Annotated in this window: 55 protein-coding genes and 4 pseudogenes (2 of these 59 cut by a window edge); 23 read left to right on the top strand and 36 right to left on the bottom strand. The window is 42.0% G+C overall.

The annotated features are described in order from the left end of the window. On the bottom strand, nucleotides 1-234 hold the start of the coding sequence (gene tgt / locus AXE83_RS01730; RefSeq protein ID WP_004250663.1) for a tRNA guanosine(34) transglycosylase Tgt. Its footprint begins 909 nt before the window's first position; only the first 234 of its 1,143 coding nucleotides appear in the window; its start codon is at nucleotides 232-234; its stop codon lies off the left edge, out of view. Nucleotides 235-349: 115 nt separating this feature from the next. On the opposite strand from tgt, the gene AXE83_RS01725 reads away from it, so the two are divergent. Next, the gene (locus AXE83_RS01725; RefSeq protein ID WP_060955191.1) at nucleotides 350-1,207 is read left to right on the top strand and encodes a DUF975 family protein; all 858 of its coding nucleotides are present in this window, start codon (nucleotides 350-352) and stop codon (nucleotides 1,205-1,207) included. Between the two features lie 47 nt (nucleotides 1,208-1,254). Here AXE83_RS01725 and AXE83_RS01720 read toward each other — a convergent pair whose 3' ends face one another. The 8 genes from AXE83_RS01720 to AXE83_RS01685 all read right to left on the bottom strand — a co-directional run bounded on the left by AXE83_RS01720 (nucleotide 1,255) and on the right by AXE83_RS01685 (nucleotide 9,441). Continuing rightward, nucleotides 1,255-1,617 (bottom strand): DUF1304 domain-containing protein, encoded by a 363-nt coding sequence (locus AXE83_RS01720; RefSeq protein WP_060955190.1) that lies wholly within the window; start codon nucleotides 1,615-1,617, stop codon nucleotides 1,255-1,257. 10 nt (nucleotides 1,618-1,627) lie between these two features. Further along, on the bottom strand, nucleotides 1,628-2,053 hold the full coding sequence (locus AXE83_RS01715; protein ID WP_060955189.1) for a MarR family winged helix-turn-helix transcriptional regulator: 426 nt from the start codon (nucleotides 2,051-2,053) through the stop codon (nucleotides 1,628-1,630). A 316-nt stretch (nucleotides 2,054-2,369) separates the two neighbouring features. Then, nucleotides 2,370-3,233 (bottom strand): DUF2262 domain-containing protein, encoded by an 864-nt coding sequence (locus tag AXE83_RS01710; protein ID WP_060955188.1) that lies wholly within the window; start codon nucleotides 3,231-3,233, stop codon nucleotides 2,370-2,372. Nucleotides 3,234-3,383: 150 nt separating this feature from the next. Beyond that, complete coding sequence (locus tag AXE83_RS01705) at nucleotides 3,384-4,469, bottom strand: LysM peptidoglycan-binding domain-containing protein (protein ID WP_060955187.1); 1,086 nt, start codon at nucleotides 4,467-4,469, stop codon at nucleotides 3,384-3,386. Nucleotides 4,470-4,645: 176 nt separating this feature from the next. Continuing rightward, nucleotides 4,646-5,260 carry an HAD-IA family hydrolase gene (locus AXE83_RS01700; RefSeq protein ID WP_060955186.1) on the bottom strand — a complete coding sequence of 205 codons (615 nt, stop codon included), beginning with the start codon at nucleotides 5,258-5,260 and terminating at the stop codon, nucleotides 4,646-4,648. Between the two features lie 3 nt (nucleotides 5,261-5,263). Beyond that, entirely contained in the window at nucleotides 5,264-6,544 is a 1,281-nt protein-coding gene (locus tag AXE83_RS01695) for an MATE family efflux transporter (RefSeq protein ID WP_060955185.1), read from the bottom strand. Between the two features lie 60 nt (nucleotides 6,545-6,604). Next, complete coding sequence (gene thrC / locus AXE83_RS01690; protein ID WP_060955184.1) at nucleotides 6,605-8,089, bottom strand: threonine synthase; 1,485 nt, start codon at nucleotides 8,087-8,089, stop codon at nucleotides 6,605-6,607. Nucleotides 8,090-8,163: 74 nt separating this feature from the next. After that, nucleotides 8,164-9,441, bottom strand: coding sequence for a hypothetical protein (locus tag AXE83_RS01685; protein ID WP_060955183.1), 1,278 nt, complete (start codon nucleotides 9,439-9,441; stop codon nucleotides 8,164-8,166). Nucleotides 9,442-9,813: 372 nt separating this feature from the next. On the opposite strand from AXE83_RS01685, the gene adhP reads away from it, so the two are divergent. The 5 genes from adhP (at nucleotide 9,814) to AXE83_RS11710 (ending at nucleotide 14,287) form a co-directional block, all read left to right on the top strand. Then, the gene (gene adhP / locus AXE83_RS01680; RefSeq protein WP_060955182.1) at nucleotides 9,814-10,833 is read left to right on the top strand and encodes an alcohol dehydrogenase AdhP; all 1,020 of its coding nucleotides are present in this window, start codon (nucleotides 9,814-9,816) and stop codon (nucleotides 10,831-10,833) included. Between the two features lie 545 nt (nucleotides 10,834-11,378). Continuing rightward, nucleotides 11,379-12,368, top strand: coding sequence for a PTS sugar transporter subunit IIB (locus tag AXE83_RS01675; RefSeq protein WP_060955181.1), 990 nt, complete (start codon nucleotides 11,379-11,381; stop codon nucleotides 12,366-12,368). Nucleotides 12,369-12,397: 29 nt separating this feature from the next. Then, on the top strand, nucleotides 12,398-13,210 hold the full coding sequence (locus tag AXE83_RS01670; protein WP_060955180.1) for a PTS mannose/fructose/sorbose transporter subunit IIC: 813 nt from the start codon (nucleotides 12,398-12,400) through the stop codon (nucleotides 13,208-13,210). 14 nt (nucleotides 13,211-13,224) lie between these two features. After that, a complete protein-coding gene (locus tag AXE83_RS01665; RefSeq protein ID WP_045763029.1) occupies nucleotides 13,225-14,136 on the top strand; it encodes a PTS system mannose/fructose/sorbose family transporter subunit IID in 912 nt (303 codons plus the stop codon). 61 nt (nucleotides 14,137-14,197) lie between these two features. Continuing rightward, complete coding sequence (locus AXE83_RS11710) at nucleotides 14,198-14,287, top strand: IS3 family transposase (RefSeq protein ID WP_367400507.1); 90 nt, start codon at nucleotides 14,198-14,200, stop codon at nucleotides 14,285-14,287. A gap of 83 nt (nucleotides 14,288-14,370) precedes the next feature. Here the strand turns inward: AXE83_RS11710 and AXE83_RS01660 are convergent, their stop codons facing one another. The 20 genes from AXE83_RS01660 to AXE83_RS11705 form a co-directional block, all read right to left on the bottom strand. After that, nucleotides 14,371-14,859 carry a leucine-rich repeat domain-containing protein gene (locus AXE83_RS01660; RefSeq protein WP_223299868.1) on the bottom strand — a complete coding sequence of 163 codons (489 nt, stop codon included), beginning with the start codon at nucleotides 14,857-14,859 and terminating at the stop codon, nucleotides 14,371-14,373. 269 nt (nucleotides 14,860-15,128) lie between these two features. Next, nucleotides 15,129-15,374, bottom strand: a complete 246-nt coding sequence (locus tag AXE83_RS01655; RefSeq protein WP_004238875.1) for a hypothetical protein — start codon at nucleotides 15,372-15,374, stop codon at nucleotides 15,129-15,131. Between the two features lie 166 nt (nucleotides 15,375-15,540). After that, nucleotides 15,541-16,104: a DUF4230 domain-containing protein gene (locus tag AXE83_RS01650; RefSeq protein ID WP_223299867.1), complete on the bottom strand. Its 564-nt coding sequence runs from the start codon at nucleotides 16,102-16,104 to the stop codon at nucleotides 15,541-15,543. Between the two features lie 276 nt (nucleotides 16,105-16,380). Then, complete coding sequence (locus AXE83_RS01645; RefSeq protein WP_060955178.1) at nucleotides 16,381-17,694, bottom strand: ISL3 family transposase; 1,314 nt, start codon at nucleotides 17,692-17,694, stop codon at nucleotides 16,381-16,383. 138 nt (nucleotides 17,695-17,832) lie between these two features. Continuing rightward, nucleotides 17,833-19,167, bottom strand: a complete 1,335-nt coding sequence (pepC, locus tag AXE83_RS01640; protein ID WP_060955177.1) for an aminopeptidase C — start codon at nucleotides 19,165-19,167, stop codon at nucleotides 17,833-17,835. A gap of 110 nt (nucleotides 19,168-19,277) precedes the next feature. After that, entirely contained in the window at nucleotides 19,278-20,000 is a 723-nt protein-coding gene (locus AXE83_RS01630; RefSeq protein WP_060955176.1) for a pseudouridine synthase, read from the bottom strand. A gap of 242 nt (nucleotides 20,001-20,242) precedes the next feature. After that, nucleotides 20,243-20,467: an accessory Sec system protein Asp5 gene (gene asp5, locus AXE83_RS10400; protein ID WP_081108275.1), complete on the bottom strand. Its 225-nt coding sequence runs from the start codon at nucleotides 20,465-20,467 to the stop codon at nucleotides 20,243-20,245. A gap of 4 nt (nucleotides 20,468-20,471) precedes the next feature. Continuing rightward, complete coding sequence (gene asp4 / locus AXE83_RS01625; protein ID WP_049508236.1) at nucleotides 20,472-20,651, bottom strand: accessory Sec system protein Asp4; 180 nt, start codon at nucleotides 20,649-20,651, stop codon at nucleotides 20,472-20,474. Then, nucleotides 20,644-21,990 (bottom strand): accessory Sec system glycosylation chaperone GtfB, encoded by a 1,347-nt coding sequence (gene gtfB, locus AXE83_RS01620; protein ID WP_060955175.1) that lies wholly within the window; start codon nucleotides 21,988-21,990, stop codon nucleotides 20,644-20,646. Before gtfB ends, asp4 begins: the two co-directional genes overlap by 8 nt. Next, nucleotides 21,974-23,494 carry an accessory Sec system glycosyltransferase GtfA gene (gene gtfA, locus AXE83_RS01615; RefSeq protein WP_060955174.1) on the bottom strand — a complete coding sequence of 507 codons (1,521 nt, stop codon included), beginning with the start codon at nucleotides 23,492-23,494 and terminating at the stop codon, nucleotides 21,974-21,976. Before gtfA ends, gtfB begins: the two co-directional genes overlap by 17 nt. 11 nt (nucleotides 23,495-23,505) lie before the next feature. Then, nucleotides 23,506-25,884 (bottom strand): accessory Sec system translocase SecA2, encoded by a 2,379-nt coding sequence (secA2, locus tag AXE83_RS01610; protein WP_443031033.1) that lies wholly within the window; start codon nucleotides 25,882-25,884, stop codon nucleotides 23,506-23,508. After that, nucleotides 25,871-26,311 (bottom strand): accessory Sec system protein Asp3, encoded by a 441-nt coding sequence (gene asp3 / locus AXE83_RS01605; protein ID WP_060955172.1) that lies wholly within the window; start codon nucleotides 26,309-26,311, stop codon nucleotides 25,871-25,873. The genes secA2 and asp3 overlap by 14 nt, the downstream gene beginning before the upstream one ends. Next, the gene (gene asp2, locus AXE83_RS01600; RefSeq protein ID WP_060955171.1) at nucleotides 26,308-27,840 is read right to left on the bottom strand and encodes an accessory Sec system protein Asp2; all 1,533 of its coding nucleotides are present in this window, start codon (nucleotides 27,838-27,840) and stop codon (nucleotides 26,308-26,310) included. Before asp2 ends, asp3 begins: the two co-directional genes overlap by 4 nt. Beyond that, nucleotides 27,824-29,404 (bottom strand): accessory Sec system protein Asp1, encoded by a 1,581-nt coding sequence (gene asp1 / locus AXE83_RS01595; RefSeq protein WP_060955170.1) that lies wholly within the window; start codon nucleotides 29,402-29,404, stop codon nucleotides 27,824-27,826. Before asp1 ends, asp2 begins: the two co-directional genes overlap by 17 nt. 9 nt (nucleotides 29,405-29,413) lie before the next feature. Then, a complete protein-coding gene (secY2, locus tag AXE83_RS01590) occupies nucleotides 29,414-30,631 on the bottom strand; it encodes an accessory Sec system protein translocase subunit SecY2 (RefSeq protein WP_060955169.1) in 1,218 nt (405 codons plus the stop codon). 130 nt (nucleotides 30,632-30,761) lie between these two features. Beyond that, the gene (locus AXE83_RS01585; protein ID WP_060955168.1) at nucleotides 30,762-31,958 is read right to left on the bottom strand and encodes a glycosyltransferase family 8 protein; all 1,197 of its coding nucleotides are present in this window, start codon (nucleotides 31,956-31,958) and stop codon (nucleotides 30,762-30,764) included. Then, nucleotides 31,955-33,184, bottom strand: a complete 1,230-nt coding sequence (locus tag AXE83_RS01580) for a glycosyltransferase family 8 protein (protein WP_060955167.1) — start codon at nucleotides 33,182-33,184, stop codon at nucleotides 31,955-31,957. The genes AXE83_RS01585 and AXE83_RS01580 overlap by 4 nt, the downstream gene beginning before the upstream one ends. Before the next feature lie 14 nt (nucleotides 33,185-33,198). Further along, nucleotides 33,199-35,652 (bottom strand): SP_1767 family glycosyltransferase, encoded by a 2,454-nt coding sequence (locus AXE83_RS01575; RefSeq protein ID WP_060955166.1) that lies wholly within the window; start codon nucleotides 35,650-35,652, stop codon nucleotides 33,199-33,201. An 8-nt stretch (nucleotides 35,653-35,660) separates the two neighbouring features. After that, nucleotides 35,661-36,671: a sugar transferase gene (locus AXE83_RS01570; protein ID WP_060955165.1), complete on the bottom strand. Its 1,011-nt coding sequence runs from the start codon at nucleotides 36,669-36,671 to the stop codon at nucleotides 35,661-35,663. A 424-nt stretch (nucleotides 36,672-37,095) separates the two neighbouring features. Beyond that, nucleotides 37,096-37,272, bottom strand: a complete 177-nt coding sequence (locus AXE83_RS11705) for an LPXTG cell wall anchor domain-containing protein (RefSeq protein WP_060956352.1) — start codon at nucleotides 37,270-37,272, stop codon at nucleotides 37,096-37,098. Nucleotides 37,273-37,306: 34 nt separating this feature from the next. On the opposite strand from AXE83_RS11705, the gene AXE83_RS11700 reads away from it, so the two are divergent. Beyond that, a complete protein-coding gene (locus AXE83_RS11700) occupies nucleotides 37,307-37,429 on the top strand; it encodes a hypothetical protein (protein WP_443031032.1) in 123 nt (40 codons plus the stop codon). Between the two features lie 737 nt (nucleotides 37,430-38,166). Here AXE83_RS11700 and AXE83_RS11580 read toward each other — a convergent pair. Next, nucleotides 38,167-43,404, bottom strand: a pseudogene (locus tag AXE83_RS11580) (hypothetical protein); the annotation flags it as partial. 682 nt (nucleotides 43,405-44,086) lie between these two features. Here AXE83_RS11580 and AXE83_RS11575 point away from each other — a divergent pair. The 14 genes from AXE83_RS11575 (at nucleotide 44,087) to AXE83_RS11650 (ending at nucleotide 49,975) form a co-directional block, all read left to right on the top strand. Beyond that, nucleotides 44,087-44,485: an MSCRAMM family adhesin SdrC gene (locus tag AXE83_RS11575; RefSeq protein ID WP_223299866.1), complete on the top strand. Its 399-nt coding sequence runs from the start codon at nucleotides 44,087-44,089 to the stop codon at nucleotides 44,483-44,485. Nucleotides 44,486-44,518: 33 nt separating this feature from the next. Beyond that, nucleotides 44,519-45,517 (top strand): hypothetical protein, encoded by a 999-nt coding sequence (locus AXE83_RS11570; protein WP_190279318.1) that lies wholly within the window; start codon nucleotides 44,519-44,521, stop codon nucleotides 45,515-45,517. A 33-nt stretch (nucleotides 45,518-45,550) separates the two neighbouring features. Further along, nucleotides 45,551-45,973 carry a hypothetical protein gene (locus tag AXE83_RS11565; protein ID WP_190279317.1) on the top strand — a complete coding sequence of 141 codons (423 nt, stop codon included), beginning with the start codon at nucleotides 45,551-45,553 and terminating at the stop codon, nucleotides 45,971-45,973. Between the two features lie 129 nt (nucleotides 45,974-46,102). Next, nucleotides 46,103-46,381, top strand: coding sequence for a hypothetical protein (locus tag AXE83_RS11560; RefSeq protein ID WP_150114509.1), 279 nt, complete (start codon nucleotides 46,103-46,105; stop codon nucleotides 46,379-46,381). A gap of 273 nt (nucleotides 46,382-46,654) precedes the next feature. Next, the gene (locus tag AXE83_RS11695) at nucleotides 46,655-46,909 is read left to right on the top strand and encodes a hypothetical protein (RefSeq protein WP_150114508.1); all 255 of its coding nucleotides are present in this window, start codon (nucleotides 46,655-46,657) and stop codon (nucleotides 46,907-46,909) included. 33 nt (nucleotides 46,910-46,942) lie between these two features. After that, a complete protein-coding gene (locus AXE83_RS11690) occupies nucleotides 46,943-47,245 on the top strand; it encodes a hypothetical protein (protein WP_150114507.1) in 303 nt (100 codons plus the stop codon). A gap of 81 nt (nucleotides 47,246-47,326) precedes the next feature. Then, nucleotides 47,327-47,653: a hypothetical protein gene (locus AXE83_RS11685; protein WP_150114506.1), complete on the top strand. Its 327-nt coding sequence runs from the start codon at nucleotides 47,327-47,329 to the stop codon at nucleotides 47,651-47,653. Nucleotides 47,654-47,806: 153 nt separating this feature from the next. Then, on the top strand, nucleotides 47,807-48,397 hold the full coding sequence (locus AXE83_RS11680; RefSeq protein WP_443031031.1) for a hypothetical protein: 591 nt from the start codon (nucleotides 47,807-47,809) through the stop codon (nucleotides 48,395-48,397). Between the two features lie 9 nt (nucleotides 48,398-48,406). Beyond that, nucleotides 48,407-48,541 (top strand): hypothetical protein, encoded by a 135-nt coding sequence (locus tag AXE83_RS11675; RefSeq protein ID WP_443031030.1) that lies wholly within the window; start codon nucleotides 48,407-48,409, stop codon nucleotides 48,539-48,541. Nucleotides 48,542-48,574: 33 nt separating this feature from the next. Continuing rightward, nucleotides 48,575-48,781 carry a hypothetical protein gene (locus tag AXE83_RS11670; RefSeq protein WP_443031029.1) on the top strand — a complete coding sequence of 69 codons (207 nt, stop codon included), beginning with the start codon at nucleotides 48,575-48,577 and terminating at the stop codon, nucleotides 48,779-48,781. Between the two features lie 33 nt (nucleotides 48,782-48,814). After that, nucleotides 48,815-48,973, top strand: a complete 159-nt coding sequence (locus AXE83_RS11665) for an aminotransferase class-IV (RefSeq protein ID WP_443031027.1) — start codon at nucleotides 48,815-48,817, stop codon at nucleotides 48,971-48,973. 297 nt (nucleotides 48,974-49,270) lie between these two features. Beyond that, nucleotides 49,271-49,597, top strand: a complete 327-nt coding sequence (locus AXE83_RS11660) for a hypothetical protein (protein WP_443031028.1) — start codon at nucleotides 49,271-49,273, stop codon at nucleotides 49,595-49,597. A 33-nt stretch (nucleotides 49,598-49,630) separates the two neighbouring features. Continuing rightward, nucleotides 49,631-49,789, top strand: a complete 159-nt coding sequence (locus AXE83_RS11655) for an aminotransferase class-IV (protein WP_443031027.1) — start codon at nucleotides 49,631-49,633, stop codon at nucleotides 49,787-49,789. A gap of 33 nt (nucleotides 49,790-49,822) precedes the next feature. Beyond that, nucleotides 49,823-49,975, top strand: a complete 153-nt coding sequence (locus tag AXE83_RS11650; RefSeq protein ID WP_443031026.1) for a hypothetical protein — start codon at nucleotides 49,823-49,825, stop codon at nucleotides 49,973-49,975. A 101-nt stretch (nucleotides 49,976-50,076) separates the two neighbouring features. On the opposite strand, the pseudogene AXE83_RS11645 reads toward AXE83_RS11650, so the two are convergent. After that, nucleotides 50,077-50,133: pseudogene (locus AXE83_RS11645) on the bottom strand (hypothetical protein); the annotation flags it as partial. Nucleotides 50,134-50,797: 664 nt separating this feature from the next. Between AXE83_RS11645 and AXE83_RS11640 the strand changes: the two are divergent. Then, nucleotides 50,798-51,058, top strand: a complete 261-nt coding sequence (locus AXE83_RS11640; protein ID WP_150114505.1) for a hypothetical protein — start codon at nucleotides 50,798-50,800, stop codon at nucleotides 51,056-51,058. Between the two features lie 485 nt (nucleotides 51,059-51,543). Here the strand turns inward: AXE83_RS11640 and AXE83_RS11635 are convergent. Next, a pseudogene (locus tag AXE83_RS11635) lies at nucleotides 51,544-53,889 on the bottom strand (sialoglycan-binding domain-containing protein); the annotation flags it as partial. Nucleotides 53,890-53,941: 52 nt separating this feature from the next. Between AXE83_RS11635 and AXE83_RS11550 the strand changes: the two are divergent. Next, the gene (locus AXE83_RS11550; RefSeq protein WP_060955164.1) at nucleotides 53,942-54,598 is read left to right on the top strand and encodes a hypothetical protein; all 657 of its coding nucleotides are present in this window, start codon (nucleotides 53,942-53,944) and stop codon (nucleotides 54,596-54,598) included. A 206-nt stretch (nucleotides 54,599-54,804) separates the two neighbouring features. On the opposite strand, the pseudogene AXE83_RS11630 reads toward AXE83_RS11550, so the two are convergent. The 4 genes and pseudogenes from AXE83_RS11630 to AXE83_RS01530 all read right to left on the bottom strand — a co-directional run. Continuing rightward, nucleotides 54,805-54,996, bottom strand: a pseudogene (locus AXE83_RS11630) (accessory Sec-dependent serine-rich glycoprotein adhesin); the annotation flags it as partial. 495 nt (nucleotides 54,997-55,491) lie between these two features. Next, nucleotides 55,492-56,064, bottom strand: a complete 573-nt coding sequence (locus AXE83_RS01540; protein WP_060955163.1) for a nucleotidyltransferase family protein — start codon at nucleotides 56,062-56,064, stop codon at nucleotides 55,492-55,494. After that, nucleotides 56,045-57,043 (bottom strand): Holliday junction branch migration DNA helicase RuvB, encoded by a 999-nt coding sequence (gene ruvB, locus AXE83_RS01535; protein WP_083500966.1) that lies wholly within the window; start codon nucleotides 57,041-57,043, stop codon nucleotides 56,045-56,047. Before ruvB ends, AXE83_RS01540 begins: the two co-directional genes overlap by 20 nt. A 166-nt stretch (nucleotides 57,044-57,209) precedes the next feature. Continuing rightward, nucleotides 57,210-57,671, bottom strand: the 3' portion of a protein-coding gene (locus AXE83_RS01530) for an ABC transporter permease (protein ID WP_060955162.1). 393 nt of this gene lie beyond the right edge of the window; only the last 462 of its 855 coding nucleotides appear in the window; its start codon lies off the right edge, out of view — the gene reads right to left on this strand; the stop codon is at nucleotides 57,210-57,212.

The following is a 57,671-nucleotide window of genomic DNA, read 5'->3' as shown; positions in this document are numbered from 1 at the left end:
TGCAATCAACTCATCTCCAGGACGCAACCACAAGTGATAGGTATTAGAGAGGATAATCCCCGAACCCATCTCTTTCAACTCTTCTGGTGATTGGGTTTTGACCGTTGCTTGAGTCCCAACTGGCATAAACATAGGAGTTGGGAAGGTTCCGTGTGGCGTGATAATCTCACCCAGACGAGCTCCCGTGTGTTTTTCTTTTTTAATCAAACGATATTTGATTGGTGAATCTGACATTTTTACCTCCGAAGCTGGAAAAGACAGTCCCAGTTCTTACTTTGTGCCCAAGGGCATACTGTATGATTCTATCAAAAAAAACAGGAACTGTCACGAACTATGGTATAATGAAAGAATGAAATACCCAAAAATTGATTTAAAAGAAGTTCGTCAACAAGCTAAACAGTTTCAAGCTGAACATCCACGTTTATTGCTTGTCTTTTTATTACCAAGCATTTTCTTGATTCTATCTAGCTTCATAAGTCCGTTATCCCTACTTGATGAGGGAATTCTTGAGCAATCCTTCTTTACTTTTTTGATGAGCTTGATTCAGTCCTCACTCTTTCCTCTAGCAGTTGGATTCACAAGTTCTATTATCCTAGCTGGTGCTCTTTTTACAACCATTAATCTTTACAGAATTTCCGAGATAGAGCTTTCTTTTAAAGATAGTCTGTCCTTACTTGACAATCGCTTCTTCACCCAGACCTTTCTGACTCTCTTGCTCAAGCGTTTCTATCTCTTTTTGTGGAGCATCCCTAATCTTTTTGGAGTTTACTTGCTCTTTTACAGCAGTGCCATGGCTCGTAAATTTGTAGAACTTCATCCCGAATTTCCAGCTGTCGACGTCACCAATTCAGATATCGAACATTTTCTGCTCACTTTTGCACTTTACTTCTTTGGTAGCGTCTTTCTGATGATTTTGGGAACCATTGCCTATCTGCCGCAATACTACGCTTATTCCCAAGTAGAGCTGCTCCTTTGTGATACCCTTGCAATTGGAATTGCCAAGCCAAGTCGCGTACTCAAAACCAGTCGCTTCCTTATGAAAGGCTATAAGTTCCAACGCTTCGTACTTGATTTACAACTCCTACCATGGTATCTTCTTATCTGGATCAGCTTTGGAATTGCGAGCATCCCTTCTTTCCCTTATATCTATAGTAGTCAATTCTTCTTCTATCAAAGATTACTCGAAATCAAGCGGAGAAAAGTTTAATGTGAATGATTAAAACCAGCACCTTCTATGGAAAGTGCTGGTTATTTTTATTTTAAGAAAAGGATACTCAAGAGTGCTAGGATTGCTGCTCCGCCTTGCTTTAGAATGATTTTTTTATCTGCTGTTAAGGCACCATAAGTCGCTGCTCCTATGACAAACAACACAAAGATTGTTACGATTTCTAAGCTATGTGAGAAATAAATTCCGTAAATAAGAAATACCCCAATCAAAGCATTATAAATTCCTTGGTTTTTAAACAGTGAGGTGACAGAGGGGCGAGTCAACTCTTCCTTGTCCATATTAAAGACACGACTGGTTGTGTCCGATTGCGTTGCCATAGTCTCCAAATAAAAAATATAAAAATGTTCGAGGGCAACAAGTGTTGCTAAAATAGTAGTAATAATTGACATCGTTTTCTCCTTAAAATTCAATGTTTTCTAGACCTGACACTAGCTTGGTCAGTAAAGTCGTCAGCTCTTTCTGCTCAGCAGGCGATAAGATGCTCTCCATCTGTTCCTTCACTTTCAAGTGATGTTTAGGCGGATTGACCAAGAGTTGATTCTTGGCTTCTTGGGTTAATTCAACTAAGACTTCTCGTTGATTGACTGGATTTCGCTTACGACTGACATAGCCCTCTGACTCTAAAATCTTGAAATGACGGGTCAAGGCTGCCGGGTCAATCTCTAACTTCTCCTGAACGGCAATTTGGTTACAAGGTGAGTTTTGCAATAAAAACTGCAGGATTTGATAGCGAGTCAAACTGATTCCCAACTGTTTCTCAAAAAGTTGTGTGATGATTTGGTCTGTTAAGCGAACTTGATAAAGTAATTCGTGTATTTCTGCCATTTCTATCTCCTTGTGAATATTTGATTTATCAATGATTTATTAGTCAATAATTGATTAGTCAATTGTAAAACAAATAAATTCATAATGCAAGTCTTTTGCTCATATTTCTGAAACATAGACAATGTAACAAAAAGCGAAAGTCCTAGTCTGAATATACTATTCCAAGACCTCTCAAGCTTCATCAAGCTAGTAAAGTAGTCAAGGATATGGATTGAAAAAGGAAGTTTTCCTTAGACGAGCATGGTAACTATAAAGCGAGGCTGGGATTTTTTGTCCCAGCCTCTATTTCTTCTAAAATCTATTGAGAACCCAATTACTAGCCTACCAAATCTGCTCGAAGGATTTCTCCATCTTTATCTATGACAACTTCGATGGCATGGCCTGCAAAAATTTCTTCACGATCATCATAGTAGAGGGTCAATTCTCCATCTTCGTTGATCGATAGTTCACTCAAGGAAAGTGAGTTGGTAAAATACTCTTCTGTTAACTCCACATCATTTTCATCTGAATCTATCCAGTCTTGAGCTGTTTCCCACAGTTCTTTGACAATATAGTCTTTAATCCGAGTATCTTGAACTTGGAAAGTTCCCATAAATTTCTTTAGATCATCAAAAGATCTTGGAGGGAGACTTTCATCTGCACTCGCAGCAAACATAGCATGAATCTTACCGCCTTCATAGGTGATGAAGCCTTCAAACCAAGAATAGGCTCTGTTTAAGGTGAATTCGCCAATATCGTCTTGAATGATAACAGGTTTTTGATAGGTTTCAATCAAGGTCTCTAACCTAGCGTCTGTAGATTGGTCATCTAAGTATTCCAGCAAGTGGTAGCAGTTATTAGCTACTTCTGACATATATGGCTCTAACTCCATGAAGGGGCGTTTTTGGCATTTGATATGATGAATTTTGTAGGGTTCAAAACTAAAGCCCCAATGCTTTTCTTCAAATTCTTCTGGGGTCAGGAGCCATTCCAAACGTCCCTCACGTTCAGAGAACTCCTGAGTTTCAACATTGACACTAGCTTTAAAATGAACTGACGGCATTAGACAACCATCTTTTAAAGAAGCAGCCCCATTTACATTTTGGAGGGTAAAAATCAAGAGCTCAACAATTTCTCCAGTAAATTCCTGTTCAAAATCATCTCTTGTTTTCTCAAATGGAGTTTTCAATCGTTTTGTCATTCACTTCATCCTCTCTCTCTGCTTTTAATGCCTTAGTACTGTTATTTGTATACGCTTACATTTTATCATGTTTTAGATTTTATTTCACTTATCAATACTATTTTTACAAAAAAGAAGCCGAAACTAGATTAGTTTCAACTTCTCTTTCTATTAGTTCATCGATACGTGAACGTGGTCATAGTGGTTTTCTGTGATGCTTCCACGATCTGGCATTGGATTCCAAGTGTAGGCTGGTCCATATTTGCTATCGTATGGTGCGTAGAAACGTTGTTTCCAGATGATGTAGTTGATTCCACGGCTAGCCATATTTTGGATAGCATAATCTGCAATTTGGTCTCCAAGAGCTGAGCTTACTGGAACCATAAAGTCAATGGCAAGACCTTTTCCATGGTCGCCACTATCTCCTGGACGGTATCCGCTAAAAGATGTAATGCCGAACAAGTTAGCAATTTCTTCTTTAAAGGCAGCTGTTTGTGGTTGAAGTCCTGCATTCTCTGATTTTGCTGCAGCAAGTCCTGCATAGTCAGGAGCTGCTGGGGCTGCATAAGTATTTGAAGAGTGCTGACTTGGTTCTGCTTGATAGGTAACGTCTTCTGTATCAGATGAGCTTGTAGCCGTCTCTACAGCTGTTTCCTCCACTACTGGAGTTGAGTTCTCTACTACTGGACTCGCAACTTCTGCTACAGTTTCAGTAGTAGCCTCTGCTACCGGCTCTTCCGCTGGTGTTACAACTTCTGTAGTAACCTCTGCTACTGTTTCTTCAGTCGCTTGTGGTGCTACTGCTTCAACTTGAGCCTCTGTTTCTTCAACTGGTTGAGTTAAATCTTCAACCTGTACAGTTTGGTCATCTACAGTCACTTGATTGGTTGTCAAATCTGCTGTCGCAGTTGTCACTTCTTCACTAGAAGCCGCTTGAGGTGTTTGGATTTCAACTTCCGTCACTTCTTCCTCATCATTAACAGTTGTAGTAAGCACTGTCTCAGGGAAAATCAGATCAATATTGCTGATCTTGTTCAAGTTAGCAAGAACGGTCACATCCACTCCCAAAGCTTCGGCAATGGTACTTAGAGTATCTCCATACTGAATCGTATAGCTTGTTTTATTCTCATTCTTAGTAACATCGTTTTGAATTTGCTCAACACTACGCGCTGTCCATACTAGTTCTTCTGCTTGAGTTGCCAAGGTAGGGGCAAGTGATAGAGCCACTGTTGATGCTAAAATAATTCGTTTCTTCATACTATCAAACTCCTTTTCAAATGTAGTACCTGTCTATCATAACACAAAGAAAATAGAAAAAAAGCCCTTTTGGGGCTATTTAACAGAACTGTACATTCCTTGTAACAAATCGCACTACTTGAAATAGTTTGTTAGTTTCTTGTCATCAGGCTGACACATTCTTCTTGAAGAAAATTCTAAAAGGAAAGCGAGCTAATGTCTTCTAAATGCTCTATCTGTTGATTACAAGGTACAGGTGAGGCAAGGAAATTGATACTCTGAATCCCACTATTTTGAGCAAATTCGATATCCAAAATCCGATCACCGATATAATAAGTCTGCTGAGGATCTAGTCCATACTTATCTAGCAAATAGATCGCAGCTTCTGGACTAGGCTTCCGAGCAAAGCCACTTTGATTGGTTAAAATTTCTGTGAAATAGTGGGCCAAACCCAAGTTCTCTAAAATTGTAAAAGCATTATCCCCTTTATGGGTATAAACAAACTGCTCAATTCCTTGCTGGTCTGCCCAAGTTAAGATTTCACGCGCCCCTGGCATCAGAACCACTTGAGCATTCTTCTCAGCCAAGCTCTGAGCACGAACCTGATTGAGCATATCTGCATCCAAGCCTCTTTCTTCTCCCACCTTTTCCAACAGATCTTGAACGGAAGTTTGTAGAATAAAGGCACGAACCTTAGCCTTATCATAAGGAATGTCAAACTGGGCAAAAGTCTCTTCGATTCCTGCTAAAATAGCCTCATAAGAATCCAACAAGGTCCCATCTAAATCCCAGATAAATCCAATTTTTTTCATATGTCATCCTTTCAAAGAGATATATTGCTTATAACGATAGCGTAGGAAAATCCAACGGAAACCATTATCCAAAAGCGTTCCTGCCCAGATACCAGGCAAGCCCCAACCAAGAACAATTCCCATCAGATACCCTGTTCCGATACGGATACACCACATTCCGATACTTGTCGCATAAAAGGGAAGTCGGGCATTTCCCAAACCTTGCCAGACAGCTGTATAAATGACTGTCCCCGTCGTCATAGGAGTCCCTAGTAGAGAGAACAGCGTCACCATAACACTTGCTTCAATAGCCACAGGATCACTAGTGTAGAGGTGACTTAGGGGCGTTCCCAGAGCATAGATACTGAGTGTTAAGGGCAACATAAGAAAGAGGGAAAGACAAAAAGTTTGCTTACTTAAGTTGTATACCCTTGCCCAATCATCTTCTCCAACTGCTCGAGCCACCTGCATGACTGTTGCTGTAGCGACACCAAAGGCTGGCATATAGTTAAACTGGGTCAAGACTTCACCGATTGCATTTCCTGCGACTGCCTCAGTTCCGAAAGAAACAACTAAGGCAATAATGACCACATCTCCAGCTCGCATCATGAGACGTTCTCCCGCTGCAGGTAAAGCCAAAGTCAGCAAGTCTTTGTCCAGTCCAAAATTTGGTCTCGTATATGGAAGTTTTAATTGTGACCACAAAATCACAACCCCGACCAAACGAGACAAAATAGTCCCCCAAGCTACACCAGCTATCCCCATATCAAGAACAAAAATAGCTAGACTTGAAAAGAGAATATTCAGGGCATTGGATAAAAGACTTACATAGAGAGGAAGGCGCGGATTATGGGTGGCGCGAATCAAGGCTCCTAAACTAGTCATCAAGCCCAAGAGGACGATTGTCCCACCAACCAAAGCTAGGTATAGTCCACCACTCTCAGCCACAGCCGCTTCTGTCCCCAAAAGACCAATCATCTCTTGACCGGCAAAGATGGACAAGCCCCCTAAAACTAAACTCAGTAGCAGAGTAATCTTGAGCGCTTCTGTCACATGATAGGCTAGTTTAGATTGATCTTTCTGTCCCAAACTTTTGGAAATGACGCTGGAAATAGCCGCTCCCAAAGCAATAAAAATAGCCTGATAAATGGTGATAATATTGCCCGCTACAGATACACCCGAAATGGCTATCAAACCTAGATGGGCTACCAGATAGCTGTCCACCATTCCCATGAGCATCTGCAAGAAATTTTCACCCATGGCTGGCAGAGCTATGTTGAGAATGTCTTTATATTTCTTAAACAATCCTTCCTCCTGATGAAAAGAAACTCAGTTAGTTTCCCAACCGAGTTTACTTCCTCTCTTTTAAAGTCCTAGATAAGATTCTACTGCAGTCTGCATCTCTGATGTTGCAACAGTTGTCTTGTGACGAACTGGAGCTGTTTCAAGGCCATCCACTGCTGGTGGCACTGTTACTCCTGAGATTTCATGTAATTGAGCCAAGGCTTCAAAGTCGCTAAGACCTGATTTTCCTGTCACAGCTTCCACCGCAACCACTGGGAATTTGTAAGGACTAGCTGTTGAAGCAATCACCGTCTTAGTTACATCGCCTGTTGCTGCTTGGTATTTTTTAAATACGGCTGAAGCAACTGCTGTATGAGGATCCTCGATGTAAGAGTCTGACTCATAAACACGCTTGATTTCTGCAGCTGTTTCTGCTTCTGTCGCATATTCTGCTGCAAAGAGGTCAAGAATCTCTGCATCAAAATCTGTCAATTCATACTGACCTTGAGTGTTCAAAGCATCCATGAGTTCAGCTGTCTTAACCGCATCATTACCCAAAAGGTGGAAAATCAAACGCTCCAAGTTTGAAGATACCAAGATATCCATAGATGGGCTAGTGGTTACCTTAAACTCACGCTTCTTGTCATAGACACGAGTCTTGAAGAAGTCTGTCAAGACATTATTGTCATTTGAAGCACAGATCAGTTTTCCAACTGGTAGACCGATTTGCTTAGCGTAAAAGGCAGCCAAGATATTACCAAAATTTCCTGTCGGTACGGTGAAGTTAACCTTGTCACCAGCCTTAATCTCGCCAGTCTTAACAAGCTGAGCGTAAGCATAAACATAATAGACAATCTGTGGTACCAAACGGCCAATATTCATAGAGTTGGCTGATGAGAACTGGAGCTTGTTAGCTGCCAATTTTTCACGAAGAGCCACATCGTTAAACATATGTTTAACATTTGTTTGCGCATCGTCAAAGTTCCCATCAATAGCGATAACATGAGTATTGTCGCCAGTTTGAGTGGTCATTTGCAATTCTTGCACCTTGCTGACACCATCTTTTGGATAAAAGACGATAATTTCAGTTCCAGGAACATCCGCAAATCCTGCCATAGCAGCTTTCCCAGTGTCCCCAGATGTCGCTGTCAAGATGACAATCTTGTTTTCCAAGCCATGTTTCTTGGCAGCTGTTGTCATAAAGTATGGCAAGATAGACAAGGCCATATCCTTAAAGGCAATGGTTGAACCGTGGAAAAGTTCCAAGTTGTATTGGCCATTAAGTTTGACAAGAGGGGCAATGGCTGGTGTATCAAACTTGCTGTCATAGGCATTGGTGATACAGTAGTCCAACTCTTCTGCTGTAAAGTCATCCAAGAAAGCTGACAAGACCAGCTTAGCCACTTCTTGGTAAGAAGCATCTTTTAATGTATCAAAATCCAAATCTACCTTTGGATAGCTAACTGGAGTAAATAAGCCTCCATCTGTTGCCAAACCTTGCAAAATAGCTTGGCTAGCTGTTACGGTATTTTTCGCATCACGCGTTGATTGATAAACTAATGTCATAAATCTCTATCCTTTATCTATAGTCTCATCCATTATAACATGATTTTTCAGAAAATTCTTCCTTTATAAGAAAATTATAGAGTCATTTTTTCTTTCAAAGGCTCTAAATAGGTTGTTTCTTGCTGACCTCTCATTTCAAGACCTTGCTCTGCTATAGCTAGCAAATCTTTTGAGAATTGAACAATTCCAGCTGTCTCCTCATCTGAAAGGTGTTTCTGAGAAAACTGGCGTCTCAATGATTTGTAGTCACGACCAAATCTCTCAAAGAAAGGTGCTGTTTCTAGGTATGTTTTAAGCTTGTCTAGATTCACCAACAAACCTAGATGAAAGGCTGCTGAAGAAAAAGTTCGGTCTAACGGCTGTGTACAAACACTACGGAATTCAACCGTCCCTCTAGTCGTCAAGTCTTGATATTGGTAACTACGGTGCGTTTGAAAATCCTTCTCTTGAGGAACAAGCAGAGTTTCTTTTCCATTTAGAGTATAGGCCAAAACTTCCTCAGTAGCTAGGTAATCTCTAGCCCGAATCGGAGAAAAATAGTAAGTTTCCCCATCTCGTTCTGCTGTAAAAATCGCAGAGTGGTCTAGATAATCAAAGAAATCATCCTCATCTTTGAAGAGTCTGGCATTGACACCAACATTCTCTGGATAAATCCCATGCATGGAAGCTTCCCAAAAAATATCCCGTGAAATCTTAGTATCCCATTCTGCTCCCGAAAACTCAGAATTGGCAAATAAGTAAGCTTTTGCTGCTTCAATCTGAGTAAAAGCATTGATAACTCGTAGGTAGTTAGCAGTCGATACATCCAACTGAACTTGACTCCCACAGATAAAAGCACCGTATTGTGGAAAGTCATGCAAATCAGCTCTATCTTGGCGACTTCCCATATGCAAGTAATCCATCAGCATCTGGTAGCGTGGATAAGCCACCGGTCGATTGTCATTCTGATCCCAGTTTGGATGAATCCCCCAGCCCTGGATAGCATGGTCCTTCTCGCCTAGTTTTTCCTGAATGACCTTCATATAAGCTTGAAGTCGACCTTGGACCTCTTGGATTTTCTGGGCTCTGCCAAAGGCAAACTCCAAGGTCGTGTAGGAAACCTCAAACAGAATCCGATCCTGACTTTTTGGTTCTACAAGTTGAATCGGATTACCATCCTGGTCCTCTTTTTCAACTTCCAGATGGAGAGCATCCACCAAAAAGCGCATCAAATCCTTGCTGACTTCAATATCTGTCGCTTGCCCATTTACATGAACGATAGGAAATTCCAACTCAATACCGATGTAGAGGTCAGGATTTTCTTTGATATTTTTTAAATAACGGTTTTTCAATAACTGAACAGAAGGGGACATAGATACCTCTCACTCTAAATTCTCTTACTAGAAAGATCAATTGCTTTCTATATTATACCAAAATCCCATCGAGAAGAAACTCAGAAAATTTGCTGAAAACCTTAAAGAGGCGATCTAAAGTCAACTTTTCTAGCATTTATAGGTATTTACTTGCCAATGCATCAATCTTACTTGTTCAATTTTCACAGTCTCATCAACCAGTTAAGCGATTACATGGTTTTTTACCTAAAAACCATTGTACTATAGTAAATATCGTGATATACTTCACATATAAGTAAATAAGAGGGCAGTTCAAACTCGACTTCACTTGAAAACCTCTCAAGCCAAGCCCCTTTTCCACTGCACCTCAACGACTAATCAAGGAGGATAGCTATGAAAGCTGTTGTTGTAAATCCAGAAGGCACTGGTGTTGCTATTGAAGAAAAAGTTCTCCGTCCACTCGAAACTGGGGAAGCTCTTGTAGAAGTTGAGTACTGTGGTGTCTGCCACACTGACCTCCACGTTGCACATGGTGACTTTGGTAAAGTTCCAGGACGCGTTCTCGGTCACGAAGGTATCGGTATCGTCAAAGAAGTTGCTCCTGATGTTAAAAGCCTAAAAGTTGGTGACCGTGTCAGCGTTGCTTGGTTCTTTGAAGGCTGTGGTATGTGTGAATACTGTACAACTGGGCGCGAAACTCTTTGCCGCACAGTGAAAAATGCTGGCTACTCAGTTGATGGTGGTATGGCAGAACAATGTATCGTAACTGCAGATTATGCCGTTAAGGTTCCAGAAGGTCTCGATCCAGCCCAAGCTTCTTCAATCACTTGTGCCGGTGTTACTACCTACAAGGCTATCAAAGAAGCAAAAGTTGAGCCAGGTCAATGGGTTGTCCTCTATGGTGCTGGAGGACTTGGTAACTTAGCTGTTCAATACGCTAAAAAAGTATTCAACGCTCACGTTATCGCAGTAGATATTAACAACGATAAACTTGCTCTAGCTAAAGAAGTTGGTGCAGATATCGTGATTAACGGTCTTGAAGTCGAAGATGTCCCAGGCCTTATCAAAGAAAAGACAAACGGTGGTGCTCACTCAGCTGTCGTAACAGCTGTATCAAAAGTTGCCTTTAACCAAGCAGTTGACTCTGTTCGTGCAGGCGGTCGTGTAATAGCTGTCGGTCTCCCATCTGAAATGATGGACCTTAGCATCGTCAAAACAGTTCTTGACGGTATCCAAGTCATCGGTTCTCTCGTTGGAACACGTAAAGATTTGGAAGAAGCCTTCCAATTTGGTGCTGAAGGTCTGGTTGTACCAATCGTTCAAAAACGCCCTGTCGAAGATGCCATTGCTGTCTTTGATGAAATGGCTGCCGGAACCATCCAAGGTCGTATGGTTCTAGACTTTACTCATTAAGATAAATAATAAATGCCCAAACGAGGTAGGGACAGAAGATCCTACCTCGTTTTTTTTAGCAATAATACTCTTCGAAAATCTCTTCAAACCACGTCAGCTTCGCCTTACCGTACTCAAGTACAGCTTGCGGCTAGCTTCCTAGTTTGCTCTTTGATTTTCATTGAGTATAACATTTTGATACGACAACTAATTGGACTTAGGGCATTTTTTAGACGCTCAAGAGCACTAGTGAAGAAAACGTCATTTTTCTAGACAAATTCTACAAGCAAACAGCGGATTGTTGAAACATCAGGGACCGGGACTAGAAAGTCGTGAGTTAATTCATTGACCTCTGCTCACCCATTTTTTATATTAAATTTTTTTACCATTCTATAGACTATTCCACAAAAAGTTGATATATCAATATTTGCAAAAATAAAGCTTTGAGATTTTTTTCACTCTTTAGTATAATTAGTTGCTTTTTTTCTGAAAACGATTTATACTTAAGGAGTCTTAAAGTTTTCTTAAACTAAGAGTCAAACATTTTATAAGGAGGAATGACAATAATGAGTATCGGAATCATTATTGCGAGCCACGGTGAATTTGCCGCTGGTATTCATCAGTCAGGATCTATGATCTTTGGTGAACAAGAAAAGGTTCAAGTTGTAACCTTTATGCCAAACGAAGGTCCAGATGATTTATACGCCAAGTTCAACAATGCTGTGGCTGCATTTGACGCAGAAGATGAGGTTCTAGTCTTGGCTGACCTTTGGAGTGGGTCTCCATTTAACCAAGCTAGCCGCGTAATGGGAGAAAACCCTGAGCGTAAATTTGCCATCATCACAGGACTTAACTTACCGATGTTGATCCAAGCTTACACAGAGCGCCTTATGGACGCTGCTGCTGGAGTGGATAAAGTCGCTGCAAACATCATTAAAGAGGCCAAAGATGGCATCAAGGCTCTTCCAGAAGAGCTAAATCCAGCTGAGGAAGTTGCAACTGCTGCAGCTGCTCCTGTAGCCCAAGCTGCTATCCCAGAAGGAACAGTTATCGGAGACGGTAAATTGAAAATCAATCTTGCTCGTCTTGACACACGTCTTCTTCACGGGCAAGTCGCAACTGCTTGGACTCCAGATTCTAAAGCAGACCGTATCATCGTTGCTTCAGATAACGTAGCAAATGACGACCTTCGTAAAGAATTGATCAAACAAGCGGCTCCTAACGGAGTGAAGGCTAACGTTGTGCCAATCCAAAAATTGATTGAGGTTGCAAAAGATCCTCGTTTTGGTAACACACACGCCCTTATCTTATTTGAAACACCTCAAGATGCCCTTCGTGCTATCGAAGGCGGTGTGCCAATTAAGACTCTTAACGTTGGATCAATGGCTCACTCAACTGGTAAAACAATGATCAACAACGTATTGTCAATGGACAAAGATGACGTTGCTACATTTGAAAAAATGCGTGATCTTGGTGTTGAATTTGACGTACGTAAAGTGCCAAACGACACTAAAAAAGATTTGTTTGACTTGATTAGCAAAGCTAACGTTCAATAATTAAAACTAAATAGAAAAGGAATAAAACCATGTCAGATATTTCATTCATTTCTGCTATCTTGGTTGTAGTTGTTGCCTTCTTCGCAGGTCTTGAAGGTATCCTCGACCAATTCCAATTCCATCAACCAATCGTAGCATGTACCCTTATCGGTCTTGTAACTGGTAACCTCGAAGCAGGGGTTATGCTTGGTGGATCACTTCAAATGATCGCCCTTGGTTGGGCTAACATCGGAGCTGCCGTAGCTCCTGACGCTGCCCTTGCCTCTGTTGCCGCTGCAATCATCATGATTAAAGGTGGTAACTTTACTACTGAAGGTATCGCAGTCGCAACTGCTACTGCAATACCTCTTGCCGTAGCTGGACTTTTCTTGACTATGATTGTTCGTACAATCTCAGTTGGTTTGGTTCACACTGCTGACGCTGCTGCTAAAGAAGGAAACATTACAGCTGTTGAACGCGCTCACTACTTTGCCCTCGCTCTTCAAGGTCTACGTATTGCTATCCCAGCTGCACTCTTGCTTGCAATGCCAACTGAAGCCGTTCAAAGCGTATTGAACCTTATGCCAGAATGGCTTAAAGGTGGTATGGCTGTCGGTGGTGCTATGGTCGTTGCCGTTGGTTACGCATTGGTTATCAACATGATGGCTACTCGTGAAGTATGGCCATTCTTCGCTATCGGTTTTGCTCTTGCAGCAATCTCTCAATTGACTTTGATTGCCCTTGGTGTCATCGGTGTTGCCCTTGCCTTCATCTACCTCAACCTTTCTAAACAAGGTGGAAACGGCGGAGGAGGAGCTGCAACTTCTAACGATCCAATCGGTGATATCCTAGAAGACTACTAGAAAGGGGAACAATCATGGCTGAAAAAATTCAATTATCAAAATCAGATCGCCAAAAAGTTTGGTGGCGTTCACAATTCCTTCAAGGTTCTTGGAACTACGAACGTATGCAAAACTTGGGTTGGGCTTACTCTTTGATCCCAGCTATCAAGAAACTTTACACTAAAAAAGAAGACCAAGCTGCTGCTCTTGAGCGTCACCTCGAGTTCTTCAACACTCACCCATACGTAGCTGCCCCAATCATGGGGGTTACTCTTGCACTTGAAGAAGAACGCGCAAACGGTACTGAAATCGATGACGCTGCTATCCAAGGTGTTAAGATCGGTATGATGGGACCTCTTGCTGGTATCGGTGACCCAGTCTTCTGGTTTACAGTTCGTCCTATCCTTGGTGCCCTTGGTGCATCACTTGCTGCAACTGGTAATATCGTCGGACCACTTCTCTTTTTCTTTGGATGGAATGCTATCCGTATGTCTTTCCTTTGGTATACACAAGAGTTTGGTTACAAGGCTGGATCTGAAATCACTAAAGACATGTCAGGTGGTATCTTGAAAGACATCACTAAAGGAGCTTCAATCCTTGGTATGTTCATCCTTGCCGTTCTTGTACAACGTTGGGTATCTATCAACTTCACTATCAACCTTCCAGGTAAACAATTGTCAGAAGGTGCCTACATCGTCTTCCCAGAAGGTCCTGTTACAGGTGGAGAATTGAAGGGTATTCTTGGTCAAGCACTCAGCGGATTGAGCTTGGATAGCGTTCAACCACAAACCCTTCAAGGACAGTTGAACTCATTGATTCCAGGATTGATGGGACTTCTCCTTACTTTCCTATGCATGTGGTTGCTTAAGAAAAAAGTATCTCCAATCACAATCATTCTTGCCCTCTTTGTAGTTGGTATCGCAGCTCGTTTCTTCGGTATCATGTAATCTCGACGAGAATGTATAAACAAAAAAAGAATCAGGTTTATCACCTGATTCTTTTGGCTCTTTGTCAAATAGTGTTGATGAAGAACCTAATGAAAAAAGAATCCAACAAAAATTGGACTACCTGTCTCCGGTTGAATACCGAAGACGGTAGCCCTAGGGTGTTTTTATTAAATTCTCACTTTTTGGGGTCAGTCCCTAAGCCTGATAGTAATTTTTTGTTCGTACTATTCCCCTTTAGTCATTTACTACTTTAAGTTGCATTGCTTTAGCTACTTCTTCTGCCTTTGATCCCTTAGGTGTATGGATTTCTACATCTGGGTTACAGTTATCCACAAAATAGAAGTATTCTGTAATTTCTGTTACACTTGCTGGAATTGTAATAGATTTAATTGATGATGTCCCCCAGAATACTAATGTTCCAATACTCTTTGTTCCTTCTGGGAATACAACTGATTCTAATGAACTGTCAGAGTTGAAAACATCATCTTCTACTGTTTCTATTGACTTACCAAAGTGGACATACTTTAACTTATTGTCAATCGTAAACGCACCTTTTCCAATATATCGTACTGTATCTGGTAAAACGATTGCCTCACAATGTTTCAAGTTCGCAAGACCACGTTCTCCAATTGCGATAACAGGTTTACCTTTAATTTCCTTTGGTACACGAACAACCTTATCGTCAGAAGTACAACTATAGATGACATAACCTTCTTCCCACAAATATACGCATGTTAATATATTAATATCTTTAAGGATTTATAACTATAGTTCCTTAATTTTCCCAGTAAAAAAACGAAAGGCACCACAAGTTATTTATGTGTTTTCTTTAAACGATTCATGTACTTCTGTCGCAACTTCTCACCCGCCTTTAATTGCGGTTGCGATAGATTGAGGACCTAAATATGCATCCCCTGTTATTAGTTCATTTCTATTGTATTCTGATGTTGACCGAAAGTCAAATTTTTACCTTTCATCTAGAACACTAAAGTCTACTTTTGTTCAATTGCTGCAACGACAAGGTCACATGGAATAATATGTTCACTACCTGCCACTTCATGCGTTGATCTTCTTCCACTTTCATCTGATTCACCAAGTTCCATTGTAATAACCTTTACACCAGTTACTTTCCCACTCTCATCACGCAATACTTCTTTAATATTCTCTAAGAAATGGAATGTAACACCTTCATTGTGTGCATCTTTGATTTGTAGTGTAGCTTCTAGTATATTGTTCATATGGTCATTATCCTTTTGTTTTAGGTTTAGGCGCTTTTAATATAATGGATGTTGGCCTTTTTGTATACACTAAAATAGGGTTGGTAGAAAATTTCCACCAACTCTAAAAATTATAGAACCACACAAAACCCTGACCATCTCTGGTCAGGGTTTTGTATTTCAAAAATTATTCTGTAAATTCTATAGTTACTTTTACTTCAGAATCCATTGAAGAAAATATTGTTTTATAATAATTGATTGCAGATTCTTTAATTTCACTCTTAAATTTATCTAAATACTCTGCTTGTTTATCACTAGAAAGTTGGTTTGTGACCAATTTCCCAGTATCAACATCTTCTGTAGTCCCACTTAACAACTCTCCATGATCATCATACAAATTGTAAGGATTATCTTTTGAAAGTTCCACACCAATTACTTCAAATTTTGGAACAATAACCTTATATTCTTTTTCACCTATTTGTTCAATCTTTACACTACTTTTAATCCCAAATTTAGCTTTATAATTTAAAATTACTAATGCTGTTTTTTTAGAGAACGGCACATCAAACCCAAAAACTTGAGTTGTTTTTGTTTCAGAAATAATTTCATTAATTCCCGCATTCAAAAATACAACTTCATTCACTTTTTCAATACTTTCGATATTAATTGACGATTTGACTTCTGATTTATGTTCCTTAGGTAAGAAAAATAGCACTCCAATAGCTATAATAGCTATTAATACCAGATTCAATAGAACACTAAACTTATTAAATTTCTTCTTTAATATAGACAAGATAAAAAAACCTCACTTTAAATAATCTATCTAAATTTTACACATTCTAAAGAAAACAGTCAATATTTTTTCGTACTATCTTCTAAAATTAATTGTGCCTATTAAAAATGAAATTAGTTTGTTGCATTTGATTATATTTTTTGAACACCAAATCCATTTAAAATTGAGTGCTATTTTGAGCACTAAAAAAGGGCTCTTTGTCAAATAGTGTTGATGAAGAAATTTAGGAAGGGATTAAGCAACTAATTGTTGCTTAATTCCTTTTTGTTTTGGGCCAAACATTTTTGTTATTAAAATAATCCTATTTCTAAAATGGTAATAGTTTCTAAAGCCGTAGGCATTTCTTTTAAGCACTTTTATTTTATTGTTTATTCCTTCAATAGGGCCATTTGTTCTAGTTGGATACTCACAAGTATTTTGAATATATGGCAAGTAAGTCATAAGAGTCTTTAATACTCTTTTTAAACCAGGAGATAGGTCTAATTGCGTAGCTGCTTCAATCGTTTCCTTGAATTCTATATAATCTCTATCCTGTATACATTCACGAAGTGAATGTACAACCTCATAATCATTTTTTAGAGATGGATTGTTTTCTAAGATATAATCTACGATTCCTTTACTTGTTATGAAGCTTTCAAAAAGCTTATAACGATTATATTTATAGTTCTGAAGTTCATTAGGGTTCTTTAAAATTAACTTCCAATAATGTTTTAACTTTCGATATAATTTAGGATTTTTATAACGATGCTGATTCATGATACGTACCCGAGTTCGATTTAATTCTCTATTCAAGGCTTGTACAATGTGAAAAGGATCAATGATAATTTTTGCGTTAGGAAACATTTCTTTTATTAATTGAATGTATGGCAAGTACATATCGATGGAGATAGTTTTCACCTTTAATCTAGTCTCAGGCTCAAAACGATAAAAATATTGTTTCAAACTGTAAGATTTTCTACCTCGTACAACATCGACCAACTTGTGTGTAGTGCTATCACAAATAATGAAGCTCATATTGCTATCGGAAGATTTAACAGATTTAAATTCATCAAAACACAAATGCTCAGGTAAATCATGTAATGGTTTAATCGTTAATAATCGTGCTGTATCATCTATGATACGTCTAACGGTATGAATTGAAACATTTGTTTCTTTGGCAATATATGTTTCAGATACTGTTTCACTTATTTTTGCCTTAATTTCATTTTTTAATCGTTTCGAGATATGACAGTATTTTTCTACAATTCGACTAGTATCTGCAGTAAATGAAGAACCACATTCTCTACAGAGAAATCTCTGCTTTCGTAGATTTAAGTAGGCCGGAAGGCCTGAAACAGAACAGAGAGTGATACGAGAAGTTTTCGTCCCGTTTTTAACTATATTGTTATTTTGGCTAACGCACCCACAAACGGCACAAAATTCTGGTTTATGCGTATATGTAGCTGAATAAAAGAAAGATTTTCTATTTTTTATCTTCTCTTGAACATTATTATCCCAAATAATGTTTTTATCTTTGATTTGTAGTGTAGCTTCTAGTATATTGTTCATATGGTCATCATCCTTTTGTTTTAGGTTTCAGCGCTTTTAATATAATGGATGTTGGCCTTTTTGTATACACTAAAATAGGGTTGGTGGAAAATTTCCATCAACCCTAAAAATTATAGAACCATTCTTTTTATATCTCATTTATTCTGCCAAGGCACCCATTGGATCCCATGGTGCAAGGACGATTGGTTCTGCTTCATAGGCAGCTTGTTCTTCTTCTGTTAGTAATTCCTTACGAACAACGATTTGGTAAGTGTATTCATCCATCCAAGCGTCTGAGGCAACAAAGTATCCATCTGTACCGACCTTGTCTCCCCAAGAGTTTTCAACTTTCCACTTGACTGATTTACCGTTTTCGTCCAAATCAACACCTGTCAAGACCATAGCGTGGGTCATTAAGCTTTCGCTGTAGTCCAAACGTCCAGCCTTGTCTTGAGTGAGTTGAATATCCATACTTGATTCAAAGTCATAAACATCTGTCGCAAGGATTCCTGCTTTACGGTTGCTGAGCTGGCCGACATCTGAACCAAACCAAACAGTTTCTCCTGTTTGCATTTGGGCAATCGCCAATTCTTTCAAGCGTTCCATCGGTACGTTAATGTAACGAACTGCACGGCTACCAACGACATTTCCCAACATCTCAACTGTATAAGATTGACCGTAAGGTTTATCAGCAGTTGGAGCATTGATCACAGAAACATAGTCTTCTAATGGAAGAGCGACATATTTCTTGTAAAACTCTTGTGGAGTAATGCCTTTTTCGCTTTGGTAGTTATTATCTTTATCACGATAAGCAAAGTCAAACTGACGTGGTGGAAGTCCTAGTGACATAGCAAGGAAGTTAAAGATTTCTTGCAAGAGGTCTTCTTTCTTAGCCTGAACAGTCGTTTGATCCGCACCTGAAGCTAATAGGTCACGCAAGATTTGAGCATCTTGACGAAGCAATTTGTTAAGGATTGCATTGAGCTCACGACTGCTGCTAGATGAAACAGACTCTGGATAAACAGACTTAGGAACGACACCATATTTCTCAAAGAGAGCCACAACCATATCCCATTGACCACCATCTTGTTGTGGAGTTTGGAGTAGGAAGCTAACCTTGCGGCTTGTCAATTCTTGGTCTGCAGTCGCAATGACTTGCTCCAAGAACCAGTTTGATTTTTCATACTTGTCCCAGAAGAAGGTGTGGGCTTGTGACAATTCAAAGTTTTCAAGTTTGTATTGAGTGATGAGTTTGTGACGGAAGGTATTGAGGGCCGCAAACATCCAGCAACGACCAGATGCTTTCTGGTTAGTAACCTTGTCCTTTGTCAAATCAAGTGAGAAAACAGGTGTGTTGTCTACATGGCTTTGACGACGCTCAAGGGCTGCAAAGATTCCATTGTGGCTAGCAGCATTTTCGATAGCTTGGTATTTGACATTTGCTTCATAGTTGGCAAATAATTTATCTGTAAATGATTCTTGAATCGCGTTCATAAAATCCTCCTTTTATTCTACAGTCTATTATAACTCTTTTCACAAAGGAAGCAACCAAAAACTGAAAAAGCCAAGGATATTTTCCTCACCTTTTTCAACGATTACACAGTTTACCTAACACTTTCGAGCAAGCCTTCTAATTCCTCTTTGGTCAAGCGACGCCATTCCCCACGCTTTAGATTTTCATCTAAGGTCAAAGTTCCCATGGTCAGACGTTTCAAGTTCACCACTTCCTTGCCACAGTAGGCAACCATGCGTTTAACCTGATGGAATTTCCCTTCTGCAATAGTCACACGGATTTGGCTTTGATTCTTTTCTGGATCTATGGACACAAGCTCCAGTCTAGCAGGCTGACAGGTAAAGTCCTTGAGCGGAATGCCCTTGGCAAATGTCTCAATGTCTTCATCCGTCATGATTCCATCGACTTGCGCCAGATAAGTCTTATCCACATGGCGTTTTGGTGAAAGAAGAGCATGAGCCAACTGGCCATCATTGGTCAAGAGCAAGAGTCCATGCGTATCGATATCCAAACGCCCTACTGGGAAAACTTCCTTTGAACGAGCTAAGTCATCCAACAAATCCAACACAGTCTTATGTTTAGGATCTTCAGTTGCTGAAATAACACCCTGGGGCTTGTTCATCATATAGTAAACAAACTCCTCGTAGGTTAGCTTTTGCCCGTCAAAACAAATCTCATCTGTCTCTTCATTGATTTGCAGCTTGGCAGATTTTTCCTTTTTACCATTGACCGTCACGCGCCCAGACTTTAGAAAGTTTTTAACCTCTGTCCGACTTCCTACGGCGCAGGAAACCAAATATTTATCTAATCTCATAGCACTATTATACCATGAACAAGCTTAATCTTAGGACAAAAAAATAAGCCGCCTGATTGGGCGACTTTATTTTATAGGGAGATTATTATGAAAAATTTTAGGAGTTAAAGTTAAGGTCTTCTTAACTTATGCTTATAGTATAAGCTAGTTTCCTAAAAGTTTTCTTAAAATTTTCTCCTCAAACTTAAATTTCTTTAAATCTTCACTGTTAAAATCAAACGTTCTAGCAATATAGATAAAGATTAGTTAAAAGTTAAAACCATAAAGAGGAGCAACAACGCAAATAGTGATAAGCTAACAAGCAAGGTTAAGACTTTAACAAGCGTATTGCTTTGCCAATAGCTAGGCTTTCCGATATTACTAGTAGCATCCATAGAAAATATTTGAGTTTGCCGTGGTTGTATCGTTACAAGAATAATTAAGGAAAGAGCTAAAATAATGGTTAAAATTATCAATAATTCTGTCATTTAACTACCTCAAAAGCCCTATCAAGGTAAATAATAAACCGATCAAAATAATGAATCCTATCAAGAAAGAAAAGGTCTTACTAATTTTTTCACCACGTGTAGACTTTTCTTTTTTGATGGGTTGTTGTTTCATCTCTTCCATGCGACCTTCAACATCTTGATAAAATAGATCTTTTTTAGTCATGGCTTTCTCCTAAAATGGTTTCCATCCGCTCCTGATACATAATTGGATCTACATAATTGGCGTGGTACCCTTGATCTCCAAGAGCTCGTCCCATCTCTTTGACATGAGAAAGGGCTAACTCAATGGTGTGAATCATGTCGTCAACTGCTTCCTTAGCGAAAATATGATTCGGAGCTGTATAGCGACGGTTATGGGCGGTTTCTTCAAAAGCTAGGACCAGTTGGTTGTGTTCAAAAGCCTGTCGAACAGCCTGAAGCAATTCATTCCCATAGTTGATATCCAAGTAGATATCTGATAACTGATAAAGCTCCTGAACCTTTTGGGGACTCGCATTTTGATAGAGTACGACATTGGGATAGCGGAGCATATCCAGTAACTTGGATGACATCTCTGTCACTGCTGCTATTCGGAAAGTGACCCTTGGTAAACTCTCCACCAGTTTTTCAATTTGCTCGAGTTGGTCTGAATTGGTCACTATCAAGGCATCAGAACGAACAAAATTATCGCGCTTAAAGTGATAATGATAGCCTAGATGACTAAACTTATGATGGAATTTTTCATCGGTCAATTGCAGAGCGCGTTCATAAGTCGCATAATCTGGAATGATAATGGTCTTAGCTCGAAGCTGGTCATTCTCCAAGATCAGTTGCATATTTCCTGGAATATGATCCTGCAATGGTTCTTGCCAAACTAGAATATCCTGACCTGATTTTTCTGGGAAATGGAAGGAAGTCAAAAACGATGTAGACAGGGTATTAAAGAGAATGTGGTCAAGATTCACTTTCAAACCTTGTAAGAAGTCTATGATAAAGGCCACTCGACCAGAAAAATGGCGCAAACCTTGCCCTTCCAAGGTCAAAAGAATATCACCTGTGACATGATTTTCCAAAATAACTTCTTTTTGATCTACGTTCCGATAGGAAGTCATGATAGCTTGCCCCAAACCATCATAGGTGGTTTTAGCAAAGCAAGCTCCAAAACGATTGTAGTGATCTACTTGAAAGATCCGACCTGCTGGTGTTTTCCATTCGACTTTTTTTACCAAACGAGCCTGTAAGCCATCTGCAAAATGAATCACTGCTCGTTCTTGATTAAGGTCATTGATGGTCCCAAATTGATTATTACCAGCAATCTCCCAAAAATCTGGGACAGGAACTTGATTAAAGTACAAGGGTTTACCCCTGTCATAACCCAAATAATAGGTGAAGGGTGAGACAACTCCATCTGGTAAAAATCCATCGGGTTCAATAACCACAGTCAAATCAGACAGTCCTGCCGCAGTCAGACTATAGTGCAAATCTTGACTTTCTTGATTATATACATCAAATAACTGAATCATCCACTACCTCCTTGATTGTTTTTTCCCATTTGTTCAAAATCTCTTGAGTCAAGAATTTCTCAGCAATCTGGTAGGATTTTTCTCTCATACTTTCCAAACGATTTTCCAAATACAATTGGCAAATCTTTTCTGCATAGGCTTTCTTGATTTCATCTTCGACATGGTCAGATGAGCTTGGAATTAAGTAGCCATTTTCGCCATCTTCGATGAAGGTTTGATTTCCATAAGGAACATCAAAACCAATCAATGGCAAGCCCGAACCAATTGCTTCCATGAGTGTTAACCCAAATCCTTCACTTGTAGAAGCAGTTAGATAAACTTCATACTGTAAATAGATTTGAGAAAGTTCGGCATGGCCCTTGAGTTTAATATACTCTTCTGCCTGACCTGCAGCGATAATCTCATGAAGACGTCCTTCTTCACCACCACTACCGTAGATATCAAAGGTTAATTCTGGTAATTCCTTATGAGCCTCAATCACAGCCTTGACAAGCCAATCAATGTGTTTTTCCTTAGCCAAACGAGAAGCTGTAATGAGCGAAAATGGTTTACGGCTCTCTTGTGGTTTTGTTAATTGATCAACACTTCCAACTGGAATGGTCACAATCTTAGGTGCATGCGAGGTATATCGAGCAAACTGTTGCTCTAAGACTTCCTTTTGACGATCCGTTGAAACGATAAAGAGATCGACCTTATCTGCATTGGTAAACTGATAGTCATAATAGTTATTCCAAAGGATATAATCGTCATTTGTCGCATTTTCACTGTAATGCTCTGCATGAACAACTACCGCTAGATGTGCCGCTTGCGCTTCCTCAAAAACAACCTGACCAATCCCTGTCTCACGATCTAAAATTACTAGATCTGATTTACTTAACTGAAGTGTCTGCATGAAATAACGAATTAAGGCAGGCTTCCCGTATAAAATGCGATCCTTGAAACGATAAACTTCCTCAGTTCCTTGATTCATGAACATCTCATAAGCCGGAGTCCCATCTTCATTGTAGAAGGTTCTTTGGTAGAGGGTCGCTACATTGTCTTTAGGAGCAAAATATTCTGTGCAATAGCGTGTGTAAGAGAAGTAATCTTTGCGGATTAATTTACCAGCATACACATACTCCACATGTTGAACAAAATCTTTTTCCTCATCTACCAAATAACAAGTGATAAACTTGTCTTCATCTGAGAAGAAGATTCGTTCAATTTTCCCATTTCTTTCACGACGGCTTTCTACGCCTTCAAAATAAGCCAAAACATCAGCTACCGTCACACTGGTCGGTGCAATTTTGATATCTGTAAAGTGAGTGTAAAGCCAGATGATTTGATCGTCATCAAAGCCGATATTTGCGGTTAGGTGCTGGATATTATCTCCCAAAATCATGTCTGTAAAGATAAACTTCGACGGCAGATTCAGGCTGCGAAAAATACCCGCACGATAAGCCTGGGCATATTCAACACCACTGCTGGCCCAACCAATTCCTAAATTTATATTGTAAATTGTCATAAATTCTCCTTTTATGGAAAATGGGTTACGATTTCACCCTTAGGTCCCATCTGTACCAAGCCCATCAAGATATTTCGTACCATATCTGAACGAATTTGCTCTTTCATGGCTTCAAATCCCATATAGGCTTCTCGGTAGTATTCTACGATAGGGTTCATTTGACTGGCTGATTGTCCGCCAATTGCCATCATCAATTGTTGCAGGTAGTCCACCTGTTCTACCCAGTTATCATCAATGGCTTTAAGCATGGAAACTCTCAAAAATTGGTCATATAAATCATGAGGTTCTAACAAGGTCTTCTTATCATTTAACTCACTGTTAATGATCTGAATCAAGAAATTTCTCAACTCTTGTTCATCTTCAATGACTAGATCAAGAGGTAATTCTCGGATATTAAAACTGATATTCGTGACAATATAGTGAAATAATTCTTCTCTAGTTTTTATGTTTTCAGATAAAATTGTTTCAATATACTCGTCAATCATCTCAGATAATACATCTCGAAGATCCCTATCACCGTTTATTAAACGATTTCTTTCCTTATAGATGAGATCACGTTGGATATTCATACTCTCAGCATATTCTAGTGTTCTCTGTCTGTTGGCGCGACTAGCACTATCACTTGCATTTTGAGCCTTCTCAACCAGTCGGTGATATTTTCTTCCCTCAAGGATTTGTGGTTGAGTAATATCAGCAACACTATACTCCTTGTACATTCTGTGAACCCAGGATGGACCAAACTTCTTGATAACATCATCTTCTAATGATACAAAAAACTTCGACAGACCTGGGTCTCCTTGTCTACCCGAGCGTCCTCTGATTTGCAGATCGATTCGCTGGCTTTCCATTCGTTCTGTACCGATGACTACTAGGCCACCGAGTTCTGCAACACCCGGTCCCAATTTAATATCTGTTCCTCGACCTGCCATGGATGTTGCAACCGTCACGGCTCCCATCTGACCTGATTCTGAGACAATTTGTGCCTCACGCGCAGCATTATTGGCATTCAAGACGTTATGGGCAATTCCTTCCCGTAACAGTAGGGACGAATAGAGATGCGACATCTCAACAGATCCGACAAAGACTAGTAGTGGGTTTCCTTTGATATGGTATTCCTTGATACATTCAAGTGAAGCATAAACCTTTTCTGGTAGTGTTACATAAAGATTGTCTGGATAGTCTTTTCGGATTAAGGGACGATTGGTCGGAATTCGGATAACAGACATATTATAAGTTTCCAAAAATTCCTTCTCTGCGACCTTCCCAGTCCCAGTCATTCCTGATATCTTATTAAACATTTTGAAAAGACTTTGATAGGTGATAGAAGCCATCGCCCGCGTTTCAGGAGAGAGTTTCACATGCTCCTTGGCTTCGATAGCCTGATGAAGACCTCCCTGCAACTTGGTCATTTCCATCAAACGACCTGTTCCTTTATCCAAGAGAATCATTTCATCATCTCGAATGATATACTCCTTATCTTTCGTAAACAACTTATGAGCTCTCAAGGAATAGACTAGATGTCGTACATAAGTCGCGTATTCTTCCTTATACAAGTTATCAATCCCTAGGAAGTTTTCAGCAGTTTTAGCCCCCTTTGTAGTCAACCATATCTCTTCTTTTTCTTCTTTAAAGATATAGTCTTCATTTTCAACCATGGTCGTTACTAAAGTATCGATGATGCCATAGTAGTTGGACTGAACGCGAGGAGATCCCGCAATGATGAGTGGGGTCTGTGCACTATCTAGTAAAATATCATCAATTTCATCAATGATGACATAATCAAATGGGCACAAAAACTTTTCGTTACTACTGGAAGCCAGATTATCAGTTAGATAATCAAAACCTAGACTACTATTGGTCAAATAGATAATATCTGAGTTATAAATTTTCCTTTTATCTTCGGCTTTTAATTCTTCCTCAGGATCATCAGTGAATGGGATTCCTATACTCAAACCTAAGAATCGATAGACCGGCCCCATTTCCTCTGCGTCACGCTTTGCAAGATATTCATTGGTCGTAATCAACATAGCGCCTTTTCCAGTTAGCGCATTGAGATAAAGAGGCATGGTCGCAGTCAAAGTCTTTCCTTCACCAGTATTCATCTCCGCAACGTTCCCCTGGTGGATGACAATGCCCCCCATAACTTGAACATCATAAGGAAACATTCCTAGGATTCGCTTATCAGCTTCTCGTACAACTGCAAAAGCTTCAACAAGTAAGTCATCTAGGGTTTCCCCCTCTGCTAAACGTTGACGAAACTCTACCGTTTTTGCTGCCAAGGTTTCATCGCTAAGAGCTGCCATCTCATCTTTGAGACCATTGATCTTTTTTAAAGTAGCTCTGACTTTTCTGAGTTTTCTATTTTGATACAAACTATTAAACACGATCATACTCCTTAATTGAGAAAGAATAAAAATCGAGTGACTCAAACCCAGCAGCAATGAGAGAAACTCTATAGGTATAAGCATCCTCAGGATAAACGAAAGAAAAAGATAAGGTTTTTTCAACTTTTTCTTCTAGCACTTCGTCGTAACGGTCCAAGAAAACTAGTTTGATGTAAATGCTATTTTCAGGATAACAAGTCATATTCATGGTAAATTGATAGCGATGATTTCTTTTTAAGAGAGGTAGGCTGGGTTGACTTCTACCACCTTGATAATTCAAGCTTGAAAGCCATGATTTGAGAACTTCTCCTGGAGCTAGTAATGGATTTGAAAGACTGATATGGCCATCTTCCCAAAACTGAACTCGAGTTCCATACAGGTAAGTTGCTCCCATATCTCCCCAGAGTATGTCTTCTCTTTGATTTATAATCATGTCTCACCTCTTCCAAATTCTGCTTGTAATATCATATTATAAAAATGGATAAACCAGGTAACGTTGGTCCCTGTATCATCATTGTGTCGACCGGCTGTTCCCTTTGATAAGATCTTCGCTCCAGTTTGACAGAGCGTAGTGACTAGCTGATCATAAGCATGACTATCCATATCTTCATCCTTCATGTAAGAAAGACCAAACGTCGTTTGAGAAAAATCTGCTTGTTTGAAGGCAGACCAAAAACGGTTATCCAACTCATCCATGTGGGCTGGGCTGATTCCTCCAGTTTGATGATGAAGTACGTCGAATCCTGTTGGAAAGACACCTGGTGCTTCCAATCTACCACGTCTTGCAATTGTTCCCAAATTTGCTAAGGGTTTACCTACAACGATTCCTTTCGGTTCGAAGAATGAGCCATAGTAAAGAGAGGGGAAGGTTCCCATTGATAAACCTGATAAGATCAAATCTTTTTTATCAAAACCTAAGTATTCCTGATAATGTTCAATCGTTTGTTTGATTTTTTCTTCTAGTTCTTCACTACCTAGGTAAAATGCTCCACCTTCTAATCGAGGATCAGAGAACAGGATGAAGGGACACTTAAAATTTTGCATCATCCAGTATCCTTCAAATCCCTCGGCAGAACGAAACCCTGCGAAATAAACAGCTAATGGTGGTTTAAAATCGCCAGGATGGAAGAAGTAGTTAATCTCATCACGCTTGTTATCGTGTAAGATATTCCCTCCGAGAACAAATTTCCCAAAGTACTTCCGACTCCAACGTTGGTGTAAACTTCCTAGTTTTAGGATTCCCTGACCACGCGCCTCGACAGACATACAGAGGTAGGAATTGTAATCCTGATCCATGATTAGGGATGTCTTCAGGTCCTCTTCTGTATAGATCAAGTCTTCAACTACATCTGAAACCGAACCTTCAGGCATTTTTTTTACCCGAAACTGAAATTCTACACCTTCACTTTTTTCATACTCTAACCACAATTCGATTGGAAGTTTTGTTGAAGAGACAAAGTTATATTTCCAAGTAGCTACTGGAGAAAACTCAGAACCAAAATCCCCCTCTAAGAGCAGATACTCAAATCCTTGATAAGAAATAGATCCCTTAAAACTTGGATGAACCTCAATTGTAGCTGGTTTCATCTTGTCCCCGTATCCACCACCAAATAAGGAAGTAGATAAATCTTTTAAGAGCTTCTGTGGGTCTGAAAAGTCAATTGCTTGGGCACAGCGTTTTTTGATTAAATCCAAAATAAGAGGATTGCTTGTTTGAAACTCTTGGTTATAGAAAATCGTATAGGGCTCGATTATTTTAATAATTGGGAGTAGGTCAATCAAGTAACGGCCATCTTCGATGAGAATTGCATTGAACTTGCGAATCTCATCCATTTTTATCGTTTCCTTAAGAGCCTTAGGAGAATTAGGATAAATATAATACCATTCCAATTTCTTAGGGATCTCATAACGATGTTTCCAATTTTCTGTCCCTATCTGTAGGATTTTAAGATCCTTTGACATTTGTACTCTCCTCTATCCATTGATCTAGTTTTTCCACAAATTTTTCACCTGTATGTTCCTTGATCTTATCAATCGAGTAAATCAAAGACTGATTCCACTCTTTTAGGGTATCCAGGTAGTAATGGGCTGCTTTCTTAAATTCTGAGATAGTAGAAAGCAGGTAGCCATTTTTCAAATGGTCAACATAGACAGTCTCTACTTGATTCACCTGAGGAATCCCTGCACTAATTCCCGCTATTTGGGTATATAGGTGAGGTTGGGGATTCAAATCAACAATCAAACGAACATATTCTAAGGTCTTAATCATTTCCAATTCATCATTGATGTTTAACAAGCGGTAACGGAGTTTCTGCTGAGCATTTTCCGTTAAAGGATTTTCAGCCCCTTCAAAGTCGATTGCTTTCTCAAAAATTTCTGCTGAGAATTTTTCATCTATAATTTCCTGAATTACCTCTGCGACTCTCTCCATCTGATCGTTATTGGCAGCAAAAGCACCAAAAATTACCTCAGTGTCTTTGGTCTCTGCAAGGAAGGATAAGATTTGGAAAAGTCCTTCTTTGTCCACTTCTTCTTCAAAATTAAGTTGATAGTAAATAATGGATTCCCTCTTTGTCTGACTTTTTCCTAATCTCAAACGAGTATCAAATGGCGATAAATGTTTGAACAGATTGTATTTATCTGGATACAAGTCCTGCAAAAGCTGAAGGCTATCCTCCCTATCAACCAAAACCAAATCGACCTTGGATATAGGATCAAGTAGGTCTCTCATAGCCTCCTTTGGATTACGACCGATGAAAAGGCTCAAGATTTTTGGATTTGCTTCGGGTAAACGTTCTAAGATGAAATCGTTATGTCGCGAATCAGATGGGACAATAAACAAATCACCACTCTCATGAATCTTTTCGAGTCGTCTCTCGAAAAATTCAGCAACTAACTGCCCCATATCACTATAATGGAGCGAATGAAAACGAAAGGCAAAAATAGGATTAATCTCTACCCTACCATCCTCTTGCAAATACTCTCTGAATTGCCAAATTCCTTCAGGATTCAGGTAATCTTGATAAGCTGGATAATTGTCCTGATAATAAATGACGCTCGAAACAAAGCCTCGATCATCCATAATATAGTGACTGGTCATCCGACCTAGGGTATCAAAATACTGGATATCACTAATAAATCCTTCCACACCATGCTCAATCTGGGCATAGCGTTTTCCATCTTTTTGGACAATAATGGCGAAAGGACTGTACATAAATTCACAGTCCTTATCCCACTCAATATCTCTGATATTTAGTACTCGTGGAGAAATATCAGTAATATCCTGCATCTCATCAAAAATAGAATATACTTCCGCCTCTAAAACACCATGACGATGTAAAAAATAGCGAAGATGTGGTTGATAGGCTAAAAGCAATAGACATGTTGATAGTTCCTGTCTATGCAGCATCCGAATCTGATTAAAGGTATCGTCAAATTCTAATTTAAAAGAAGCACGATACCATGGAATGAGATCAGCATGCCACTGCCGATGGCTACCATACCAAGCCGGAATAAAATAATACATTACACTCTCCTAAATCAGTGGTTTATAAGTTTCGTTTAATTTCAGTGCTCTAATTTCATCTTTAATGTTAAAGATCATACCACTTAAAATCATAAATAAACCTGGTATCATACTCACTCTCAATAATTGTTCATCAACTAAAACAAACAACATCGGTAGACCTGCGAACAACACATTAAAGATACCACCTACAATAGCAAACTTGAATACTAGATTATTGATATATTTACTAGTGTCCTCACCTGGATAGATGCCATAAATATACTCGCCAGATTTTTTCATCCGTTCCGCCACCTGTTCTCCACTAATATTGACAAAAGCAAAGGCAATACTAAAGACAAACAAGGTCGCTATATAGGTATAAATCCACAAGGGTTTCCCCATCGCATATTGGATCGTTATTTGTTGATAAACTGGATTTCCTGGATCAAATAATTGCAACAAAAGAAGCAAGTAAGTTGGTAAGTTAATTAAACTCATCACGTACATGAAGGGCATCCCACCTGCAGGATTCAGCATTATATCAAAATAAGAATAACGCTTAAAGCGAGAGTGAAGACCAATCTTATTGACTGGAATCCGATAACGAGCACGATAAAAAATTGCGATGAGATAGGCAAATACGATCCCCATCGCTCCAAGTATTACGATAATCCACATAGGAATCCCTAATTTTTGTATGGATTGTACAATGTCTTGGGGAATATAAATAATCATACTGGTCAACAAGATGACAATAGAGCCACCAACACCTATCACCGAGTTAATATCTGATAACCATATCAAGAAAAAAGTTCCGGCTATCAGCAAGGTCGTGTTGAGTATGAGTACCAAGAGTGTATTATAATTGTCCTTGATTGGTAGATTTACCGCTAAAGCTAGCGATTGAATCAAAGCGATTGTCAAGGTTAGATACATCTTTCTCCGATCTTGAACCTCTGCCGAACCAGAGGCAAGATTCAAACGCTTAGAAAAGGAGAACATCTGCCATAAAATCATCGATGACATCCAAGGAGATAAACCGACTGAAAAGATTGACAAGCTCCGTAAATTTCCACCTGTAATTGCGGTTGAAAAGGCCAAATAGGCGGTAGCACCACCAAGGAAATCCCTGCTATTCAAATCGATAAAAGGAAGAGTAATCCGACTCCCTAATACATAAATAAAGAGCAGAAACAAGGTTCCTAGGCCTTTCTTTACTGCTATTGATGAAAAAAATCGTTTCACGAAATACTCCTTTTCATTAGTTATAGGTTGCGGTCAAATCACTCAAGCTGTTGTTACAAATGAGATTTGAAAATTATATCATTCTTCACTCATCCTCTAATCTTACAGGTAACTCTCAATCACTTGGTAATTAGTTAGTATCCAAGTTTTTCATAGCAGCTACCAAGTCCTCTGGTTTATCGATAGAGAAAATGCCATCATAGATACTATCTTCAGCTTTTTTTCGAGTGTCTTCAAAAGCAAAAATTTTCTTTCCTCTTTCTTTTGCTCTTGAAACTACATCCAAGACTTCATCACCCCTATTAATATCCAAGTAAACACTAGAATCATCCAATAACCAATCAATTCTTTGATGAAGGATAGACTGGTACAAAGTCATATTAGGATAAGAGGATAGCTTTGTGACCGACTCAATACAGTAAACTGGAGCTGCTAGATGGAAATGCCAATCTGGTAGGCTACTAATCAAATACTCTAAATGCTCTACATTAGCACTCCAAGTCACAATCATCGCTTGTTTTTGAGATTGATTACTCCGTTTAAAGTAGTTCAAACTAGAACGTTTAAAAGCAATCTCTGTCCAATCCAAATCTCTATAAGTCCACCAGAGTTCACGAAGCCGTGAAATACTGTAGGTGTTCCATGGCTTATCATGACTAGCAAAATGAACAATTACTGGTGGCTGATCGTCCAGACGTTGACACTTCTGAGTTAGGTGATAGATATCTACACCTACCATATAATTATAAGTTTGGTCTAAGGGCAGCCATTTGTTTTCAAAGTAAATATTTAAAATACTTTGGTCCCCTAGATGCACAGCCTGATTCTGTTCTGCTGCTAATTCTAATAGACTATTAACAATTGAGTGCTCTTTCCATTTTGCGACATCCATGATTAAAACACCAGAATTAAATCCTGATTCCCTACCTTCGTAGGCATATACATCATCGACAGCACCTACATAATAGCCTTGAAGATCCATTGTATATAAAGGCGACAAGTCCCCTGTCACAATGATATCTGAATCAAGATACAGAACTCGTTCAGAATGAACCACTTCCGTAGCAAAAAAACGAAAGTATGAAGCGTAATTTAAATGAGGGCCGGTCTTATAACCTTCAAATATCTCTTTGCTCAAATGGACATTGTGAATAGTAGAATTCACAACTGTCATTTTCTTTGCTAATAACTTGAACCACTCTGGTGCGATATCACTATTTAGTATATAAAAATCAACATCTTGATTATGATACAAAATCGATTTAATGGTTGTTTCTAACTGAATGAGATAGGCATTATCTGCTGCTAGTACAATTGACTTTCTCACAATTCTCTCTCCTTCATATAGCACTTAATTGCTTCTACCAATTCTTCTGGTCGACTTTCAGAGTAAATACCTGCATAGCAATTATCAGGCAAATCTGGACAACGACTACTATCAAAACTGAGCATCGGCTTTTGGTGTTTTTGAACCAAATCATAAATGTAAGTTAGTTTTTGGTCCATGTTTAGGTCTAAATAAAGATCCGCTTGTTCAAGAACATTCTCCACTAAAAGAGGGAAGGAATTTGGATAGAGGGTCACATTTTGAAAAGCTGATAAACGCTTCAGTTCATCTGCCATAAATGTCTGAGCAGCAATGTAAAAATGGACCTCAGGCAAGTGTTGAGCCAGATAATCTATTTTCTTAACACACCAAGAATTTGTTAGGTTCATGCACTTTAACTTGGGTTTGTATATATCTGTAGCATAAACAAGATTCTTTTCTCTCCAAGTAGATATGATATATGACCACTCCATCATGGAATAGTGCCACCATTGGTCTCTGAGACGACCAACAGAAAATTGGTTCCAAGGTTTGTCTGGAGAGATATAGTGTAAAATTTTTGGAAGAGGTGTTAGCGGAAAATCAAAGACAAAACGATGATTCATTTCAGCTGCACCAGCATCAAAACCTATTTGAAAATTATAGGTATCTTCTAGCTGATAACAACTATCCCTAAAGAGAATATTGAGAATAGACTGATCTCCTTCTCCCACGTTTTCATGCTCTCTCTCAGTTAAATCAACCAATCTCTGTCTGATATTATCTGATTTCCACTTTTTATTATTGATTAATAATACTCCTGCATTAAAACCAACTCCTGCACCAAAACAAGAACGAGCTGCTGCCAAATAATTTTCTTCTAGATCTATTTCAAACAGCTGACTTAAATCACCAGTCACAACTAAATCACTGTCTAAGTAGAGGACCTTATCTTCTTCGACAAAATCTGGAATAAAGTAGCGGGCAAAGGTCATGTGATTGATATGAGGCAACTGATTAGTCCAGTTCATCTTATATTTTGCTCCAATAACCTTGCAATCAATCAAATTCCCACCCATTTGTTGAATATAGGTTCGAATATTCATAAACCATTCTTGTGGAATATCTTGATTGAGTACATATATTTTCAAATGGCTATTATGGCGACAGATTGATTTTATAGCAGTTTCAATTTGACGAATATAGGCATAATCTCCTGCAAAGATAACTGACTGCTGTTTTTTCATTCGTTCTCCTTTTACTAAGTTGCCTTTGATAAGTCAGCAACTATTTGACTTGTATAGGTCTCATCTTCGATAAATTCAATATCTTGATCAAAATTATATTCAGCCGTATGTTTATGGGCAAATTTAACCTTGGTTTTAGCCCCCATTTTCATCCACTCATACTCTGAGTCGATGTGTCCAATGTCTAAGACCTGATGACCTTTCTGGCTTAGACGGTAAGCCAAAACCTTGGCTGTAGGCCCAAGCATACACAAAACAAGACGCCCATCTGCATGCTTTTCTATCTCTTGCTCAATCTCATCAACACGCGAATAGGCACTATGAGATGAACAAACGATTCGTTTAATCGATTTTGCTTCAGCAAATAAATCATTGCCGACGCCCGAACGCGAAGTAGCCCCTTCTACGATAAGTAGGTCACGATTTTTCCAAATACTTTTCAATTTATCAAATTGACCTTTGGCCTGACTCTTATCTTCGAAATCAATGTAGGGACGTGATACAAAGGTTGAACCATACCACGAATCCGTGCAGAGTTCACGATAGAAGTCCATATAATGATCCATATGTTCTTTCCAGAAGGGAATCGCCCATGATGTAAATTTAAAACGATCCGTAAAAGCATCAGGAAGGCAGACTACTAGGTCTTTCGTGCTTTCTAGACCTATAATCTCACGCATAGTAGACACGAGCTCTTCATCATAGAGTTGGTAGGGAATTGAATGCCCAGCAAGCATATTGATCTCGCCATCTCCAAAGCGGACTAAAGACGACTGGTTGTCAATGATATAATCCAGAGTTTCATCAATGCTCTTAACCTGAATAGGGTCTTCTTGTTTTGCTAGAGGTTCTCCATCAAGGAGTTTCTGTAGATCTCCTAACATCCGTTCAGGGTGCTCACTCGAATATAATCTTTGACCATGATAGCCATTTTGAGATTTATAAAAAGCAAAGACAGGCTTAGACAGTTGAGCTACATCTGCAACCATATATGAAGTCGAGGTTTCTAGGTTAATATCCAGATAAACATCCATCTGCTCTTTTAGCTCTTCGAGTTTTTCTTTTGAAATCGCAGGATGGAGGTGGATGTTTGGATAACGTTTAGATAGGTCATAGAGTTTTGGACCCATGCTAGTCCAGGCTGCTACATGAAAGGCTACATTTGGCAATTGTTCTGCTAAGTAGTCCAATTGTTCTAATTCTTGTGACGCTGTAAAGGTTAAACACGTTAATTCTGGCGCTTTATAAATTCTTGTAAAGCGTCCATTCTCCTTGAAATCTTTGATCGCCTCAACCATCAAAGCAGTTTTCCCTGTTTCGAATGAAACTTGGCCACAATTTCCATGTTGGGTGGATTGAAAAGCCAGCATAGGCTTCCCTTGTTTTTTCATGGAATCTAGCATGGTCTGATCCACATTGCCATGGTTAATATCAAGGTAGATTGAGACTATATTTTTAAGATTTTCTAATACTGGAGGAACAATTTGAGGATGTAGGCGGATATTATCATAACTTGCCAGTCTTTTTAGCTTTTCTCCCATATCGGTCCAGGCTGCGATATGGAAAATCACATCTGGTAAAGCTGTAAGCAGTTCTTCTATCCCTTCCAAATCTTGAGAATTTGTCAGTGTTAAACAAGAAAATTCTCTGGTTTGAGGGGAAACCAGCTCAAACTCGCCCATATGGTGCTGCAAAACTTGCGTCCATTCTAAATCATGAAACTCCCACCAGAGATCACGGTAGCGGTTAGCTACTAGTGTCGTCCAAGGTTTTCTATGAGATAAAAAATGTAAAACAACAGGTCTGTAGGATGATTCATCAAAAAAATTAGGCCAGTTACTAAAAAAAGCGACAGTATCATGTCCAACTTGCAAGTTGAATCGACGGTCCAATTCTAACCAGTTATTCTTAACAACCTGATTAAAAATAGTTTGATCACCATTGAAATTTTTAAAACGACCTTCTGCTACTATTTTTAGAGTATCAATTGATTGAGAAATTAATAACTCTTTAATATTCTCTTGTTTCCATTTGGCATTATTAATTAATAAAACTCCTGTATTAAAGGTAATTCCCTCTGTATCCCGAACAGCAGCCAGCCACTTATCTCCAAGATTATTAGTAAATAATCCCTCTAAAGAATCATTCACAATTAAATCCGAATCTAGATATAAAACCTTGTCTTCTGGAACATAGTCGGCGATAAAATAACGAGCATAGGCAATCGCACTGATATGATCATGCTTACTCCACTGCTGAAACACAGCTTGCTCAGGTAACTTCACATCGATGATATCACTTCCCAGCATTCGGGCTATTTTGCGAGGCTTCCGAAACCAGTCTGGCATGATATCTTGGTTTAAAATATAAATGTTAAGATCTCGATTGTGATATAAAATTGACTTGATAGTCGTTTCGAGCTGGGAAGTATAGGAACAATCTCCAGCTAGTACAATTGCTTTTTTCATATATTCTCCTAGTTAATTCCTAATTGATAGATGGCATCTACCAGTAATTTTTTTGTAAAGTATCCTTCTTTTATTAAATAACTGAAGGTCTTGATTCGCTCTGTCATGGCTTGATACTTTTCTAGTGTCATATTGTCGACTATTTCATGAACTTCTTGTAGGTTATTTGCGATAAATCCTAAACCTTGATCCACGATAAAGGAAGCAATCGATAAGCTAGGTGGCACAATAATTGGAAGACCAGCTGCTAAATAGCTACTTACTTTATGAGAGAGATTCAAACTATAGTAGTCTTGGCTTTCTCCTTGATTTTGGTAGGTTCCCCAGACTAAACCAAAACCACCTTTCGATAATTCCAAGAGCATTTCCTCATCTCGTTTCCATCCTTCAATGCTGAGATTCTTGGCTTGTTCATTAGCGACGCCCTGATTTGAAAAGACTCTAAGAGGCGTATCCTGGGACCAATTTTGCAGATCTGGAAATCTCTCCAAACTACCAGCAAAGAAGATTTCCTTTTTAAAGGCGGGTGTATAAAGAGATAAATCATGCGGATGATCCCACATCCCCTGAATGAGAATTTTCTTGGTCGTTAATCCTTCTTGAATTAAACGTTCCTTCATTCTTTCTGATGGAACTACCAGAACGTCTGATAAATTATACATCGAGATGTACTCTTTCATCAGATAGTAATTGCTCTCAAACATCAAAGGAGGTACATCGTGGATAAAGCAGACAATTTTGACACGTAAATCCTTTAATTTAGCAAGGAAGAGACGATCAAACTCAAAGCCATTCCAGGTCGGAGATTGAAAAACCAGAATATCCCCAAAAGAAATACTGGCCATGATACCATCCAAGCGTTTGTTCATTTCTGAGGGCGTATCTGCAGCTATGTTATAAAAGTAGATTCCCACTTCTCGGAAACCTAGTGTCATCGAAATTTTTTGAACGGCATTTTGAGCTAGAATAACGGTACTGTCTCCAGCCATACCATAAAGATTGGTTAAGTGTAGTTTCATAGTTTCTCTCTTTACGAATTCCAAGAAAAGAAGTTGCTCCTTCTTTTTATAATTTATGTCGTATTCTTCCAATATCTACATTTTTATACTATTCAATTCTCATCATCGATAGTTAAAGTTTGTTTAATTGTTATGCAAGATGAGAGCAAGAATATATACCTATTTGCAAAATAAAGATTTCAATACTCCAATTCCTTTTTAAGCACCTAAAATGGAGAACTATCTTATTTGCTAGCATATAGGGCAAATACAAAAATCATCATCACTGGTAAAATTCTACCATTAATAGTATACCATTTTTATACAATTTCATAAAGTCAGATAACCTTTGCATCATCCATTATAGAAAAAAACCTCCATGAGAAATCGAACTCATGGAGGTTTTCACATCTTACTAATCTATTACAACTAGTTCAGATAGGTTTTATTCTTCATCATCACGTTTTCGACGTTTAGCTACTAAACCTAGCCCTGTTAGACCTGCTACAACTCCAAGGAGAGCATTTGTAGCTGAAGCTGTTTCACCAGTATTTGGTAATTGCTTACGGGCCTTAGTGGTATCAGTTTGTGGAACTTGACTAGTTGAAGTCGAATGAATCATAGACGCGCTGGTTGACGCTGACTCTGAAGCGCTTGTGCTTGCTGAAGCTGAAGCACTGGTTGACGCTGACTCTGAGGCACTTGTGCTTGCTGAAGCACTGGTTGACGCTGACTCTGATGTAAGTATGCTTTCGATATTCAAACTTTCAATAGAATAAATCTCTGGCATTCCCTTACTTGTAACGATTGTGTCAGATGCTGATGTACTTGCTGAAGCTGACGCACTTGTTGAGGCTGACTCTGATGCTGATGTTGACGCTGATTCAGAGGCGCTTGTTGATGCTGATTCAGAAGCCGACGTTGACGCTGATTCAGATGCGCTTGTGCTTGCTGATTCTGAAGCCGATGTGCTTGCTGATTCTGAAGCTGACGTTGATGCAGACTCTGACGCACTTGTTGATGCTGACTCAGATGCGCTTGTGCTTGCTGACTCAGAGGCACTTGTTGATGCTGATTCTGAAGCTGATGTGCTTGCTGATTCAGACGCACTTGTTGATGCTGACTCTGATGCGCTTGTGCTTGCTGATTCAGAAGCTGATGTTGACGCTGACTCTGAGGCACTTGTTGATGCAGACTCAGAAGCTGATGTGCTTGCTGATTCTGATGCACTTGTGCTTGCTGATTCAGACACACTTGTTGATGCTGACTCTGAAGCGCTTGTGCTTGCTGATTCTGATGCACTTGTGCTTGCTGATTCAGACGCACTTGTTGATGCTGACTCAGAGGCACTTGTTGACGCTGATTCTGAAGCTGATGTTGATGCAGATTCAGATGCGCTTGTGCTTGCTGATTCTGATGCACTTGTTGATGCAGATTCAGAAGCCGATGTTGACGCTGACTCTGAGGCACTTGTTGATGCTGACTCTGATGCGCTTGTTGATGCTGACTCAGAAGCCGACGTTGACGCTGATTCAGAGGCGCTTGTGCTTGCTGAAGCTGACGCACTTGTTGAGGCTGATTCAGAGGCCGATGTGCTTGCTGACGCTGATGCACTTGTTGAGGCTGACTCTGATGCTGATGTGCTTGCTGACGCTGACGCACTTGTTGACGCTGATTCAGAGGCGCTTGTGCTTGCTGAGGCTGAAGCACTTGTTGACGCTGATTCAGATGCTGATGTGCTTGCTGAAGCTGAGGCACTTGTGCTTGCTGACGCTGACGCACTTGTTGACGCTGATTCAGACGCACTTGTGCTTGCTGAGGCTGAAGCTGATGTGCTTGCTGAGGCTGAAGCTGATGTTGATGCAGACTCAGAAGCCGATGTGCTTGCTGAAGCTGAGGCACTTGTGCTTGCTGAGGCTGAAGCTGATGTTGATGCTGACTCAGAAGCCGATGTGCTTGCTGACGCTGACGCACTTGTTGACGCTGATTCAGATGCTGATGTGCTTGCTGAAGCTGAGGCACTTGTGCTTGCTGAAGCTGAGGCACTTGTGCTTGCTGACGCTGACGCACTTGTTGACGCTGACTCTGATGCTGATGTGCTTGCTGAGGCTGATGCTGATGTTGATGCAGACTCAGAAGCCGATGTGCTTGCTGAAGCTGAGGCACTTGTTGATGCAGATTCAGAAGCTGATGTGCTTGCTGAGACTGACGCACTTGTTGACGCTGACTCAGATGCTGATGTGCTTGCTGATTGACTTGCACTTGTTGATGCTGATTCAGATGCTGATGTGCTTGCTGACTGGCTTGCACTTGTTGATGCTGACTCAGACGCGCTTGTGCTTGCTGATTGACTAGCACTTGTACTTGCTGACTCAGATGCTGATGTGCTTGCTGATTGACTAGCACTTGTTGATGCTGATTCAGATGCGCTTGTGCTTGCTGACTGGCTTGCACTTGTTGACGCTGACTCTGATGCCGATGTGCTTGCTGATTGGCTCGCACTTGTACTTGCTGATTCAGACGCGCTTGTGCTTGCTGATTGACTAGCACTTGTTGATGCTGATTCAGATGCTGATGTGCTTGCTGACTGGCTCGCACTTGTTGACGCTGATTCAGATGCTGATTGGCTTGCTGACTGGCTTGCACTTGTTGATGCTGATTCAGACGCGCTTGTGCTTGCTGATTGGCTCGCACTTGTACTTGCTGATTCAGACGCGCTTGTGCTTGCTGATTGACTTGCACTTGTTGATGCTGATTCAGACGCGCTTGTGCTTGCTGACTGGCTTGCACTTGTACTTGCTGATTCAGACGCTGATGTGCTTGCTGACTGGCTCGCACTTGTTGACGCTGATTCAGAGGCGCTTGTGCTTGCTGACGCTGACGCACTTGTTGATGCTGACTCAGACGCGCTTGTGCTTGCTGATTGGCTCGCACTTGTTGACGCTGATTCAGACGCGCTTGTACTTGCTGACTGGCTTGCACTTGTTGATGCTGATTCAGACGCGCTTGTACTTGCTGAGGCTGAAGCTGATGTTGATGCTGACTCAGAAGCCGATGTGCTTGCTGAAGCTGAGGCACTTGTTGACGCTGACTCAGATGCTGATGTGCTTGCTGAAGCAGACGCGCTTGTTGACGCTGATTCAGAGGCGCTTGTGCTTGCTGACGCTGAGGCACTTGTTGACGCTGACTCTGATGCGCTTGTTGATGCTGATTCTGATGCACTTGTGCTTGCTGAAGCTGAGGCACTTGTTGACGCTGATTCAGAGGCTGATGTGCTTGCTGAGGCTGATGCTGATGTTGATGCAGACTCAGAAGCCGATGTGCTTGCTGATTGGCTCGCACTTGTTGATGCTGATTCAGAAGCTGATGTGCTTGCTGAGACTGACGCACTTGTTGACGCTGACTCAGAAGCCGATGTGCTTGCTGACGCTGAAGCGCTTGTTGAGGCTGACTCAGATGCTGATGTGCTTGCTGAAGCTGAGGCACTTGTTGACGCTGACTCTGATGCGCTTGTTGATGCTGATTCTGATGCACTTGTGCTTGCTGAAGCTGAGGCACTTGTTGACGCTGATTCAGAGGCTGATGTGCTTGCTGACGCTGATGCTGATGTTGATGCAGACTCAGAAGCCGATGTGCTTGCTGAAGCTGAGGCACTTGTTGACGCTGACTCTGATGCGCTTGTTGATGCTGATTCTGATGCACTTGTGCTTGCTGAAGCTGAGGCACTTGTTGACGCTGATTCAGAGGCTGATGTGCTTGCTGACGCTGATGCTGATGTTGATGCAGACTCAGAAGCCGATGTGCTTGCTGAAGCTGAGGCACTTGTTGATGCAGATTCAGAAGCTGATGTGCTTGCTGAGACTGACGCACTTGTTGACGCTGACTCTGATGCCGATGTGCTTGCTGATTGGCTCGCACTTGTACTTGCTGATTCAGACGCGCTTGTGCTTGCTGATTGACTAGCACTTGTTGATGCTGATTCAGATGCTGATGTGCTTGCTGACTGGCTCGCACTTGTTGACGCTGATTCAGATGCTGATTGGCTTGCTGACTGGCTTGCACTTGTTGATGCTGATTCAGACGCGCTTGTGCTTGCTGATTGGCTCGCACTTGTACTTGCTGATTCAGACGCGCTTGTGCTTGCTGATTGACTTGCACTTGTTGATGCTGATTCAGACGCGCTTGTGCTTGCTGACTGGCTTGCACTTGTACTTGCTGATTCAGACGCTGATGTGCTTGCTGAAGCTGAGGCACTTGTTGAGGCTGACTCTGATGCTGATGTTGACGCAGACTCAGAAGCCGATGTTGACGCTGATTCAGAGGCGCTTGTGCTTGCTGACGCTGACGCACTTGTTGATGCTGACTCAGACGCGCTTGTGCTTGCTGACTGGCTCGCACTTGTTGACGCTGATTCAGACGCGCTTGTACTTGCTGACTGGCTTGCACTTGTTGATGCTGATTCAGACGCGCTTGTACTTGCTGAGGCTGAAGCTGATGTTGATGCTGACTCAGAAGCCGATGTGCTTGCTGAAGCTGAGGCACTTGTTGACGCTGACTCAGATGCTGATGTGCTTGCTGAAGCAGACGCGCTTGTTGACGCTGATTCAGAGGCGCTTGTGCTTGCTGACGCTGAGGCACTTGTTGACGCTGACTCTGATGCGCTTGTTGATGCTGATTCTGATGCACTTGTGCTTGCTGAAGCTGAGGCACTTGTTGACGCTGATTCAGAGGCTGATGTGCTTGCTGAGGCTGATGCTGATGTTGATGCAGACTCAGAAGCCGATGTGCTTGCTGATTGGCTCGCACTTGTTGATGCAGATTCAGAAGCTGATGTGCTTGCTGAGACTGACGCACTTGTTGACGCTGACTCAGAAGCCGATGTGCTTGCTGACGCTGAAGCGCTTGTTGAGGCTGACTCAGATGCTGATGTGCTTGCTGAAGCTGAGGCACTTGTTGACGCTGACTCTGATGCGCTTGTTGATGCTGATTCTGATGCACTTGTGCTTGCTGAAGCTGAGGCACTTGTTGACGCTGATTCAGAGGCTGATGTGCTTGCTGACGCTGAGGCTGATGTTGATGCAGACTCAGAAGCCGATGTGCTTGCTGAAGCTGAGGCACTTGTTGATGCAGATTCAGAAGCTGATGTGCTTGCTGAGACTGACGCACTTGTTGACGCTGACTCAGACGCTGATGTGCTTGCTGAAGCTGAGGCACTTGTTGACGCTGATTCAGAGGCTGATGTGCTTGCTGACGCTGACGCACTTGTTGATGCAGACTCAGAAGCCGATGTGCTTGCTGAAGCTGAGGCACTGGTTGACGCTGACTCAGAGGCTGATGTGCTTGCTGACGCTGACGCACTTGTTGATGCAGATTCAGAAGCTGATGTGCTTGCTGAGACTGACGCACTTGTTGAGGCTGACTCAGAGGCTGATGTGCTTGCTGACGCTGACGCACTTGTTGATGCAGATTCAGAAGCTGATGTGCTTGCTGAGACTGACGCACTTGTTGAGGCTGACTCAGACGCTGATGTGCTTGCTGAAGCTGAGGCACTTGTTGACGCTGACTCAGAGGCTGATGTGCTTGCTGACGCTGACGCACTTGTTGATGCAGATTCAGACGCACTTGTGCTTGCTGAGGCTGATGCTGATGCAGACTCAGAAGCCGATGTGCTTGCTGAAGCTGATGCACTTGTTGATGCTGACTCAGACGCGCTTGTGCTTGCTGATTGGCTCGCACTTGTTGACGCTGACTCTGATGCCGATGTGCTTGCTGATTGGCTCGCACTTGTTGATGCTGATTCAGACGCGCTTGTGCTTGCTGATTGGCTCGCACTTGTTGACGCTGACTCTGAAGCCGATGTGCTTGCTGACTGGCTTGCACTTGTTGACGCTGACTCAGAAGCCGATGTGCTTGCTGACTGGCTTGCACTGGTTGACGCTGATTCAGACGCGCTTGTGCTTGCTGACTGGCTTGCACTTGTTGATGCTGATTCAGACGCGCTTGTGCTTGCTGACTGGCTTGCACTGGTTGACGCTGATTCAGATGCGCTTGCTGACTGGCTCGCACTTGTTGACGCTGATTCAGATGCTGATGTGCTTGCTGACTGGCTTGCACTTGTTGATGCTGACTCAGACGCGCTTGTGCTTGCTGATTGGCTCGCACTGGTTGACGCTGATTCAGATGCTGATGTGCTTGCTGACTGGCTTGCACTTGTACTTGCTGACTCAGAGGCTGATGTGCTTGCTGACTGGCTCGCACTGGTTGACGCTGACTCTGATGCGCTTGTGCTTGCTGATTGGCTCGCACTTGTTGACGCTGATTCAGAGGCCGATGTGCTTGCTGACTGGCTTGCACTGGTTGACGCTGACTCAGAAGCCGATGTGCTTGCTGATTGGCTCGCACTTGTACTTGCTGATTCAGACGCGCTTGTGCTTGCTGATTGACTAGCACTTGTTGACGCTGACTCTGAAGCCGATGTGCTTGCTGATTGGCTCGCACTTGTTGATGCTGATTCAGATGCGCTTGTGCTTGCTGATTGGCTCGCACTGGTTGACGCTGACTCTGAAGCCGATGTGCTTGCTGACTGGCTTGCACTTGTTGACGCTGACTCAGAAGCCGATGTGCTTGCTGATTGGCTCGCACTTGTTGATGCTGATTCAGACGCGCTTGTGCTTGCTGACTGGCTTGCACTTGTTGATGCTGATTCAGACGCGCTTGTGCTTGCTGACTGGCTTGCACTTGTACTTGCTGATTCAGACGCGCTTGTGCTTGCTGACTGGCTTGCACTTGTACTTGCTGATTCAGACGCGCTTGTGCTTGCTGACTGGCTTGCACTGGTTGACGCTGATTCAGATGCGCTTGTGCTTGCTGACTGGCTCGCACTGGTTGACGCTGATTCAGATGCTGATGTGCTTGCTGACTGGCTTGCACTTGTTGATGCTGACTCAGACGCGCTTGTGCTTGCTGATTGGCTCGCACTGGTTGACGCTGATTCAGATGCTGATGTGCTTGCTGACTGGCTTGCACTTGTTGATGCTGACTCAGACGCTGATGTGCTTGCTGACTGGCTCGCACTGGTTGACGCTGACTCTGATGCGCTTGTGCTTGCTGATTGGCTCGCACTGGTTGACGCTGATTCAGAGGCCGATGTGCTTGCTGACTGGCTTGCACTGGTTGACGCTGATTCTGAAGCCGATGTGCTTGCTGATTGGCTCGCACTTGTTGACGCTGACTCAGACGCGCTTGTGCTTGCTGATTGACTAGCACTTGTTGATGCTGATTAAGACGCGCTTGTGCTTGCTGATTGACTAGCACTTGTACTTGCTGACTCAGAGGCCGATGTGCTTGCTGACTGGCTTGCACTTGTTGATGCTGATTCAGACGCGCTTGTGCTTGCTGATTGACTAGCACTGGTTGACGCTGACTCTGAAGCCGATGTGCTTGCTGACTGGCTTGCACTGGTTGACGCTGATTCAGATGCTGATGTGCTTGCTGATTGGCTCGCACTTGTTGACGCTGACTCTGAAGCCGATGTGCTTGCTGATTGGCTCGCACTGGTTGACGCTGACTCTGAAGCCGATGTGCTTGCTGACTGGCTTGCACTTGTTGATGCTGATTCTGAAGCCGATGTGCTTGCTGATTGGCTCGCACTTGTTGACGCTGACTCTGAAGCCGATGTGCTTGCTGATTGGCTCGCACTTGTTGACGCTGATTCAGAGGCCGATGTGCTTGCTGACTGGCTTGCACTGGTTGACGCTGATTCTGAAGCCGATGTGCTTGCTGATTGGCTCGCACTTGTACTTGCTGATTCAGACGCGCTTGTGCTTGCTGATTGACTAGCACTTGTTGACGCTGACTCTGAAGCCGATGTGCTTGCTGATTGGCTCGCACTGGTTGATGCTGATTCAGATGCTGATGTGCTTGCTGACTGGCTTGCACTGGTTGATGCTGATTCAGATGCGCTTGTGCTTGCTGATTGGCTCGCACTTGTTGATGCTGACTCAGACGCGCTTGTGCTTGCTGATTGGCTCGCACTTGTTGACGCTGATTCAGATGCGCTTGTGCTTGCTGATTGGCTTGCACTTGTTGACGCTGATTCAGACGCGCTTGTGCTTGCTGATTGGCTCGCACTTGTTGATGCTGATTCAGATGCGCTTGTGCTTGCTGATTGGCTTGCACTTGTTGACGCTGACTCTGAAGCCGATGTGCTTGCTGACTGGCTTGCACTTGTTGACGCTGACTCAGAAGCCGATGTACTTGCTGACTGGCTCGCACTTGTTGACGCTGATTCAGATGCGCTTGTGCTTGCTGATTGGCTCGCACTGGTTGACGCTGACTCTGATGCCGATGTGCTTGCTGATTGGCTCGCACTTGTACTTGCTGATTCAGACGCGCTTGTGCTTGCTGATTGGCTCGCACTTGTACTTGCTGATTCAGACGCGCTTGTGCTTGCTGACTGGCTTGCACTTGTTGATGCTGACTCAGACGCGCTTGTGCTTGCTGACTCTGAAGCCGATGTGCTTGCTGATTGGCTCGCACTTGTACTTGCTGACTCTGAAGCCGATGTGCTTGCTGATTGGCTCGCACTTGTTGACGCTGACTCTGATGCCGATGTGCTTGCTGATTGGCTCGCACTTGTTGACGCTGACTCTGAAGCCGATGTGCTTGCTGATTGGCTCGCACTTGTTGACGCTGACTCTGATGCCGATGTGCTTGCTGATTGGCTCGCACTTGTACTTGCTGATTCAGACGCGCTTGTGCTTGCTGATTGGCTCGCACTGGTTGATGCTGATTCAGATGCTGATGTGCTTGCTGACTGGCTTGCACTGGTTGATGCTGATTCAGACGCGCTTGTGCTTGCTGATTGACTAGCACTTGTACTTGCTGACTCAGAGGCCGATGTGCTTGCTGATTGGCTCGCACTTGTTGACGCTGATTCAGATGCGCTTGTGCTTGCTGACTGGCTTGCACTTGTTGATGCTGACTCAGACGCGCTTGTGCTTGCTGATTGGCTCGCACTTGTTGACGCTGACTCTGAAGCCGATGTGCTTGCTGACTGGCTTGCACTTGTTGACGCTGACTCTGAAGCTGATGTACTTGCTGAAGCCGACGCGCTTGTGCTTGCTGACTGGCTTGCACTTGTTGATGCTGATTCAGACGCGCTTGTGCTTGCTGATTGGCTCGCACTTGTTGACGCTGATTCAGATGCGCTTGTGCTTGCTGATTGGCTCGCACTTGTTGATGCTGATTCAGATGCTGATGTGCTTGCTGACTGGCTTGCACTTGTTGATGCTGATTCAGACGCGCTTGTGCTTGCTGATTGACTAGCACTTGTACTTGCTGACTCAGAGGCCGATGTGCTTGCTGATTGGCTCGCACTTGTTGACGCTGATTCAGATGCGCTTGCGCTTGCTGATTGACTAGCACTTGTACTTGCTGATTCAGACGCGCTTGTGCTTGCTGACTGGCTTGCACTTGTTGATGCTGACTCAGACGCGCTTGTGCTTGCTGATTGGCTCGCACTTGTTGACGCTGACTCTGAAGCCGATGTGCTTGCTGATTGGCTCGCACTTGTGCTTGCTGATTGGCTCGCACTTGTTGATGCTGATTCAGATGCTGATGTGCTTGCTGACTGGCTTGCACTTGTTGATGCTGACTCAGACGCGCTTGTGCTTGCTGACTGGCTTGCACTTGTTGATGCTGATTCAGATGCTGATGTGCTTGCTGACTGACTAGCACTGGTTGACGCTGATTCAGATGCTGATGTGCTTGCTGATTGGCTCGCACTTGTTGACGCTGATTCAGATGCTGATGTGCTTGCTGACTGGCTTGCACTTGTTGATGCTGATTCAGACGCGCTTGTGCTTGCTGATTGACTAGCACTTGTACTTGCTGACTCAGAGGCCGATGTGCTTGCTGACTGGCTTGCACTTGTTGATGCTGATTCAGACGCGCTTGTGCTTGCTGATTGACTAGCACTTGTACTTGCTGATTCAGATGCTGATGTGCTTGCTGATTGGCTTGCACTGGTTGACGCTGATTCAGATGCTGATGTGCTTGCTGATTGGCTCGCACTTGTTGACGCTGATTCAGATGCGCTTGTGCTTGCTGATTGGCTCGCACTGGTTGACGCTGACTCTGAAGCCGATGTGCTTGCTGACTGGCTTGCACTTGTTGACGCTGACTCTGAAGCCGATGTGCTTGCTGATTGGCTTGCACTTGTTGACGCTGATTCAGATGCCGATGTGCTTGCTGATTGACTAGCACTTGTTGACGCTGATTCAGATGCCGATGTGCTTGCTGATTGGCTTGCACTGGTACTTGCTGATTCAGATGCTGATGTGCTTGCTGATTGGCTCGCACTTGTTGACGCTGACTCTGAAGCCGATGTGCTTGCTGATTGGCTCGCACTTGTTGATGCTGACTCAGACGCGCTTGTGCTTGCTGATTGGCTCGCACTTGTTGACGCTGACTCTGAAGCCGATGTGCTTGCTGACTGGCTTGCACTTGTTGACGCTGACTCTGATGCCGATGTGCTTGCTGATTGGCTTGCACTTGTTGACGCTGATTCAGATGCCGATGTGCTTGCTGATTGACTAGCACTTGTTGACGCTGATTCAGATGCCGATGTGCTTGCTGATTGACTAGCACTTGTTGACGCTGATTCAGATGCTGATGTGCTTGCTGATTGGCTCGCACTTGTTGACGCTGATTCTGAAGCCGATGTGCTTGCTGATTGGCTCGCACTTGTTGACGCTGACTCTGATGCCGATGTGCTTGCTGATTGGCTCGCACTTGTTGACGCTGACTCTGATGCCGATGTGCTTGCTGACTGGCTTGCACTTGTTGATGCTGATTCAGATGCGCTTGTGCTTGCTGACTGGCTTGCACTTGTTGACGCTGACTCTGATGCCGATGTGCTTGCTGATTGGCTCGCGCTTGTGCTTGCTGACTGGCTTGCACTTGTTGACGCTGATTCAGACGCGCTTGTGCTTGCTGATTGACTAGCACTTGTGCTTGCTGATTGGCTCGCACTTGTTGACGCTGACTCTGATGCCGATGTGCTTGCTGACTGGCTTGCACTTGTTGATGCTGATTCAGATGCGCTTGTGCTTGCTGATTGACTAGCACTTGTTGACGCTGACTCTGAAGCCGATGTGCTTGCTGATTGGCTTGCACTTGTACTTGCTGACTCAGAGGCCGATGTGCTTGCTGATTGGCTCGCACTTGTTGACGCTGATTCAGATGCTGATGTGCTTGCTGACTGGCTTGCACTTGTTGACGCTGACTCAGAAGCCGATGTGCTTGCTGACTGGCTTGCACTTGTTGATGCTGATTCAGACGCGCTTGTGCTTGCTGATTGGCTCGCACTTGTACTTGCTGATTCAGACGCGCTTGTGCTTGCTGACTGGCTTGCACTTGTTGACGCTGATTCAGATGCTGATGTGCTTGCTGACTGGCTTGCACTTGTTGACGCTGATTCAGATGCTGATGTGCTGGCTGACTGGCTTGCACTTGTTGATGCTGACTCAGACGCGCTTGTGCTTGCTGACTGGCTTGCACTGGTTGACGCTGACTCTGAAGCCGATGTGCTTGCTGATTGGCTCGCACTGGTTGACGCTGATTCAGATGCCGATGTGCTTGCTGATTGGCTCGCACTTGTACTTGCTGATTCAGATGCCGATGTGCTTGCTGATTGGCTTGCACTTGTTGACGCTGATTCAGACGCGCTTGTGCTTGCTGATTGACTAGCACTTGTGCTTGCTGATTGGCTCGCGCTTGTGCTTGCTGATTGGCTCGCACTTGTTGATGCTGATTCAGACGCGCTTGTGCTTGCTGATTGGCTCGCACTTGTTGATGCTGACTCTGAAGCCGATGTGCTTGCTGATTGACTAGCACTTGTTGACGCTGATTCAGACGCGCTTGTGCTTGCTGACTGGCTTGCACTGGTTGACGCTGACTCTGAAGCCGATGTGCTTGCTGATTGGCTCGCACTGGTTGACGCTGATTCAGATGCCGATGTGCTTGCTGATTGGCTTGCACTTGTTGATGCTGACTCAGACGCGCTTGTGCTTGCTGATTGGCTCGCACTTGTTGACGCTGATTCAGATGCTGATGTGCTTGCTGACTGACTAGCACTGGTTGACGCTGATTCAGATGCTGATGTGCTTGCTGATTGGCTCGCACTGGTTGACGCTGATTCAGATGCTGATGTGCTTGCTGACTGGCTTGCACTGGTTGATGCTGATTCAGACGCGCTTGTGCTTGCTGATTGGCTTGCACTGGTTGACGCTGATTCAGATGCCGATGTGCTTGCTGATTGACTAGCACTTGTTGACGCTGATTCAGATGCCGATGTGCTTGCTGATTGGCTTGCACTTGTTGACGCTGATTCAGACGCGCTTGTGCTTGCTGATTGACTAGCACTTGTGCTTGCTGATTGGCTCGCGCTTGTGCTTGCTGATTGGCTCGCACTTGTTGATGCTGATTCAGATGCCGATGTGCTTGCTGATTGACTAGCACTTGTTGACGCTGATTCAGATGCCGATGTGCTTGCTGATTGGCTTGCACTTGTTGACGCTGATTCAGACGCGCTTGTGCTTGCTGATTGACTAGCACTTGTGCTTGCTGATTGGCTCGCGCTTGTGCTTGCTGATTGGCTCGCACTTGTTGATGCTGATTCAGACGCGCTTGTGCTTGCTGATTGGCTCGCACTTGTTGACGCTGACTCTGATGCCGATGTGCTTGCTGACTGGCTTGCACTTGTTGATGCTGATTCAGACGCGCTTGTGCTTGCTGACTGGCTTGCACTGGTTGACGCTGACTCTGAAGCCGATGTGCTTGCTGATTGGCTCGCACTGGTTGACGCTGATTCAGATGCCGATGTGCTTGCTGATTGGCTCGCACTTGTACTTGCTGATTCAGACGCGCTTGTGCTTGCTGATTGACTAGCACTTGTTGACGCTGACTCTGAAGCCGATGTGCTTGCTGACTGGCTTGCACTGGTTGACGCTGATTCAGATGCTGATGTGCTGGCTGACTGGCTTGCACTTGTTGATGCTGACTCAGACGCGCTTGTGCTTGCTGATTGGCTCGCACTTGTTGACGCTGATTCAGATGCTGATGTGCTTGCTGACTGACTAGCACTTGTTGACGCTGATTCAGATGCTGATGTGCTGGCTGACTGGCTTGCACTTGTTGATGCTGACTCAGACGCTGATGTGCTTGCTGACTGGCTCGCACTGGTTGACGCTGACTCTGATGCACTGGTTGAAGCCGAAGCAGATTCAGAACGATATTTCTTATCTGAAACAGTTTCATCTTGACCATAGACAGTTGGTGGATATGGTTGACTACCAGATGCCACTTTAGCATTATCTTTATAGTAGACTGTTGCAATACCGTCCTCACTTACGTCAATGCTAGAAATACGATCGCGACCGTTTGGAACAACCTTATCGTGAGCTTTTCTGATTTCTTCGCGAACTTTTTCCTTATCAGTATCCGTTAAGTGATTTTTATCTTTGACCTCAGTCACATCAATAGCAGGCTTCTTAAACAAGTTCTGCAACTGATCTTGCTGAATGCTAATTTCTCCTACATCAACGGTATTCCCACTCGGATCTGTAGCCGTTAGCCAACGTCCCCAGCGATTCCCTGAACTCCAAGCAAGATCTTTATTTGGCACTGCATTTATTGTGAAAGTGGTTTGGTCATCATTCGTTAAGGTATTGATAATGTTCGTGATTGGACCAGTTCCCCATTCAGGTCTATTTTCGAAGAAGTCCGTCAAGTCTTTTCTATTACCAGAGACCTTAAGTGTGACCAATTTACCACTATTATCTTTACCTGTATAAGTAATCTGGATATTGTCCCCAGCATAGAACAGGTATCGACCATTACTATCTTTCTTAGGTTCTTTACCATTTACTGTAACAGTATAGGTAATCGTTGGTTTTACACGTTCTGGAGTGATTGTTCCTGTCGTTACTTCTGAATTCAGATCATCTACTGTAGATTTAGCTGTTACATTACCTGTTGGAAGAAGACCGTTGTTACCGTCGTATGCTTTTTTCAGATCAGCAGGTTCAAAGGTAACGCTTGATTCGTTGTCTTTTGCTGTCTTGGTAAATGTATGACCTGCCAATGTGAGCGTAACAACTGCTCCAGGCGTTACATTCGTAACGACAATCGAACGATTTGGCAATCCACCTGTTTCATTGATAGAATCTGCAGAGATAGTAGGAGCTTGCGGATTTACTGCGTATTTGATTGGGACACGTTGTTTCACACGCACACCTGTACCATCTACAGGCAATTCAACTTCCACATCCTTTGTAAATCGTCCAACTCTAGAAAGATCTGGTGCTCCATCAATCCAAGTAAAATTAGTTTTATCTACATTATAATCAGGGCTTCCTGTCACCTTGGTGATAGAATCTTTCGGATTTGCAGCTACACGTTGATAATTAGGATCATCTGTTTTGTTTTGAGTAAAGATATAAGAACGGTTAGACTCAAACTTATATACATTATGAATAACATCTACAGTCTTGCTAAGTAATTTCGAACTATCTGTCTCACCAAGACGACCTTTAGGATATGTAAAGGTTAATTTGAAACGCTGTTGTCCAGCTTCTGTCGTAGTGATAGGAGCATCTGACAAGCGAGTTCCATTTTCATCTGTCCATGTTTGTCGAGAACCACTTGGGAACCAGTCATTCCCCGATTTATAGACATAGTCAAGCCAGTTTGAACCATTTCCGTTGTGAGGAGTCGTTCCTTGGATATCATTGATTGGAGCTTTTGATGCGATTGTAGTCATGGTACTATAAGTGACAGTAACATCATCTGTAGAACCATCTGAGTATGTGACTGTCGCCACAGCTTTTTTATTATCCCCAGAGTTAGTTGTGTCAATTGGTGTCTTCCAAGTAACAGTTGCACCTGGCGGTAATTGTTTACCACCTTCAAGCTGAACAAAGTTGGCAGCATTTGATAAATCGCTAGCAGTCTCACCGACATATGTATAGACAGTCGGAACCTTCGCTACAGCAGTATATTTATCCGTCTGATTTTTGATTACAAATTTTACATAACCATTGTCACCAACACCATTCTTCGCATGAACACTATCTGTAACGCCACGGTCATCCGTCGCCATCAAATAGCGTTCAAATGATTTGCCCGCCGGGAAACTTTTATCTAGTCTTCCTGTAATAGTAATATTTGCATTTGCTTGGTCTGTCAAACTTGTGATTGGATTTGAACGATTGATCCCAGTATATCCTGCGTAGTTGTTCCCGTTTGCATTATCCTCAGTATAATATTGCGACTCAAACTTCAATGAAGAAATCTTGCCAGAATCATCGGTTGCACCAAAGGTTACATTAACTTCTTCCCCGCGGTATAGATATATTTCCTTAGTTGTAGCATTATCATAAGGAATTACCAATTTCGGTCGTTCATTAACTGTAACTGACTGTGGTAGGACATTTTCCGTTAAATCCTTATAAATAATCGTTGCTGTCCCATCATTTGACACTTTAATGTCTTTGATACGGTGAGTTGTCTGATTATTCTTAGCGTAGATGGCATTCTTGACAGCTGTCTTTTCAGGTTCAGTCAAGTTACTCTTATCTGCAACCGGTGTGAGTTCTGGATTAGTCACTGCAAGACGGTCTTTCAGTTGCCCTTGGGTGATACGGACATTACCAGTTCCTACAGTTCCGTTTACATTTCCTACTTGGTCAGTTGCAACTGCATTCCGTTGCCAGGTATTGCCTGATTTCCACTCCAGATCATCCTTCATATGAGCATTGACGGTTATAGTCGCAGGATTTTCTGGTGTAGCAGTGATATCTCCTGTCAAGAGATCCACAGTTCCTGTACCATATTTAGGATCTTCAAAGAAGTTATCTCTCAATCCTGGTCGAGTCCCATCTGCCATTGAAACAATCTTAAACTCTTTTAACTTACCACTATTATCAGTCGCTGTAAATTTAACGGTGAAGTCGTCACCAGCATAGACGATATGTTCATCTCCTCGACCACCAACTGGGCTTGGAGTAGCTGGGATAGTCTGACCACCACGTGTCACTGTAACAGCAGGTACAGGTACTTCCGTTTCCGCTCTTACACTTGCTTGGACAACATCCACAGTGTTGTCACGGTAGGTAATGGTGATTTCACCAGTGTTAGACACTGTAATTTCTTTACCACCTTCAGAACCTTTTACGTAGTCAGTACTTGAGAGGATAGCAGCATTTTTGCTCTTGAAGTTTGCAAGGATTTGAGCTTTCTCAGTCTCGCTCAAAGATGACGGATTGTTAACTGTAACAGTATCACCACTTACCGGATCTTGACGTTCGTTAAATCCTCTGATTACAAATGTAGTAGTTTGTCGATCCCACTGAATCTTTGGATTATCACTTGCACCGTATTCGACATAGTACTCCCCAGGAACCATAGGATTCCAAGTGTTACCCGTTCTACCTACAGTTCCATAAACTCTTGTAGTCCATGTTTTATTATCAAAAACCCATCCAACTACTTGACCTTTATCATTTGTTTTAACCGTGGCGAAACCATAGTCACCTGGGAAATTTTTCCCCATCAAGCCTGTAATAATGGCATTATCTTTTTTATTTTCCCAAAAATCTCGCAAACCTTTGTCATCACGAAAAATGATATTGTAGTTTATTGCGTCATCATTAAATACTTCAATACGTGATGGCATTTCAATCGTAGGAGGGTTATCAGTTTGCCGAGAATTCCCTGGGTTTACAGGTTTATTTTCTATAGGACCTGTAGTAACTCTACTGCTGTTAGCTCTAGAGTAACTACCAGACCTAGAATCCCCATCAATCGGTTGACTACTTGTCCCAACTTGAGCTTGAATTGTAGCCGTCTTAGAACTATCACTTACTGTGGCATAAACAAGAACTGTACCTTCAAGATTTCTATTTTGATCATGCCTATAAGTAAAAGCATATTCATGATTGGAGTCCTTGCGTTTCTCCATCTCTTGGCCATTGAATGTTACTCTAGTAATAGTAGTATTGGCATCAACCTTAGCAATAATACCTGCATAGTTCAAGGGCGAACGCGAAGTCATATTAATATGCCAAACAACTTCACGTGTCTTAGAATTAAAATTACTAGATACAATTGCAGAATCAGTAACTTGTCCTAAATTCTGTTGGTTAACAAAACCTCTTAAACCGACCCCCTCGAACATTGCCTGTCCATTACGGCTATCACGTTGACCTGAATTTGCACGTAAAACAGCATTGGCGATTGAGTTACGAGCTGAAGTTGCCTTTTGCACGACTGCTGTCAAATCAGCTGTCGGATCTGCAAGTGCTTTTTCAATCTCTACTACAGCAGCATTCACCTTAGTGATAGCTGAATCGGCATTTGGCAAACCAGCAGCTTTAGCTAGATATTCACCCATCTCAGCTGAGAGTTTAGCTAGTTTCTTACGATCTTCTTCGACCTTCTTAGCACTTGCTTCTGTAGCAGCAGTTGTGGCTACAAGATCCGTTGCAGAAGCCGATAAGTTGGTCGTTGAATCTGCAACTTTCTCTACTTTAGATATTTGGTTAGCAAAGGTTACCTTGCCCTCTAAAGTTGTCGATGCTGTTTCTGATGATTCACCTGTTCTATCAGTTGGCGTGCTTGTATCGGTTACAGTTTCTTTCGCAGCTGTTTGTGATCCTACCACAGTAGATGAAGCAGAGATACTTGTTGAAGCCGATGTACTTGTACTCGCTGAGGCCGAAGCGCTCGTTGATGCTGACTCAGATGCAGAGGTACTTGCCGACTCTGAAGCTGAAGTGCTTGCTGATACAGACGCACTGGTTGAAGCTGACTCAGACGCACTTGTGCTTGCTGATACGGATGCAGATTCACTCGCTGAGACTGACTCACTCTCACTTAATGACTGAGAGGTCGTATCTGAACTTGGTGTTTCTTGATCATCTTGCCCAACTGTTCCTAAGGTAGCTTGATCTGCATTAGCAAGAACTTCCTTACCTTCAACTACTTTTTCAACAGCAGTCTGTTCATTAGCATAGACATGAGATTGGGTTGCAATCCCTCCACCTATGACAGTTCCCGCAGCAGCTATCCCCTTGAGGATATCAAGCCCAGTTAGGGATGTTGAAACACGATCTTCAACAACTTCTGTTGTAACTTGAGCTGTATCAATACCACCACGAAGAACCTTGAACAAACCAAAAAGAGAGGTAGATGCTCGAAGCCAGTGTTTCCCTGACTTGATCAATTTATACCTCGTTACTCGGTCTGTTTCTCTATATCGTCCTTCCTGACGTCTAAAAAACATTTTTATTCTCCTTGGATTCTGTTTTTTTATAAAACTCAGTCTGGTTTGTCTTTTTGCTGAAAAAACGTCTATAATTCGGTTTTTTCTTATTTTATAATCTTTATTAGCAAAAAAAATCACAAATTTATGATATGGACTAATGTTTTGGTCATTATATTATAGCACATTTTTGTCATATATGTCTAAACTTTTTGACGATTTTTTCCTTTATTTTAACTCACTAGATTTCATTTTCTCATTTTTATTGATAAAACGAATATCAGCAAACTTTGAATCCAATTTTTTTCAAACTTGTTTAGTTTCATACCCCGAGATTTTGTCACTCTACTATAATCTTAACAGTGATAAGATAACACTTTATTCCGCAACAAAAAAAGTCGCCTGATTGGGCGACTTAATTTTTATAGGGAGATTATTATGAAAAAGTTTTAGGAGTTAAAGTTAAGGTCTTCTTAACTTCTGAGATAAGTATACAACTCCTAACTTAAAGTTTCCTTAAGTTATTTTAAATGTAAGATTTTTCCATTTTTCTTGCCAATTTTTCTTAGATAAACGTTTTTGATAGAGCTTCATCCGGTCTTCATTTTCTAAGAAATGAGGGGTCGGAGCAACCTGAAAGTTCAAAATATCCTCCAAACCATAAGGGGCAAAGAGCTCCAAAGTTGCATCAGAATGCAAGCGAAGACCTATCGCCGTGCAACATTCAGGATATTTACTCATGGCATCACAGGAATTCACATAGGGAGGCGTATGGGGACTATGCTGATGCATATAGACTTGATTCTTCAGCTCCCATTGATACTGGGGAAAATCCTCTCTCAACTTACTTTCTATAGCCAACGTTTCTTCATAACTCACCTCTGGGTCAAAGAAAATGACGTCCACATCCGTTTCACGGTCAAAGGCTGGTTTATCTGACAAGAGATTCCAGATAAAATTTCGAACCGAACCAGCTGCTAACCAGGAATCATTTAATTCCAGGTCACGGATGATGGTCAAAATAGCCATCATTTCAGGATTTTCTCTGAAAGAGTCTAAAATTTCAGTCTCATTTTTCAATATATTCATACCCCAAATGCTCATAAGCCTTGGCCGTCGCCACCCGTCCTGAACGAGTTCGCATGATAAAACCTTTCTGGATCAGGTAAGGTTCATACATATCCTCTACCGTCTCACGCTCTTCCGCAATATTAACCGAAAGAGTACCTAGACCGACAGGACCACCACCGTACATCTCAATCATGGTGCGAAGGATTTTCTGGTCCACATAGTCCAAGCCTTCATGGTCTACATCCAGCATAGTCAAGGCCTTGTCCGTAATCACATCATCAATCAAGCCATCGCCCATAATTTGGGCAAAGTCGCGCACGCGCTTAAGGAGACGATTGGCAATACGAGGAGTTCCACGACTGCGTAAAGCCAACTCAGCAGCAGCTTCATGGGTAATTTCCATCTCAAAGATATCTGCCGTCCGCTCGACAATCTCTGTCAAGTCAGCATGCTCATAATACTCCATATGCCCTGTAATCCCAAAACGGGCACGAAGAGGATTTGAAAGCATACCAGCCCGAGTCGTCGCACCAATCAAGGTAAAAGGTGGCAACTCCAAATGAACACTGCGACTGCCTTCACCAGCACCAATCATGATGTCGATATAGAAGTCTTCCATGGCACTATATAAAACTTCCTCGACAGCCATTGGTAAACGGTGGATTTCATCGATAAAGAGGACATCTCCAGGCTCCAAGTCATTCAAAATCGCTACCAGATCACCGGCTTTTTCGATAACGGGACCAGACGTTTGTTTGAGATTGACTCCCAGTTCATTAGCAATGACAAAAGCCATGGTTGTTTTCCCGAGACCTGGAGGACCAAACAAAAGAACATGGTCCAGCGCCTCATCCCGCATTTTTGCTGCTTCGATAAAAATTTGAAGCTGATCCTTGACCTTGTCTTGACCGATATATTCACGTAAATATTGGGGACGAAGGGTACGTTCTACCAACTCCTCATCGCCCATGATTTCATTATCTAAAATTCTACTCATGCACCTATTATAGCAAAAATCCAGCCTACAAACAAAAAAGCCACCTGATTTGGTGGCTTCTTTAGGGAGATTATTATGAAAAAGAAAAGTTTAGGATTTCTATTAAATAAAGTTAGGAGGTCTTTACTTAATGATTACATAATACATGAGTAAACTTAAAGTTAACTTAACCTATAATTTTTATTTTTTTGCTAGAGATTTTAACTACTACCAGCCAAAGCAGAAAAGTTAGGAGGCAGATACTCACCACTATTAAGTATGTTTCTTCCTTTGTTAAAAGGTTCTGCCAGTTAAGCCGGATTCCTAATTTTTCTTGAAACTCTTCTAATAAGCTACTATTCCCCATAAATGTAGTTTCTAATTGCTCCTTCATTAAGACCTGTCTATAGAGAGAAGCAAGATAGGTAGCCGGTGTGCACTTCATGAGAACTTGAGCGAAGTTAGGAAGAATTCCCATTGGTACATAAGTTCCTACTAAAAATCCTGAAGCTGTACCTACAATGGTAGCCAATTTACCCAGACTATCTACTGACTGGAAATGATAAATCAAGAGTACATTTACCAATGTTGAAAGGAGACTACTTAGCAGCATGATTAAACTTATTTCAAATAGCTTACTCATAGCTGG

This window comes from Streptococcus sp. oral taxon 431, from assembly GCF_001553685.1.
In the GTDB taxonomy this organism is placed as follows: Bacteria; Bacillota; Bacilli; order Lactobacillales; family Streptococcaceae; genus Streptococcus.
This window is presented reverse-complemented; position numbering and strand designations above follow the sequence as displayed.

Excerpts from the sequence above, each read along its gene's own strand:
- AXE83_RS01725 (WP_060955191.1), top strand. The coding sequence starts at position 350 with ATGAAATACCCAAAAATTGATTTAAAAGAAGTTCGTCAACAAGCTAAA.
- AXE83_RS01720 (WP_060955190.1), bottom strand. The coding sequence starts at position 1,617 with ATGTCAATTATTACTACTATTTTAGCAACACTTGTTGCCCTCGAACAT.
- AXE83_RS01715 (WP_060955189.1), bottom strand. The coding sequence starts at position 2,053 with ATGGCAGAAATACACGAATTACTTTATCAAGTTCGCTTAACAGACCAA.
- AXE83_RS01710 (WP_060955188.1), bottom strand. The coding sequence starts at position 3,233 with ATGACAAAACGATTGAAAACTCCATTTGAGAAAACAAGAGATGATTTT.
- AXE83_RS01705 (WP_060955187.1), bottom strand. The coding sequence starts at position 4,469 with ATGAAGAAACGAATTATTTTAGCATCAACAGTGGCTCTATCACTTGCC.
- AXE83_RS01700 (WP_060955186.1), bottom strand. The coding sequence starts at position 5,260 with ATGAAAAAAATTGGATTTATCTGGGATTTAGATGGGACCTTGTTGGAT.
- thrC (WP_060955184.1), bottom strand. The coding sequence starts at position 8,089 with ATGACATTAGTTTATCAATCAACGCGTGATGCGAAAAATACCGTAACA.
- AXE83_RS01685 (WP_060955183.1), bottom strand. The coding sequence starts at position 9,441 with ATGTCCCCTTCTGTTCAGTTATTGAAAAACCGTTATTTAAAAAATATC.
- adhP (WP_060955182.1), top strand. The coding sequence starts at position 9,814 with ATGAAAGCTGTTGTTGTAAATCCAGAAGGCACTGGTGTTGCTATTGAA.
- AXE83_RS01675 (WP_060955181.1), top strand. The coding sequence starts at position 11,379 with ATGAGTATCGGAATCATTATTGCGAGCCACGGTGAATTTGCCGCTGGT.
- AXE83_RS01670 (WP_060955180.1), top strand. The coding sequence starts at position 12,398 with ATGTCAGATATTTCATTCATTTCTGCTATCTTGGTTGTAGTTGTTGCC.
- AXE83_RS01665 (WP_045763029.1), top strand. The coding sequence starts at position 13,225 with ATGGCTGAAAAAATTCAATTATCAAAATCAGATCGCCAAAAAGTTTGG.
- AXE83_RS01655 (WP_004238875.1), bottom strand. The coding sequence starts at position 15,374 with ATGAACAATATACTAGAAGCTACACTACAAATCAAAGATGCACACAAT.
- AXE83_RS01645 (WP_060955178.1), bottom strand. The coding sequence starts at position 17,694 with ATGAACAATATACTAGAAGCTACACTACAAATCAAAGATAAAAACATT.
- pepC (WP_060955177.1), bottom strand. The coding sequence starts at position 19,167 with ATGAACGCGATTCAAGAATCATTTACAGATAAATTATTTGCCAACTAT.
- AXE83_RS01630 (WP_060955176.1), bottom strand. The coding sequence starts at position 20,000 with ATGAGATTAGATAAATATTTGGTTTCCTGCGCCGTAGGAAGTCGGACA.
- asp5 (WP_081108275.1), bottom strand. The coding sequence starts at position 20,467 with ATGACAGAATTATTGATAATTTTAACCATTATTTTAGCTCTTTCCTTA.
- asp4 (WP_049508236.1), bottom strand. The coding sequence starts at position 20,651 with ATGACTAAAAAAGATCTATTTTATCAAGATGTTGAAGGTCGCATGGAA.
- gtfB (WP_060955175.1), bottom strand. The coding sequence starts at position 21,990 with ATGATTCAGTTATTTGATGTATATAATCAAGAAAGTCAAGATTTGCAC.
- gtfA (WP_060955174.1), bottom strand. The coding sequence starts at position 23,494 with ATGACAATTTACAATATAAATTTAGGAATTGGTTGGGCCAGCAGTGGT.
- secA2 (WP_443031033.1), bottom strand. The coding sequence starts at position 25,884 with ATGATCGTGTTTAATAGTTTGTATCAAAATAGAAAACTCAGAAAAGTC.
- asp3 (WP_060955172.1), bottom strand. The coding sequence starts at position 26,311 with ATGATTATAAATCAAAGAGAAGACATACTCTGGGGAGATATGGGAGCA.
- asp2 (WP_060955171.1), bottom strand. The coding sequence starts at position 27,840 with ATGTCAAAGGATCTTAAAATCCTACAGATAGGGACAGAAAATTGGAAA.
- asp1 (WP_060955170.1), bottom strand. The coding sequence starts at position 29,404 with ATGTATTATTTTATTCCGGCTTGGTATGGTAGCCATCGGCAGTGGCAT.
- AXE83_RS01580 (WP_060955167.1), bottom strand. The coding sequence starts at position 33,184 with ATGAAAAAACAGCAGTCAGTTATCTTTGCAGGAGATTATGCCTATATT.
- AXE83_RS01575 (WP_060955166.1), bottom strand. The coding sequence starts at position 35,652 with ATGAAAAAAGCAATTGTACTAGCTGGAGATTGTTCCTATACTTCCCAG.
- AXE83_RS01570 (WP_060955165.1), bottom strand. The coding sequence starts at position 36,671 with ATGAAACTACACTTAACCAATCTTTATGGTATGGCTGGAGACAGTACC.
- AXE83_RS11705 (WP_060956352.1), bottom strand. The coding sequence starts at position 37,272 with ATGATTCATTCGACTTCAACTAGTCAAGTTCCACAAACTGATACCACT.
- AXE83_RS01540 (WP_060955163.1), bottom strand. The coding sequence starts at position 56,064 with ATGAATATATTGAAAAATGAGACTGAAATTTTAGACTCTTTCAGAGAA.
- ruvB (WP_083500966.1), bottom strand. The coding sequence starts at position 57,043 with ATGAGTAGAATTTTAGATAATGAAATCATGGGCGATGAGGAGTTGGTA.